This window comes from Streptomyces sp. NPDC036815 (genome assembly GCF_055609205.1).
Window position 1 is genome coordinate 338,423 of the sequence record NZ_JBVJPW010000004.1, and the last position, 55,315, is coordinate 393,737.

General features: G+C 72.9%; 55 protein-coding genes and 1 pseudogene (2 of these 56 cut by a window edge). 31 read left to right on the plus strand and 25 right to left on the minus strand.

Annotated elements, in window-relative coordinates; translation table 11 throughout:
* Positions 1-147: the beginning of a fibronectin type III domain-containing protein gene (locus tag ACZ69I_RS12485; protein ID WP_470831929.1), read on the minus strand. It extends 843 nt beyond the left edge of the window; only the first 147 of its 990 coding nucleotides appear in the window; its start codon is at positions 145-147; its stop codon lies beyond the left edge, outside the window.
* 262 nt (positions 148-409) lie between these two features.
* On the opposite strand from ACZ69I_RS12485, the gene ACZ69I_RS12490 reads away from it, so the two are divergent.
* A complete protein-coding gene (locus ACZ69I_RS12490; protein WP_470831931.1) occupies positions 410-1,168 on the plus strand; it encodes a glycoside hydrolase family 75 protein in 759 nt (252 codons plus the stop codon).
* A 19-nt stretch (positions 1,169-1,187) separates the two neighbouring features.
* Here ACZ69I_RS12490 and ACZ69I_RS12495 read toward each other — a convergent pair whose 3' ends face one another.
* The 6 genes and pseudogenes from ACZ69I_RS12495 to ACZ69I_RS12520 form a co-directional block, all read right to left on the minus strand.
* Positions 1,188-1,598: a PTS-dependent dihydroxyacetone kinase phosphotransferase subunit DhaM gene (locus ACZ69I_RS12495; RefSeq protein WP_470831933.1), complete on the minus strand. Its 411-nt coding sequence runs from the start codon at positions 1,596-1,598 to the stop codon at positions 1,188-1,190.
* Entirely contained in the window at positions 1,591-2,217 is a 627-nt protein-coding gene (dhaL, locus tag ACZ69I_RS12500) for a dihydroxyacetone kinase subunit DhaL (protein WP_470831935.1), read from the minus strand. The genes ACZ69I_RS12495 and dhaL overlap by 8 nt, the downstream gene beginning before the upstream one ends.
* Positions 2,218-2,311: 94 nt before the next feature.
* Entirely contained in the window at positions 2,312-3,304 is a 993-nt protein-coding gene (gene dhaK, locus ACZ69I_RS12505; protein ID WP_470831937.1) for a dihydroxyacetone kinase subunit DhaK, read from the minus strand.
* An 83-nt stretch (positions 3,305-3,387) separates the two neighbouring features.
* Positions 3,388-3,474: pseudogene (locus ACZ69I_RS12510) on the minus strand (TetR family transcriptional regulator); the annotation flags it as partial.
* 16 nt (positions 3,475-3,490) lie between these two features.
* Positions 3,491-4,090, minus strand: coding sequence for a hypothetical protein (locus ACZ69I_RS12515; RefSeq protein WP_470831938.1), 600 nt, complete (start codon positions 4,088-4,090; stop codon positions 3,491-3,493).
* Between the two features lie 76 nt (positions 4,091-4,166).
* On the minus strand, positions 4,167-4,802 hold the full coding sequence (locus ACZ69I_RS12520) for a TetR/AcrR family transcriptional regulator C-terminal domain-containing protein (protein WP_470831939.1): 636 nt from the start codon (positions 4,800-4,802) through the stop codon (positions 4,167-4,169).
* Positions 4,803-4,908: 106 nt separating this feature from the next.
* Here ACZ69I_RS12520 and ACZ69I_RS12525 point away from each other — a divergent pair, with 106 nt between their 5' ends.
* A complete protein-coding gene (locus ACZ69I_RS12525; RefSeq protein WP_470831940.1) occupies positions 4,909-5,628 on the plus strand; it encodes a hypothetical protein in 720 nt (239 codons plus the stop codon).
* 73 nt (positions 5,629-5,701) lie between these two features.
* Positions 5,702-7,336 carry an AMP-binding protein gene (locus tag ACZ69I_RS12530; RefSeq protein ID WP_470831942.1) on the plus strand — a complete coding sequence of 545 codons (1,635 nt, stop codon included), beginning with the start codon at positions 5,702-5,704 and terminating at the stop codon, positions 7,334-7,336.
* A gap of 48 nt (positions 7,337-7,384) precedes the next feature.
* Here ACZ69I_RS12530 and ACZ69I_RS12535 read toward each other — a convergent pair whose 3' ends face one another.
* Positions 7,385-7,888, minus strand: coding sequence for a metallophosphoesterase family protein (locus ACZ69I_RS12535; protein WP_467679890.1), 504 nt, complete (start codon positions 7,886-7,888; stop codon positions 7,385-7,387).
* Positions 7,889-7,951: 63 nt separating this feature from the next.
* Positions 7,952-9,505, minus strand: a complete 1,554-nt coding sequence (gene proP, locus ACZ69I_RS12540) for a glycine betaine/L-proline transporter ProP (RefSeq protein ID WP_470831943.1) — start codon at positions 9,503-9,505, stop codon at positions 7,952-7,954.
* 472 nt (positions 9,506-9,977) lie between these two features.
* Between proP and ACZ69I_RS12545 the strand changes: the two genes are divergently transcribed.
* The 4 genes from ACZ69I_RS12545 to ACZ69I_RS12560 all read left to right on the plus strand — a co-directional run bounded on the left by ACZ69I_RS12545 (position 9,978) and on the right by ACZ69I_RS12560 (position 13,603).
* Positions 9,978-10,436 carry a hypothetical protein gene (locus ACZ69I_RS12545; protein ID WP_467679888.1) on the plus strand — a complete coding sequence of 153 codons (459 nt, stop codon included), beginning with the start codon at positions 9,978-9,980 and terminating at the stop codon, positions 10,434-10,436.
* A gap of 191 nt (positions 10,437-10,627) precedes the next feature.
* The gene (locus ACZ69I_RS12550) at positions 10,628-11,002 is read left to right on the plus strand and encodes a hypothetical protein (RefSeq protein ID WP_470831945.1); all 375 of its coding nucleotides are present in this window, start codon (positions 10,628-10,630) and stop codon (positions 11,000-11,002) included.
* 97 nt (positions 11,003-11,099) lie between these two features.
* Complete coding sequence (locus tag ACZ69I_RS12555) at positions 11,100-12,302, plus strand: PLP-dependent cysteine synthase family protein (RefSeq protein WP_470831947.1); 1,203 nt, start codon at positions 11,100-11,102, stop codon at positions 12,300-12,302.
* Positions 12,299-13,603 (plus strand): MFS transporter, encoded by a 1,305-nt coding sequence (locus ACZ69I_RS12560; RefSeq protein WP_470831949.1) that lies wholly within the window; start codon positions 12,299-12,301, stop codon positions 13,601-13,603. Before ACZ69I_RS12555 ends, ACZ69I_RS12560 begins: the two co-directional genes overlap by 4 nt.
* Positions 13,604-13,652: 49 nt before the next feature.
* Here ACZ69I_RS12560 and ACZ69I_RS12565 read toward each other — a convergent pair whose 3' ends face one another.
* From ACZ69I_RS12565 to ACZ69I_RS12580, 4 genes are all read right to left on the minus strand, one after another.
* Positions 13,653-14,348, minus strand: a complete 696-nt coding sequence (locus ACZ69I_RS12565) for a DUF3105 domain-containing protein (protein WP_470831950.1) — start codon at positions 14,346-14,348, stop codon at positions 13,653-13,655.
* A 105-nt stretch (positions 14,349-14,453) separates the two neighbouring features.
* Positions 14,454-14,858, minus strand: a complete 405-nt coding sequence (locus tag ACZ69I_RS12570; protein WP_470831951.1) for a hypothetical protein — start codon at positions 14,856-14,858, stop codon at positions 14,454-14,456.
* A 21-nt stretch (positions 14,859-14,879) separates the two neighbouring features.
* Positions 14,880-15,479: a DinB family protein gene (locus ACZ69I_RS12575; RefSeq protein WP_467679875.1), complete on the minus strand. Its 600-nt coding sequence runs from the start codon at positions 15,477-15,479 to the stop codon at positions 14,880-14,882.
* A gap of 157 nt (positions 15,480-15,636) precedes the next feature.
* Positions 15,637-16,479, minus strand: coding sequence for a class I SAM-dependent methyltransferase (locus ACZ69I_RS12580; protein ID WP_467679873.1), 843 nt, complete (start codon positions 16,477-16,479; stop codon positions 15,637-15,639).
* A gap of 132 nt (positions 16,480-16,611) precedes the next feature.
* On the opposite strand from ACZ69I_RS12580, the gene ACZ69I_RS12585 reads away from it, so the two are divergent.
* Positions 16,612-17,190, plus strand: coding sequence for a TetR/AcrR family transcriptional regulator (locus ACZ69I_RS12585; RefSeq protein ID WP_467679871.1), 579 nt, complete (start codon positions 16,612-16,614; stop codon positions 17,188-17,190).
* A gap of 67 nt (positions 17,191-17,257) precedes the next feature.
* Here ACZ69I_RS12585 and ACZ69I_RS12590 read toward each other — a convergent pair whose 3' ends face one another.
* Both ACZ69I_RS12590 and ACZ69I_RS12595 read right to left on the minus strand, forming a co-directional pair.
* On the minus strand, positions 17,258-18,454 hold the full coding sequence (locus ACZ69I_RS12590; RefSeq protein ID WP_470831953.1) for an NAD(P)-binding domain-containing protein: 1,197 nt from the start codon (positions 18,452-18,454) through the stop codon (positions 17,258-17,260).
* A gap of 150 nt (positions 18,455-18,604) precedes the next feature.
* The gene (locus tag ACZ69I_RS12595) at positions 18,605-19,303 is read right to left on the minus strand and encodes a hypothetical protein (protein WP_470831954.1); all 699 of its coding nucleotides are present in this window, start codon (positions 19,301-19,303) and stop codon (positions 18,605-18,607) included.
* A 324-nt stretch (positions 19,304-19,627) separates the two neighbouring features.
* Here ACZ69I_RS12595 and ACZ69I_RS12600 point away from each other — a divergent pair, with 324 nt between their 5' ends.
* From ACZ69I_RS12600 to ACZ69I_RS12610, 3 genes are read left to right on the plus strand one after another with little or no spacing between them, the layout of a single operon-like run.
* Positions 19,628-20,317 (plus strand): ABC transporter permease, encoded by a 690-nt coding sequence (locus tag ACZ69I_RS12600; RefSeq protein ID WP_467679866.1) that lies wholly within the window; start codon positions 19,628-19,630, stop codon positions 20,315-20,317.
* The gene (locus tag ACZ69I_RS12605; protein ID WP_467679863.1) at positions 20,314-20,994 is read left to right on the plus strand and encodes an ABC transporter permease; all 681 of its coding nucleotides are present in this window, start codon (positions 20,314-20,316) and stop codon (positions 20,992-20,994) included. The genes ACZ69I_RS12600 and ACZ69I_RS12605 overlap by 4 nt, the downstream gene beginning before the upstream one ends.
* Positions 20,991-21,959 carry an ABC transporter substrate-binding protein gene (locus tag ACZ69I_RS12610; RefSeq protein ID WP_467679860.1) on the plus strand — a complete coding sequence of 323 codons (969 nt, stop codon included), beginning with the start codon at positions 20,991-20,993 and terminating at the stop codon, positions 21,957-21,959. Before ACZ69I_RS12605 ends, ACZ69I_RS12610 begins: the two co-directional genes overlap by 4 nt.
* Positions 21,960-22,064: 105 nt before the next feature.
* On the opposite strand, the gene ACZ69I_RS12615 is transcribed toward ACZ69I_RS12610, so the two are convergent.
* Genes ACZ69I_RS12615 through ACZ69I_RS12630 form a run of 4 tightly spaced genes read right to left on the minus strand, consistent with a single transcriptional unit; the run spans position 22,065 to position 26,185 of the window.
* Entirely contained in the window at positions 22,065-23,228 is a 1,164-nt protein-coding gene (locus tag ACZ69I_RS12615; RefSeq protein WP_467679856.1) for an ABC transporter ATP-binding protein, read from the minus strand.
* Between the two features lie 22 nt (positions 23,229-23,250).
* On the minus strand, positions 23,251-23,898 hold the full coding sequence (locus tag ACZ69I_RS12620; protein ID WP_467680102.1) for a LutC/YkgG family protein: 648 nt from the start codon (positions 23,896-23,898) through the stop codon (positions 23,251-23,253).
* 8 nt (positions 23,899-23,906) lie between these two features.
* The gene (locus tag ACZ69I_RS12625; RefSeq protein ID WP_470831955.1) at positions 23,907-25,427 is read right to left on the minus strand and encodes a LutB/LldF family L-lactate oxidation iron-sulfur protein; all 1,521 of its coding nucleotides are present in this window, start codon (positions 25,425-25,427) and stop codon (positions 23,907-23,909) included.
* A complete protein-coding gene (locus ACZ69I_RS12630) occupies positions 25,424-26,185 on the minus strand; it encodes a (Fe-S)-binding protein (protein WP_470832057.1) in 762 nt (253 codons plus the stop codon). The genes ACZ69I_RS12625 and ACZ69I_RS12630 overlap by 4 nt, the downstream gene beginning before the upstream one ends.
* A gap of 151 nt (positions 26,186-26,336) precedes the next feature.
* On the opposite strand from ACZ69I_RS12630, the gene ACZ69I_RS12635 reads away from it, so the two are divergent.
* From ACZ69I_RS12635 to ACZ69I_RS12645, 3 genes are all read left to right on the plus strand, one after another.
* Positions 26,337-27,638: an alpha/beta fold hydrolase gene (locus tag ACZ69I_RS12635; protein ID WP_470831956.1), complete on the plus strand. Its 1,302-nt coding sequence runs from the start codon at positions 26,337-26,339 to the stop codon at positions 27,636-27,638.
* 84 nt (positions 27,639-27,722) lie between these two features.
* Positions 27,723-28,481 (plus strand): PIG-L deacetylase family protein, encoded by a 759-nt coding sequence (locus tag ACZ69I_RS12640; protein ID WP_470831957.1) that lies wholly within the window; start codon positions 27,723-27,725, stop codon positions 28,479-28,481.
* A gap of 62 nt (positions 28,482-28,543) precedes the next feature.
* A complete protein-coding gene (locus ACZ69I_RS12645; RefSeq protein WP_470831958.1) occupies positions 28,544-29,377 on the plus strand; it encodes an enoyl-CoA hydratase/isomerase family protein in 834 nt (277 codons plus the stop codon).
* Between the two features lie 28 nt (positions 29,378-29,405).
* Here ACZ69I_RS12645 and ACZ69I_RS12650 read toward each other — a convergent pair whose 3' ends face one another.
* Both ACZ69I_RS12650 and ACZ69I_RS12655 read right to left on the minus strand, forming a co-directional pair.
* Positions 29,406-30,323, minus strand: coding sequence for an SDR family oxidoreductase (locus ACZ69I_RS12650; RefSeq protein WP_470831959.1), 918 nt, complete (start codon positions 30,321-30,323; stop codon positions 29,406-29,408).
* A 51-nt stretch (positions 30,324-30,374) separates the two neighbouring features.
* Positions 30,375-30,944, minus strand: coding sequence for a DUF6817 domain-containing protein (locus ACZ69I_RS12655; RefSeq protein ID WP_470831960.1), 570 nt, complete (start codon positions 30,942-30,944; stop codon positions 30,375-30,377).
* 243 nt (positions 30,945-31,187) lie between these two features.
* Here ACZ69I_RS12655 and ACZ69I_RS12660 point away from each other — a divergent pair, with 243 nt between their 5' ends.
* Positions 31,188-32,111: a LysR family transcriptional regulator gene (locus ACZ69I_RS12660; RefSeq protein WP_470831961.1), complete on the plus strand. Its 924-nt coding sequence runs from the start codon at positions 31,188-31,190 to the stop codon at positions 32,109-32,111.
* On the opposite strand, the gene ACZ69I_RS12665 is transcribed toward ACZ69I_RS12660, so the two are convergent.
* Positions 32,108-33,163, minus strand: a complete 1,056-nt coding sequence (locus tag ACZ69I_RS12665) for an NAD(P)/FAD-dependent oxidoreductase (RefSeq protein WP_470832059.1) — start codon at positions 33,161-33,163, stop codon at positions 32,108-32,110. The genes ACZ69I_RS12660 and ACZ69I_RS12665 overlap by 4 nt on opposite strands.
* 125 nt (positions 33,164-33,288) lie before the next feature.
* Between ACZ69I_RS12665 and ACZ69I_RS12670 the strand changes: the two genes are divergently transcribed.
* From ACZ69I_RS12670 to ACZ69I_RS12725, 12 genes are all read left to right on the plus strand, one after another.
* Positions 33,289-33,903 (plus strand): helix-turn-helix domain-containing protein, encoded by a 615-nt coding sequence (locus tag ACZ69I_RS12670; protein WP_467679838.1) that lies wholly within the window; start codon positions 33,289-33,291, stop codon positions 33,901-33,903.
* A gap of 87 nt (positions 33,904-33,990) precedes the next feature.
* Entirely contained in the window at positions 33,991-34,959 is a 969-nt protein-coding gene (locus ACZ69I_RS12675; protein ID WP_470831963.1) for an NADPH:quinone oxidoreductase family protein, read from the plus strand.
* Positions 34,956-36,143, plus strand: a complete 1,188-nt coding sequence (locus ACZ69I_RS12680; protein WP_470831964.1) for an acyl-CoA dehydrogenase family protein — start codon at positions 34,956-34,958, stop codon at positions 36,141-36,143. The genes ACZ69I_RS12675 and ACZ69I_RS12680 overlap by 4 nt, the downstream gene beginning before the upstream one ends.
* Positions 36,140-37,267, plus strand: coding sequence for an acyl-CoA dehydrogenase family protein (locus ACZ69I_RS12685; protein ID WP_470831968.1), 1,128 nt, complete (start codon positions 36,140-36,142; stop codon positions 37,265-37,267). Before ACZ69I_RS12680 ends, ACZ69I_RS12685 begins: the two co-directional genes overlap by 4 nt.
* 140 nt (positions 37,268-37,407) lie before the next feature.
* Positions 37,408-39,006 carry an ABC transporter substrate-binding protein gene (locus ACZ69I_RS12690; RefSeq protein WP_470831969.1) on the plus strand — a complete coding sequence of 533 codons (1,599 nt, stop codon included), beginning with the start codon at positions 37,408-37,410 and terminating at the stop codon, positions 39,004-39,006.
* Positions 39,007-39,065: 59 nt separating this feature from the next.
* Positions 39,066-40,031, plus strand: coding sequence for an ABC transporter permease (locus ACZ69I_RS12695; RefSeq protein ID WP_470832060.1), 966 nt, complete (start codon positions 39,066-39,068; stop codon positions 40,029-40,031).
* Positions 40,024-40,908 carry an ABC transporter permease gene (locus ACZ69I_RS12700; protein WP_470831970.1) on the plus strand — a complete coding sequence of 295 codons (885 nt, stop codon included), beginning with the start codon at positions 40,024-40,026 and terminating at the stop codon, positions 40,906-40,908. Before ACZ69I_RS12695 ends, ACZ69I_RS12700 begins: the two co-directional genes overlap by 8 nt.
* A gap of 44 nt (positions 40,909-40,952) precedes the next feature.
* The gene (locus tag ACZ69I_RS12705; RefSeq protein WP_470832062.1) at positions 40,953-41,864 is read left to right on the plus strand and encodes an ABC transporter ATP-binding protein; all 912 of its coding nucleotides are present in this window, start codon (positions 40,953-40,955) and stop codon (positions 41,862-41,864) included.
* On the plus strand, positions 41,857-42,525 hold the full coding sequence (locus ACZ69I_RS12710; RefSeq protein WP_470831971.1) for an ABC transporter ATP-binding protein: 669 nt from the start codon (positions 41,857-41,859) through the stop codon (positions 42,523-42,525). The genes ACZ69I_RS12705 and ACZ69I_RS12710 overlap by 8 nt, the downstream gene beginning before the upstream one ends.
* 331 nt (positions 42,526-42,856) lie before the next feature.
* Positions 42,857-43,717, plus strand: coding sequence for a phosphatidylinositol-specific phospholipase C/glycerophosphodiester phosphodiesterase family protein (locus tag ACZ69I_RS12715; RefSeq protein ID WP_470831973.1), 861 nt, complete (start codon positions 42,857-42,859; stop codon positions 43,715-43,717).
* 128 nt (positions 43,718-43,845) lie between these two features.
* Positions 43,846-44,040 (plus strand): hypothetical protein, encoded by a 195-nt coding sequence (locus ACZ69I_RS12720; RefSeq protein ID WP_361722932.1) that lies wholly within the window; start codon positions 43,846-43,848, stop codon positions 44,038-44,040.
* 74 nt (positions 44,041-44,114) lie between these two features.
* The gene (locus tag ACZ69I_RS12725) at positions 44,115-45,683 is read left to right on the plus strand and encodes a hypothetical protein (protein WP_470831975.1); all 1,569 of its coding nucleotides are present in this window, start codon (positions 44,115-44,117) and stop codon (positions 45,681-45,683) included.
* Between the two features lie 5 nt (positions 45,684-45,688).
* On the opposite strand, the gene ACZ69I_RS12730 is transcribed toward ACZ69I_RS12725, so the two are convergent.
* Together ACZ69I_RS12730 and ACZ69I_RS12735 are read right to left on the minus strand one after the other, a co-directional pair.
* Positions 45,689-46,963, minus strand: a complete 1,275-nt coding sequence (locus ACZ69I_RS12730) for a phosphodiester glycosidase family protein (RefSeq protein ID WP_470831976.1) — start codon at positions 46,961-46,963, stop codon at positions 45,689-45,691.
* Between the two features lie 46 nt (positions 46,964-47,009).
* Positions 47,010-47,420, minus strand: a complete 411-nt coding sequence (locus ACZ69I_RS12735; protein WP_470831977.1) for a DUF779 domain-containing protein — start codon at positions 47,418-47,420, stop codon at positions 47,010-47,012.
* Between the two features lie 130 nt (positions 47,421-47,550).
* Here ACZ69I_RS12735 and ACZ69I_RS12740 point away from each other — a divergent pair, with 130 nt between their 5' ends.
* The gene (locus ACZ69I_RS12740; protein WP_467679813.1) at positions 47,551-48,225 is read left to right on the plus strand and encodes a L,D-transpeptidase; all 675 of its coding nucleotides are present in this window, start codon (positions 47,551-47,553) and stop codon (positions 48,223-48,225) included.
* 26 nt (positions 48,226-48,251) lie between these two features.
* Here ACZ69I_RS12740 and ACZ69I_RS12745 read toward each other — a convergent pair whose 3' ends face one another.
* Positions 48,252-50,372, minus strand: coding sequence for a choice-of-anchor A family protein (locus tag ACZ69I_RS12745; protein ID WP_470831978.1), 2,121 nt, complete (start codon positions 50,370-50,372; stop codon positions 48,252-48,254).
* A 973-nt stretch (positions 50,373-51,345) separates the two neighbouring features.
* Here ACZ69I_RS12745 and ACZ69I_RS12750 point away from each other — a divergent pair.
* The 3 genes from ACZ69I_RS12750 to ACZ69I_RS12760 form a co-directional block, all read left to right on the plus strand.
* On the plus strand, positions 51,346-52,824 hold the full coding sequence (locus ACZ69I_RS12750; RefSeq protein WP_470831979.1) for an esterase: 1,479 nt from the start codon (positions 51,346-51,348) through the stop codon (positions 52,822-52,824).
* Positions 52,825-53,298: 474 nt separating this feature from the next.
* On the plus strand, positions 53,299-54,363 hold the full coding sequence (locus ACZ69I_RS12755; RefSeq protein WP_470831981.1) for a phytanoyl-CoA dioxygenase family protein: 1,065 nt from the start codon (positions 53,299-53,301) through the stop codon (positions 54,361-54,363).
* Positions 54,345-55,315 carry the 5' portion of a DUF6271 family protein gene (locus ACZ69I_RS12760; protein ID WP_470831982.1) on the plus strand. It continues 349 nt past the right edge of the window, so 971 of the gene's 1,320 nt are visible here — the first part of the coding sequence; it begins with the start codon at positions 54,345-54,347; its stop codon lies beyond the right edge, outside the window. The genes ACZ69I_RS12755 and ACZ69I_RS12760 overlap by 19 nt, the downstream gene beginning before the upstream one ends.

The window sequence follows — 55,315 nt, forward strand, 5'->3', positions numbered from 1 at the left end:
CTGGACGGTGAGGCCGCGGGGCGCCGCCGGAGGCTTGGTGTCCTCGGCGTCGCCGCCGCCCCAGGCGCAGCCGCTCAGTGCGGCGGCGGTCGCGGTCGCGACGGCCAGGAGGGTGAGAGGGGTGGCCGGATGGGGGGTCCGTCGCACGGTGCTGCCTTCCACTCGACGGCATTGGTCCGGACCTATTTGACACAGGTGACGAGGGCACATCAAGGGGGCGGGGGTGTGCGCCGTCCGGACCGTGATCGGCGGACGGGGCATGGGAGGGCCCGCACATTGGGATATCTGGCCAACAAGCCGTCAGTTCTCACCCCGAGCCGTCAGTTCTCCGCTGCGAAAGGTTGTTCCCGTGAGGCCTTCTCCCGTGAGGTTCCTGCCCACGCCGTTCCGTCCCGCGAGGCTCTTGCCCGTGCGCAACGGAACGGCGGTCCTGGTCGCCGCGGTCGGCGCCGCCCTGCTCGCCCCCGCCACCCTCCCCGCGTCGGCGCAGCAACTGTCACCGCGCAACGACCTCAACTCACCCCGAAACGCTCCTCGTTCGGTGGCCCCGCCGCTCCATGAGGGATCGGTACGAGCCGCCGACCTGCTGGCAGGCACCCAGAAGTGCAGACAGATCTCGAAGGGCAAGTACCGCACCGACGGCGACGCCCGCGCGGACGTCCCCGTCTGCGGAACGCCGGACGCGGTCTTCTGGAAGGCCGACATGGACATCGACTGCGACGGACAGCGGACCAAGGCCTGCAACCGTCGCACCGACCCGCTCTTCCTCCCCACCACGACCTACCAGCAGTCCGACGGCCGGCACCTGAGCGCGGAGCGCCTGCCCTACGTCGTCGTGCCGGGCCCGAGCAGGCGCTGGAACTACACCGCGCACGGCATCACCGGCGGAACCGTCGCCGCCGTCGTCCACCGCGACCAGGTGCTCTACGCCGTCGTCGGCGACACCGGCCCCACCGACCTGATCGGCGAGGCGTCGTACGCGGCGGCCCGGGCGCTCGGCATCAGGCCCGACCCGCGCACCGGCGGCGTGCCCTCCGACGTCACGTACATCTTCTTCAAGGGCCACAAGGCGACCCCGATCGAGAGCCACCGCGCCGCGGTCGCCCGGGGTGACGCGCTGGCCCGGCAGTTCGTACGGGGCGTACGGGCGACGCAGCGGCCCGGATGAGGAGCCGCCCCGTCGCGCCTCACACCTTCCGGTAGGTGTACGCCTCGGTCGCCGCCGCCCCGACCGCGGCGAGATCGGCGCCGGCCGACGCGGTCACCACCGCCGCCACCGCGCCCTCCACGAACGGCGCGTCCACCAGGCGCGCGGCGTCCGGGAGTTCGTCGCCCTCGGCGAGCAGCGCCTTCACGGTGAGGACGGCGCTGCCGAGATCGGCGAGAATCGCGACGCCCGCGCCGCGGTCGACCCGGGCGGCGGCCGCCGAGATCAGCGCCGCGCTGGTGCCGAGCCCGCCGTCCTGCGTGCCACCCGCGGCGGCCACCGGCGCGGTGGCGCCGCCGCCCGCGATGCCTGTGGCGAGCGCGGCGACCGCCTCGGCGACGGGGCCGCTGTGCGACACGAGCACGATGCCGACCGACGCCCCGTCAGCCACGGCCGCCCTCCCGCGCGTCGTCGACCTGCGCGGTCTCCGCGAGCGCCTCGAAGAGCAGGGCCGCCGATGTCGCGCCCGGGTCCTGGTGGCCGATGCTGCGCTCGCCCAGATAGCTGGCGCGGCCCTTGCGTGCCTGCAGCGGCGTCGTCGCCAGGGCGCCGTGCAGCGCGGCCTCCCGTGCCGCGCCGAAGGAGTGCTCCAGCGCGTCGAGCGCGGGGACGAGCGCGTCCAGCATCGTCTTGTCGCCGGGCGCGGCGCCTCCGAGTGCGGCCACCGCGTCGACACCGGTCCGCAGCGCCTCGGTGAACCCCGCCTCGTCGACCTCGGCCGCCTCACCGAGCGCCTTTCCGGTGCGGCGCAGCAGCGTGCCGTAGAGCGGTCCCGACGCGCCGCCGACCGTCGAGATCAACTGGCGCCCCGCCACCAGGAGAACAGCCCCGGGCGTGTCCGGGGCCTCCTTCCCCAGGACGGCGGCGACGGCGGTGAACCCGCGCCGCAGATTGCTGCCGTGGTCGGCGTCTCCGATGGGCGAGTCCAGCTCCGTGAGCCGGTCCGCCTCACGGTCGACAGACGCTGCGCAGGCCGTCAGCCAGCGGCGGAAGAAGTCGGCGTCGAGCACGGGGTCTCCTTGCGTGGGCGGGTGCGTGCATGGGTGCGTACTTGGCCGTGGGAGTGTGCGGCGGTCGACCGTGTGCGTCGCGCGTGCGGAGGCGTCAGACTCCCCAGCGCAGGCCCGGCGTGCGGACCGGCGCGTCCCAGAGCCCGAGCAGTTCCTCGTCGACCTGACACAGCGTCACGGACGCCCCGGCCATGTCCAGCGAGGTCACGTAGTTGCCGACGAGGGTGCGCGCCACGGGGACGCCGCGCTCGACGAGCACGCGCTGAACCTCGGCGTTGAAGCCGTACAGCTCCAACAGGGGAGTGGCGCCCATGCCGTTGACGAGCAGGAGGACCGGGTTGCGCGGATTGAGGTCCTCCAGTACGGCGTTCACCGCGAAGTCGGCGATCTCGCGCGACGTCATCATGGGGCGCCGCTCACGACCCGGCTCCCCATGGATACCCACGCCCAATTCCAGCTCGCCCGGCGGTAGTTCGAAGGTCGGGCTGCCCTTGGCCGGCGTACTGCACGCGCTGAGCGCGACGCCGAAGCTCCGCGTGTTCTCATTCACCCGCCGGGCGATGGCCTCGACCCGCTCCAACGGCATGCCCGCGTCGGCGGCCGCGCCGGCCAGCTTCTCCACGAAGAGGGTGGCGCCGGTGCCGCGCCGCCCGGCGGTGTAGAGGCTGTCGGTGACCGCCACGTCGTCGTCGACGAGCACCTTGGCCACCTGGACGCCTTCGTCCTCGGCGAGCTCCGCGGCCATGTCGAAGTTGAGCACGTCGCCCGTGTAGTTCTTCACGATGAAGAGGACCCCCTCGCCGCTGTCCACGGCGGCCGCGGCCCGCACCATCTGATCCGGCACGGGTGAGGTGAACACCTCGCCCGGACAGGCGGCCGACAGCATCCCCGGCCCCACGAACCCGCCGTGCAAGGGCTCGTGCCCCGACCCGCCGCCCGAGACGAGCGCGACCTTGCCCGCGACGGGCGCGTCCCTGCGTACGATCACGCGGTTCTCGACGTCGATCGTCAACTCGGGGTGCGCGGCGGCCATCCCGCGCAGCGCGTCGGCGACGACGGTCTCGGCGACATTGATCAACATCCTCATGGATACCTCCGGGGCGGGCGTGATCGGTCGGAAGAGGCCTCTGCCGGTGCAGTATCGACCTTGCCGCGGCGAAGGTCACGCGGACGGACGGGCTCCGTGCCCCGACTCGTGCCGACGCCGACGCCCGCCTCGGCCGCGATGTCCCGTACCGGCGCCTCCACACCCGACGCCGTACGAAGTCCTCGGCTACTCCCAGTCCGTCAGGTACCCCTGGTGCCGCACGCATCCGCCGTCGGCGGTGAGGGTCGGCTCGCCCGTGTACCAGTCGGGGCGCAGGGACAGTTCGATGCCCCGGTCGGTCGTGGTGCGCACTCCTGGCAGTCCGGCGCCCGGCTCGCCCTGCTTCGGGGCGGGGATGTTCCGCACGGTCAGATCCTGTCCCGACCACTCCTCGCGGAGGGTGTCGACCGCCGCCGCGTACGCGGCGTGGTCGGCGAAGTCGGGGGCCCAGGTGACGGTCGGCCGGTCACGGGTGACTCCCTCCGGGTCCGCGCCGAAGTCGTCCTTGCAGGAGGCGTTGGCCATTCTCCTGTCGTCGATCACCGCGTCCGGGTCGATGCCCAGCTTCCGTACCGCTTGTTCGCCCGCCTGCTCCGTGCGTCTCATGTGCTCGCGGAACTCCGACTCCGACTCGGCGGGACCCGACAGGGACGAGCAGCCCGTCGCGAGCGCCGTGAGGAGCAGCACCGCCACCGGCACGCCCGTGGTCGCCGACAGGGCCCGGCGCCGGCGCCGGGGCGTGCGGGCGGCCGTGGGTGAGGTGGTGAGGGTGTGTCGCGTCGTCATGGTCACAATCCCAGCAGGGGACGCGGACCCGGCGGCACCGCTCGCGTACTCAGACTCCGGCTGAGTACCTGGCCCTTCAGCCTGCGTCGCTCTCCGTGAGGGTCTCGAACGCCGAGCACAGGAGCTGGATGCTGCGCCGGAACTTCTCGTCCTGGCCCGGCCGGGGCATCTCGTCCATGACGAGCGGGAAGCGCGTGCGCAGGTCGGCGTAGATCTCGGCAGTGACGGCGGGCGCCCGGGGCTCGCTCTGTTCCTGGAGCACGAACCCCGTGACGTGGCTGAGGAGGGTGTCGGCCGCGATCCCGAAGTGGTCGGCAGGCACACCCGCGTCGAGCAGGGTCCGCAGAAAACGCTCCATCAGTGAGAGGCCGCCGGTGCTCAGCGCCCCGGGGCTGTCGGCCAACAGGAGCGCGCCACCCGGGTGTTGCAGGAGGCTCGCGCGCAGCGCCGCGGCCTGTGCCTCGATCTCGTCCTGCCAGGCCGCTTCGGGCGGGAGCGCGGCGAGGGCGGCGCTCCCGGCGTCGTACGCGTGCCGGCAGACGCGGTCGGCCATCAGCGCGAGCAGTTCGCTCTTGTTGCGGACGTGGTAGTAGAGGCTGCCCGCGTGGGTGCCGAGCCGATCGGCCACCCGGCGCATGGACAGGCCGTGGTACCCGGTCTCGGCGAACGTGGTCATACCGGCGTCGACGATCCGCTCCCTGGTGAGCTTCATCGGCCCACCGTAACAGCTTTTCGAACAGTGTTGGAAAAGCTGTGCTAGCCTCACCGTCAACGGTTTTCGAACACCGTTGGAAACTGGGAAGAGGGGCTCGGGGGACATGGACGGACTGCTGTTCAGTGCGACGACGGCCGCGTTGATGGTGATGATGATCAACGGCGGACTGGGTGCGGTGGGGCGCGACTCGCTCCGGGGGCGGCCCGTCCCGTGGGCCGCGGTCGGCCTGACCGCCCTTGCGGTGGCCGGTGTCGTCCTCCAGCTGTGCTGGGCGGGCGCGATGGAGGCCCTCGACGACGATCCCGCCGAGTCCGGCTGGTGGCGGGTGTGCACGTCGGTCTTCCTGCAGAACGGCGGTGTCTCCGGCGCGCTGTGGAACATCGCCACCCTCGCCGTCGTGGCGGCCCTCGCGCAGTGGCTCTGGGGCGGACCGCTGACGCTGCTGTTCTTCGTCGCGGGCATCCTCCTGCCCGAGCGGATCGACGCGCTGCTCGGTCTGGGCGGTGGCTCCGGCGCCGATCCCCGTAACTTCGCGGGCAGTTCAGGCGCCACGTACTTCCTGGGGGCGACCCTGGCCGCGGCCCTCCTGGCGCGCGTTCGTACCCTCACCGGCAAGGAACGCGCTCTCGCCGTCGGTGTTCCGGTGCTCGGGCTGGCGATGTGGTGCGCGCAGGACAACGGCCACGGTCTCGTCGCCGTCTATGGCTTCGCGCTCGGGATCATCGTCCGGGCGGTGCTGTGCCGCCTGCCGCGCCGAGCGCCCGCCACCGACGCGTTTCGGACGGCGGAAAGCCGCCCGGGAGCTGCCCGGAGCGGGGCATAATACCCGGTCGCCCGGTGGCCGAAGTTGCCCCCTGTGAGGTGATGACTCCCGAGCGGCATGTTTGCATGTGTTCATGATCGTTAACGCACAGGAGACATCCGAGCCGCGGACGTACGTGGATCGCGTACTGGAGCACTGGCACGAGGACGAGAACGCCGAGGCACTCGTCCAGGGCACGCAGCGGCTGACCCGGGGTGAGGCCCGGCGGCGGCTGTTCCGGCTGGGGCACGCGCTGCGCGGGCAGGGGCTCCGGCCCGGCGACGGAGTGGGGCTGTTCCTGGCCAACCGTGTGGACTCCGTCCTGGTGCAGCTCGCGGTCCACCTCGTCGGCTGCCGTGTCGTGTTCCTGCCGCCCGAGCCCGGACCCGGCGAACTCGCCGCCCTGGTCGAGCAGTCCAGGGCGCGCGCCGTGGTCACCGACCCGCTCTTCGCGCAGCGCGCCGCCGACGCGGCAGGCCGCAGCGTCCACGCGCCGGTGCTGCTCAGCCTCGGACCCTGTGAGCAGGAGTGCACGGACCTGCTGGAGGTGGCCGCCGAGTGCCCCGCCGAGCGCCCCGAGGGCGTGCCCGCCCCGGCCCCGGACGAGGCCGTCACCGTGCTCTACACCGGCGGCACCCTGGGCCGCCCCAAGCTCGCCGCCCACAGCCACCGCCTCTACGACACACTCATGAACGCGGAGGAGGACGACCCGCAGGACCCGGGGGAGTCGCGCGCCACGCGGTTCTTGACGCTCACCTCGGGCACGGACCGGGTGCTCGCGGCGACGCTGCTCACGCACGGCAGCGGCCACCTCACCTCGATCCAGGCGCTGGTGTCGGGCTCCGTCCTCGTCGTCCTCCCCGAGTTCGAGCCGGGCGCGGCGCTGGCGGTGCTGCGCGAGGAGAAGATCACCGCCACCATGTTCGTGCCGCCGATGCTGTACGCGCTCCTCGACCACCCGGAGTGCGTGCCGGGCGTGCTTCCCGAGCTGAGCCGCGTCGTCGTGGGCGGCGCCGCGTCGTCGCCGAGCCGGCTCCAGCAGACGGTCGAGGTCTTCGGGCCCGTCCTCAGTCAGGGCTACGGACAGTCGGAGGCGCTCGGCATCGCCGCGTTCGGGGCGGAGGAGCTCGCCACCAAGGGGGCCGAGCGCCCCGAGCTCTGGCGCAGCTGCGGCCGCGCGATAGCCGACACCGAGATCGAGATCCGCGGCGAGTCCGGCACGGCGGCACTGCCCCCCAGGCAGGTCGGCGAGGTGTGCGTCCGCGGCGAGACGGTGATGCTCGGCTACTACGAGGACCCGGAGCGCACCGCGGAGGCCCTGCGGGACGGCTGGCTGCGCACGGGGGACATGGGCTACCTCGACGCCGAGGGGTACCTGTACCTCGTCGACCGGGCCAAGGACATCATCGTCACCGGCAGCACCAGCGACAACGTCTACTCCCGCGTCCTGGAGGACTTCCTGCTCACGCTGCCCGGGGTGCGCAACGCGGCGGCGCTCGGCGTGCCGGACGAGGAGTTCGGCGAGGCCGTACAGATCTTCCTGGCCACGGCCGAGGGCGTTGACGTCGACCCGGACGTGGTCGGCGCGGCGGTCACCGCCGAGCTGGGAGACCTGTACACGCCCCGCAAGACGGTCCTGCTGGACCGGCTGCCGACGACCAAGGTCGGCAAGGTGGACAAGAAGGCGCTGCGCGCGGCGTGGACGAGCGAGCCCGCGCACACGTCGTAGCGAGACGGGCGCCGACCTTCACCGCGGGGTCGGCGCCCGATGGAGTGATCAGCGCTTCGGCGGCAGCCGGTGCCAGATCAGGTCGTGCAGCGCGGAGTCCGCGACCGTCAGCGTGAGGAACGTGCAGTACGGCTGGCGCCTGCGGTCCGTGGGCGAGCCGGGATTGATGAGCCGCAGGCCGCCGGGCGCCTCGGTGTCCCAGGGGATGTGACTGTGCCCGAACACCAGGACGTCCAGGTCGGGGAAGCGCTCGGCGCACCGGCGCTCGCGTCCGGTGGCCGCTCCGGTCTCGTGGACGACGCCGAACCGCAGCCCCGCCAGTTCGGCCCGCTCGACCTCGGCGAGCCTGCGGCGCAATGGCGGCCCGTCGTTGTTGCCGTGCACGGCGATCAGCCGGCGCGACCTGGCCTCGAACAGATCGAGCGTGGCCTCGTCGATCCAGTCCCCGGCGTGGATCACGACGTCCGCGGCGTCGATCCCTGCCAGCAGGGCGTCCGGCAGGCGCTTCGCGCGCGCCGGCACGTGGGTGTCGGAGGTCAGCAGCAGCCGCATGGGGCCAAGGGTAGGGGCGGTAGCCGGCCGGCGGCGCGCGGTCGCGCTCCCGGCCCGGACCCGTCACCCGTCGCGTCCGCCGGACTTTTCGGTCCCTGAGTCACCGCGGCCACCGCCCCGGGGGTGCCGCAGCCGCAGCCACACGTCGCGCGCGTGGCGGCCCGCCTCCGTGCGGCTGCGCGCCACGATCTCGCGTGCCTCGTCGTGCGTCTCGACCATGGGCCCTGAGCCGCGCAGGGGCCGCCCGGCCGTCTCGTGCAGGAAGAACGTCGACACCAGGCCGATCACCCCGGCCACCATCAGGTAGAAGGCCGGGACCAGCGTGTTTCCGGTCGCGTCGACCAGGAACGAGGCGAGCAGCGGGGTGGTGCCGCCGAAGACGGAGACGGAGATGTTGTAGGCGATCGACAGAGCTCCGTACCGCAGCCGGGTGGGGAACAGGGCCGGGAGCGTGGCGGCGGCCGTACCGGCGAAGCAGACCAGGAGCAGGCCGAGGATCGCGCAGCCGAACGCGGGCAGCAGGATGCCGCCCTCCCGGATCAGCAGGAACGCGGGCACGGCGAGCAGGATCATCGCGATGCTGCCGCCCATGAACATGGGCCGTCTGCCCCACCGGTCGGAGCTGCGGCCCACCGTGGTGATGGCGAGGACCACGAGCAGCATGGTGCCGAGCACCAGGAGCTGCGCGGTCGTGTCGCTCTCCCCGAGGGTGACGGTCATGAATGTCGGCAGGTACGACGTCACCATGTAGTTCGTGACGTTGTAGAGCAGCACGAGACCCATGCAGATGAGGACCGCCTGCCAGTGCCGGGTGAAGATCTCCCTGAGGCGGCCCTTGCCGGACTGGCGGGCCTGCTCGACGGGATCGCCCTCCTCGCCCTTGGACTCCGCCTCGCGTTCGGCCGCCGACGAGGCGGCTTCCTGCTGGAAGGCGGGGGTCTCCTCCAGCTTCATCCGCATGTAGAGGCCGATGAGCCCGAGCGGCCCCGCGACGAAGAACGGGATGCGCCAGCCCCAGCTCTCCAGGCCGTCCGTACCGAGGGTCAGGGTGAGCACCGTGACCAGTCCCGAGCCCAGCGAGTAGCCCACGAAGGTGCCGAAGTCGAGCCAGCTGCCGAGGAAGCCGCGCCGCTGGTCGGGGGCGTACTCGGCGATGTAGGTGGTGGCACCGGCGTACTCGCCGCCCGTGGAGAAGCCCTGCACGAGCCGGCACAGGAGCAGCAGCAGGGGAGCGGCGAAGCCGATCGAGGCGTACGTGGGGAGCAGGCCGACCGCGAAGGTGCTGGCGGCCATCATGATCATGGTGGCGGCGAGTACGCGCTGTCGGCCGATGCGGTCGCCCAGCGGCCCGAAGACGAGCCCGCCCAGTGGCCGCACGAGAAAGGCGGCGGCGAATGTGGCAAACGTGGAGACGACCTGCGCCCCGGGCGAGCTGGAGGGGAAGAAGACCTTTCCGATCGTGCCCGCCAGATAGGCGTAGACGCCGAAGTCGAACCACTCCATGGTGTTGCCGAGCGCCGCCGCGGTCACGGCCCGCCGCACCTTCGGACGGTCCGAGACCATCACGTCCTCGGCGCTGAGCGTCTTCTTCCGGCGACGCAGCAGCGTGCGCGCCATGCGGTCGGTAGCCGAATGCGACGTGCGCGGTTCGCTCTCCGCCGGGCGGGGCTTTCGGGGCGTGCCGCGCGGTTGGCCTCTCACCATGAAGCCTTTCTCCTCGTGCCTGCCGAGAGAAGCTGTGTCGCCGCAAGTCTGAGCCGATCATGAGCGACCGGCAAATTGTCCGGTCTGCGGGGTCCTGGTGCTTTTCCGTGTTCTGGTCGGGTGGTGTCGTCAGAGTTCCGGTGTCCGGCGTTCCTGGCGTTCCCGTGTATGCGGGTGCTGGTGGCTCGGCGGGGCTGTGGGGCTGTTTCGGGGGTGCGGGGGCCTGGAGAGGGGAGGGGGGAGCGCTAACTGGAGCCCCTGTGGCGGTAGTTGGGCGACAGTGTCGGTGAGTGGGGGCCGTGGGACAGGCGGGTGGCTTGTTCCTGTTGTGTTCTCGTGCGTCGTGATGTCCGGGTTCGTGAGGTCGGGCTAGGATCGCGGCGTGATGGCGGCCTGGTCTCGTTCCGGTGCACGGCGGAGCCGCTCGGCGGCGCCGCTGTGGCGGGCCGTGGGGCTGGGGCTCTGCCTCCTCGGTCTGGTGTTCGCCCATGTGGCGAGCCCCGAGGTCACGAGTCGGCACCTCGCCTCCACCGGTGCTGTCACCGCGGTCGCCCCCGGTGCCCCCGCCGCTTCCGTCCTCACCTCCGCCGTCGCCCCGGACGCACCCGCCGTGGCCGACGGTCCGGGCGGGTCGGGCCACGACCACCGCCAGCAGCACGCCGTCGAGGAGTGCGCGCTGAGCCAGCCTCCGCAGGGCCCCGACGTGGACATGCCCTGCCTCTCCCCGCTGGGCTCGCGGTGGCGGGGCGGCGCGCCCGTTCCGCTGGGCGCCCACCCGGTCGCCGGGCGGGACTTCGTGGTCCCGATAGCGCACGCGGCGGATTCCACGATTCTGCGCATCTAAGCCGCGTCGGCTCCGAACTGGCCCCACGTCACCAGGAGTCAGCCCGCTCACCCCCGTGGGTCGAGCCGAGCACGGCGTCGCTCCGGTGGCCACTTCATGCTGTCCGACCTCGTCCCCGGTCACAGGTGTCACGCGTGCCGCGTCCGCGGCGCACCGCACCCCGGCCGGGGCGGCTGCCGCACGGAGGTTCTGTGCCGCATCGGCGTTTCTTCCGCACCCTGTACGTCCTGCTGGGCACGCTCCTCGCGTGCTTCGGCGGGCCTCTCCACGCCCATGGCCCAGTTCACGTGTCCGGGGCAGCGGCCCACGCGTGGGTGGAGCCGCGCCTCTCGGAAGAGGCCGAGGGCGCAGTCGTCGACGTACCCGCCCGGCCCGACCGCTGCCACGAGCCAGGACCCGCCTCCCTCGCCCAGCCCTCGGCCCGGCTGCTCCCGCTCGCGCTGAGCGCGGCGCCCGGGGAGGAGGGGGCGGACGCCGCGGTCGCCTGCCACTCGGCCACCGCGCGACGGGCGAACCCGGTGGGTGGTCGAGCCGCTCTCAACTCGCTCTGCAGATGGCGCATATAGGGGCGCTCCGGGCACGTCCCGCGCCATGACGGGCCTGCCCGCCCCCGCGACCAGCCCCTGTGCGACCACTACCTGAGCGAGAGCGAGAAGCGAAGAGATGCACTCTCCGACCGCGCACGACTCCACCCCCGCCGGGGCAGGCCCTGCCGGGCCCGCCCCTTTCGGCGCCATCCCGCACGGAGTCAATCCGCACGGCGCCGCCCCACTCGGCTCCACCCTCCCCGGCCTCGTCGGGAACACCCCCGTCCTGCACGTCTCCCGGCCGTTCGCTCCGCCGGGCCGCGGCTTCTGGGCCAAGCTGGAGGGCTTCAACCCCGGTGGCATCAAGGACCGCGCCGGTCTCCACATGGTCGAACGCGCCCGGGCCCGCGGCGAGTTGCGACCCGGCTGCCGCATCGTCGAGTCGACCAGCGGCACCCTCGGCCTCGGCCTCGCCCTGGCCGGTACGGTCCACGGCCACCCGGTCACCCTGGTCACGGACCCCGGCCTGGAACCGTCCATGACCCGGCTGCTCACCGCCCACGGCGCGAGCGTCGACACCGTGCCCGAACGCCACCCGGTCGGCGGCTGGCAGCAGGCGCGACGGGACCGCGTGGCCGAACTCCTCGCGGAGCACCCCGGCTCCTGGTGCCCCGACCAGTACGGCAACCCCGACAACGTCAGCGCCTACACCCCGCTGGCCCTCGAACTCGCCGCGCAGCTCGGCCACATCGACGTACTGGTCTGCAGCGTCGGCACCGGCGGGCACTCCGCGGGCGTCTCCCGCGTCCTGCGGCAGCTCTACCCCGGCCTTCGCCTGGTCGGTGTGGACACCGTCGGCTCGACCATCTTCGGCCAGCCCGACCGGCCCAGGCTCATGCGCGGCCTGGGGTCGAGCATCTACCCGCGCAACGTCGCCTACGAGAACTTCGGCGAGGTGCACTGGGTGGCCCCGGCCGAATCCGTATGGTCCTGCAGGCAGTTGGCGACCTCGCACTACGCGACCGGCGGGTGGAGCGTCGGAGCCGTCGCGCTGGTCGCCGGATGGCTCGCCAGGACACTCCCGCGCGACGCCCGTATCGCCGCGGTCTTCCCCGACGGTCCGCAGCGCTACCTGGAGACGGTCTACGACGACGGGTACTGCGCCGAGCACGGCCTCCTGGGCCACGTCCCGGCACCCGAACCGGACGTCGTGGGCCGCCCCGACGAGAAGGAGGTCACCCGCTGGACGCGCTGCACCGCCGTCCACGATCCGCTGCCCCCGGACCGGCCGGTCCGGCCGGGCGCGACCGACCGCACGGCGGAGGGCGAGGCCCGGTGAAGACGACCCTCACGCAGTTCCGTTCCTACGACCGGAGCGTCCGGCTCCTCCTGGCCAACCAGTTCACCATCAACCTCGGCTTCTACATGCTGATGCCGTATCTCGCCCAGCACCTGTCCGGCACGCTCGGCCTGGCGGGCTGGCTCGTCGGACTCGTCCTCGGCGTGCGCAACTTCAGCCAGCAGGGCATGTTCCTCCTCGGGGGCACGCTCGCCGACCGGTTCGGGTACAAGCCGCTGATCGTCGCCGGATGCGTCCTGCGCACCGTCGGCTTCGCCACGCTCGGCCTCGTCGACTCGGTGCCCGCGCTGATCGTCGCCTCGGCGGCCACCGGCTTCGCCGGAGCGCTGTTCAACCCCGCGGTGCGGGCCTATCTCGCGGCCGACGCGGGCGAGCGCCGGGTCGAGGCCTTCGCGCTGTTCAACGTCTTCTACCAGGCGGGCATCCTCCTTGGCCCGCTCGTGGGGATGCTGCTCACCGGGGTCGACTTCCGGGTCACCTGCCTCGTCTCGGCGGCGGTCTTCGCGGTCCTGAGCATCGTGCAGATCCGCGCTCTTCCCGCCCGCGGGGGCAACGACACGCGGGACTGGGGCGGGGCGCCGGGCGCCGGTGACGGGATCGTCGCCCAGTGGCGGAGCATCGCGGGCAACCGTGCCTTCCTGCTCTTCTCGACCGCGATGATCGGCTCCTACGTCCTGACCTTCCAGGTGTATCTGGCGCTGCCTCTGGAGGTGCGACGCGTGGGAGGTGACGGCGAGTTCGGCACCGTCGCCGTCGCGCTGCTCTTCGCGGCGTCCGGTCTCGCGACCGTCCTCGGGCAGACCCGGGTGACGGCCTGGTGCAAGGAGCGGCTGGCTCCGGGACAGGCGCTCACCCGAGGCCTTTCGGTCATGGGGCTCGCCTTCGTGCCGCTGCTCGTCGCGACGGCGCTGCCCGAGCCCGGCGGGGGAGCGGGGCGGTGGCTGCTCGCCGCCCTGCCGCCCACCCTGGCCGCCCTGTTGCTGGCGCTGGGCACGATGATCACGTACCCCTTCGAGATGGACACCATCGTCCAGCTGTCGGGGGACCGTCTCGTCGCCACCCATTACGGGCTCTACAACACCATCTGCGGTGTCGGCATCACCGTCGGCAACCTCCTGACGGGAGTCGCCCTCGACGCCGCCCGGGCGGCGGGCCTGTCGGCGCTGCCCTGGCTCGCGCTGCTCGTCCTGGGCCTGGGGTGTGCGCTGTCCCTCCACGGACTGCAGCGCGCCGGGCGGCTGACGCGGACGGCCCCCGGGGCGCGGCCCGCCACGGCCTGACCCGAGCCGGTCCGGCCGGCGCGCGAGCCGCGCGCCGGCCGGTACCCGCTCACGCGGAGTCGACGCCCCCGGTGCAGGCTGCGCCCGGCTCGGGCGTCTGCGCGCCCTGCACGTACGTGCTGAAGAACTCCGCGACCCGCGGGTCCTCGGCGCTGTCGACGGTGAGCTGGCGCCCCCAGGCCGACAGCACGATCGCGCTCCGCTGCTTCGCCACCGGACTCATCAGGCTGTAGGTCGTCCTGGACACCTTGTCGGCCAGCTTCTTGACGTCGGCTCCGGGAGCCCTGTCGTTGTACGTGACCCAGACCGCGCCGTGTTCGAGGGAGTGCACGGCGTTCTCGTTCGGTATCTCCTTCTCGTAGACGCTGGCGTCACACGTCATCCAGGCCTGGTGGTGGTCGCCGCCGACCGGCGGTGTCATCGGGTAGGAGACGGACTTGGCCACGTGATCGCGGCCCAGCTTCTTCGCGTCCCACGTCTTCTCGCCCTGTACGGGCTTCTTCGCGGCGGCGCTGTTCTGCTTCTCCTTGTCGTTGGCGCTGTCGAGGGCGTACGCGCCGAAACCGACGAGCCCGGCGACGATCACCGTGCTCACCGTGAGCGTGATGACGCGGGTGCGGCGCTCGCGCGCCTGTTCCGCGCGGCGCATCGCCTCGACGCGGGCCTGGCGCTCCGCGGCGGCGGCCTTCTTGCTCGGCCTGTTGCTCGATCTGTCGCCCGGCTTGCGGGACTTGGGCTTGGTCATGGTGTTCCTGTCCCCGTCGCGCGGGGCGCGGCGGCGGTGGGTCCGGAGTGGTGGATGCCGTGGCGCGGGCGGGCCGCGTGCGCGGGCCACCCGGCCGGGATCCGCCTAGATCCGCTGCACCTGGAGCATGTGGAGATCGGGGGAGCCGCGGTCCGAGGGAGGCTCGACCGGCGGGCCGGGCATCGACGCCCCGTGCGGGGAGGGCGTCTGCTTCGGCACGGCGGGCAGCGACGGGCCCGCCGGGTTGAGGACCGCTCGTACGCTGTGGGCGGCGGCCGTGCAACGCCGGTCGGCGGGCGGGCAGTCGACGTCGTGCGCGCGCGGTGCACCGTCGTCGTACGAGGGGGCTCCGGTGGCGGCCGCGGTGTGCCCGGGGCCACGGTGGCCGCCGTCCGGGGCGACGGCGCCGAGGCACATGAAGAGCGTGGCGACGAGCGACGCGAGCGCGGCGGCGGACGCGGCGCGGCACCAGGCGTGCCGAGCGGCTCCGGTCCACTGCGTCTGTCTCATCGCAGCGCATCGTAGCGATCGTCAGGACGGCGGCCGACGGGTACCCCGGTCCGCTTCCCGCGCGGCACGCTCCACCCGGTCCCGGTGTGCCTCCTGCCAAGCGGCGTCGGGCGGCATGTTGTCGCCGTCCTCCCGCAGGCCGGCGGCGCCGTCGATCAACTCTCGTACGAGGTCGGCGTGTCCGGCGTGCCGGTCGGTTTCGGCGATCATGTGGACGAGGACGCGGTGCAGGGTCAGTTCCCGTCCGTTTCCGCCCGGCAGGCGGCCGACCGCGTCGAGGTCCAGCGACTTGATGGTGGCGTCCGAGTGCGCCCACACCTGCCGGTAGCGCCCGACGATCCGCTCCCGTGTCTCGTCGGCGGTCGCCCACAGATCCGCGTTCGTCTCGGCGTCGCCCGTGATCCAGAGCCCCGGCGCGGCGAAGGGGCGCCCGAATGTGGCCCCGAAGTACAGGGCTTCGGCGCTGGTCGCGTGCTTGACCAGGCCCAGGAGATTGGTGCCGGTGGGCGTGAGCGGGCGCCGTATGTCGTACTCCGACAGGCCGTCGAGTTTCCAGAGCAGCACGTCGCGGGCGTCCTGCAGGTAGAGACGGAGGTCGGCTTTGAAGTCTGACGCGGTCATGGGCGGTAGTCTGCCGCTCGCTCGATCACCGGTCATCACGTTTTCGGGGCCGCAGGGGGAGGCCGGAGGCCCGGGCGCGGGGTCTGCCGGGGTGGGCCGACAGACCCCGGCGGCGGGTCGGGACGTGCCCGGGCCGGGGCCGCGCGGCCGCTCCGCGTCAGGGGCGGGTCGCGGTCACCAGGAGGGCGGCCGCGCGCAGGCGCAGGGCGCCGTCCTCCTCGTGCGGGCGCAGGAGTTCTGTCAGGCGGGCGCGCGCCTGGTCCGCGGTCTCGTGGGGCACCTGACCGGTGAGGTGGCGTCCGGGGCCGGAGCCGAAGAGGAAGTCGGCGGCGTCGGCCGCGTCCCGCCCCCACGTCCCGGTCGTCTCCACGCGGACCGCCTCGACCTTCTCGAACCCGGCGGAGGACAGCAGGGCGCACGTCTTGTCCGCCTCCGCGAGGGAGAACATGCCGGGCCCGCCGGGCGTGCCGAACGTGCCCATCGGAAGGAGGTCGCGCAGTGAGCCGAAGGCCCGGAGCCACTCGTTGTCCTGCGGGAACGCGCCACAGATGAACGCCGCGCGGCCGCCCGGCCGCAGCGCCCCGGCGATGTTGCCGAACCCGGCCACCGGGTCCGCGAAGAACATCACGCCGAACCGGCTGACCGCGAGGTCGAACCCGCCCGCCTCCAGAGGGTGGACCTGGGCATCGCCCTGCTCGAAGGAGACATTGCCGAGGCCCTCCTGCCGCGCGGAGCGGCGGGCCTGCGCCAGCATCGGCGCCGACAGGTCGAGGCCGAGCACCCGGCCGCCGGTCGCCCGGTGGGCGGCCTGCCTGGTCAACTGCCCGGTGCCGCAGCCGACGTCCAGGACGCGGTCGTCCTCCTGGACCGAAGCGGCCGCCAGGAGAGGGGAGTTGAAGCCGCCGTTGATCGCATCCCAGCGGGACTGATGGCCGGCCCAGTGCTCCCCCTCGTAGCCGTTCCATGCCCGCGCCTGTTCGGTGTTGGCGATGTCCTGCACTCGATGCCCCCTGATGCGTCGTGGACGGTGCGCCCGACACGGCTAGTATGGGCGCTCGCCCAAACAGTATGGGCGAGCGCCCCTTCTGGCAATGGCCGTGCCGGGGCGTCCCGTTGTCACCGAGGAGCAGCCATGTCACCGCGCGGAGTCGCGATCCCCGATCTTCGCGACCGGCTCTTCGACGCCGCCGAGCGGATCGTCGCCCGCGAGGGCGCGGCGGCTCTGACCAGTCGGGCGGTCACCGGCGAGGCGGGCTGCGCCAAAGGGGTGCTGCACACGCACTTCGGCGGGGTGGACGCGTTCGTCGCCGAGCTCGTGCTCGACCGGTACGCGCGCGCCGCGGCGGCCGCCCGGGCCCTCCCCGGACGGGCGGGCGAGAACAGCGTGGCGGCGAACCTGGCGGGAGTCGCGCTCGGGCTGCTCGACTCGCTGGACCCCGGGGTCGTGGGCCTCGCGATGTCCAGCCACGCCACCTCCTGCCGGATCCGCGAGGCGCTCGCCGCGGGTGCCCCCGGCTTCGCCGCGATCCAGGACGCGCTCACCGCCTACCTGGACGCCGAACAGCGGCTCGGCCGGCTGCCGGACACCACCGACACCGCCACGACGGCGCTCGCCGTGGTCGGCACCGTCCACCACCTCCTGATGACCGGGTGGGCCGGCGCGCCGGACCCCCGGGAGCAGACCGAACGGCTGGTCGCCCTGCTCGTGTGACGGCGGGGGCGACGGCCCAGCGCTGTCGGAGCCCGCGCCGGAAGTCGCCATGCCGGAAGTCGCCCCGTCAGTCGTCGCAGCACGCCGCCACGGACTTCGTCAGCCGGGGACCCGCGAACCGCGTACCGCTGACGAAGCGCAGCGCGGGCCCGAACGTCGCGACGGCCGAAGGACCGGTGAAGTACAGCCCCGGCACGCTGGACGAGAACCCCTTGTCCAGGACGGGGAATCCACCGATCCGCCGCACGTCCGCGCGCAGCTCGGGGGAGAGGAAGTCAAGGGCCTCGACGTGGACGCGGTAGCCCGTGGCGGCGAGGACGTGGTCGGACTCGACGGTGTGGGTCCGTCCGTCCGGTGTCGTGGTGTGCAGGGCGACGCTGTTTCCCCGGACCTCCGCCGCCGTGATGTGCCGCTCCGCGAGCAGCGGCACCTGCCCTTCGAACCGGTCCCTGAGCCACCACGCCCCGCGCGGTCTCGTCGGCCGCTCGGCGAGCCGGAGCCGGGCCGCCGCGGGCAGCCGGCGGAACGCGGCGGGGTGACGCGTGAGGCCGTACACGGGCCACGAGCGGCCCGCAGGGGTGTCCGGCTGCCAGTGCGGGCGGGACGACGGCGGCGTGTCGAACCGCACCCGCGCCCCGCGGGCGAGCACCTGCACCTCGGCGCCCGCCTCGTGCAGCAGGGCGGCGCTCTCCAGGGCGGACTGGCCGGCTCCGACGACCGTCACGGTGCGCCCGGCGAAGCTGCCGGGATCGGTCTGCTGCGAGCTGTGCGAGATCAGGCCCAGGGCCGACAGGCCGCTGGACGCCGCTGCCGCCAGGGGCGTCGGCAGATGCGCGAAACCGGAGAGGCCGGTGGCCACCACCACGGCGCGGGGCCGGAGCACCTCGCCCGAGGACAACTTGACGCGGAAGCCGTCCTCGCGCCGCTCGACCGAGGCCACCCGTTCGTCCTCGACGCGGGGCACGAGCCGCTCCCTGAACCACCGCCCGTACCGCATGAACAGGCCCACGGGCACCTGGTCGTGGGCCGCCACCCGGCGCTCCCCGGCGTCGCGGCAGTAGTCCTGGAGGGTGAAGCCCTCGCGCGGGGTCGCCAGCGCGCAGGCGGCGGGCGACGTCTTCAGGAGCATCCCGGCGGGCATGCGCCGTGACCAGTTGGCGACGGGGGCGCCGAAGACACGCACGGGCAGGCCGCGCGCCCGTAGGTGCGCGGCGGCGGACAGACCGTACGGGCCCGCGCCGATGACGACGACGGTGTTGGACATGAGGGTCCCTCCTGGCGCGGTCACGTCCGGCCGTGCGGAGACGGCTCGGGGCGCGCCGGAATCAGCGGTGGAGTGTGCGGAATCGGGCTTGCCGGGACCGCTCCCGTGTGGTCCGGCGCGGCGCACGCGCTGCGGCGCGGCTCGGGCGGCTCAGACGGCGAGCGGTGGGCGGGCCGGCGGACCGCGCCGTACGACCGTGTCCGCGAGGAGGAGGGGGCGAGCCGTCGGGCGGGCGGGCCGCCCGGGACACGGCTGCTGGATCGGCCGGGGGAGTACGGCCGCGCGCGGCGCGGGGCCCTGGCGCAGTACGCGCGCCAGGAAGGCGCAGAGCAGACGCAGCATCCGCAGCAAGGAGCGGCACAGCGGACGCGGTTCACGACCGGCGGGAGCGGCCCCGGTGGTGCGGTCGCACTGGCTGACGGGCTGGTGCCGGGGCAGCCTGCGGTCGGCGAGGAGGCGGAGGGCGAGCCGTGGGGCGAGCGGTGAGCGGGAGGGGTGGGCCGCGGGGAACGGCCGCCGAACGCCTCGTATCGCGTACGCGGCGGTCGGGTACGCACTCTCTGCGCGCGAGCGTTGCGACCGCCACCGCCGGGCGGCGGCCCGCCCGGCACGGGCGAGGGCCGACCGCGGCGCGAGGTGTGGGGACCGCGGGGCGCGGGTCGGCAGCGGGGCTCGGACCTGCGAGGCGGCACCCAGCGGGAGCGTCGCGCAGAACAGGACCGCGGCGACGGCTGCCCGGACGTCCCAGGACGGCGTCGAACCGAGGACGACGTGGTACGAGGCGACCGCGAGGAGGGCACTCACCACGGAGAAGACGGTGGCCCGCGCGACGGTCGGCGGGAACGTCACGGAGCGTGTTCCCGGCACCGGGCGTGGTCCCGGTACCGATCGGACCGACCGCGCCCCCGTCAGCGACCGCGCGACCGGTACTCGGCTGTCGCGCGGTCGAGAGCGAAATACCACCGGTCCCGAAGTCTCCATGACGCGTCCATCATGAGCCGTCACCCTCCTGGCTGTCACCCCGCCGGGGACCTGCGCGGCCCGGGCATGCGCGGGAACTGGCCGCCTTCGTGCGGTGGTTGTCGCCGCCCACACACCGCTGCCGGGCCCCGACGGACCCGTACGGGTCACCAGAACGCGCCGTGCCCCGGCCCCCCGGCCTTGAATGGACAGGTGACCGCGCCCCCCGACGACTGCCTCGCGCGCAACGAGTGGATCTGCGGCGAGTACCTGAGCACCCGCCGCCAGATCCTGCTCGACGCGGTCGTCCAGCACCTTCAGCTGACCGCCGTCTCCCTCCTGATCGCGCTGGTCGTCGCGGTGCCGCTGGCCGTCCTCGCCCGCCGCTGGGGCTGGGCCGCCGGGCCGGTCCTCGCGCTCACCACCGTCCTGTACACCATCCCCTCGCTCGCGATGTTCTCGCTGCTGCTTCCGGTGTACGGGCTCTCCGCGTCGCTCGTCGTCGCGGGTCTCGTCCTCTACTCCCTCACCCTGCTCGTGCGGAACATCCTCGCCGGCCTGCGCGCCGTCCCCGAGGACACCCGGCAGGCCGCCCGCGGCATGGGGTACGGCCCGATCCGCCTCCTGCTCACGGTCGAGCTGCCGCTCGCGCTGCCCGCGGCCATGGCGGGCCTGCGCATCGCCACGGTCTCCGCCGTCTCGCTCGTCACCATCGGCGCGATCGTCGGCTTCGGCGGACTCGGCAACCTCATCTACACGGGCATGAACACCTACTTCAAGGCACAGGTGCTCACCGCGTCCGTGCTCTGCGTCGTCATCGCCGTCGCCGCCGATCTCCTGCTGCTCGGCGTGCAGCGCCTGCTCACCCCCTGGGAAAGAGCGACGAGGGCGGCCCGCTCATGAGGACGCTCGGCGACGCGTGGACGTGGCTCACCGACTCCGCGCACTGGGCCGGGGACGACGGCATCTGGCACCGGCTCACCCAGCACTTCGTCCTCACCGTCGTCTGCCTGCTGCTCAGCTGCCTGATCGCACTGCCGGTCGCCCTCGTCCTCGGCCACCTCGGCAAGGGCGGCGCGCTCGCCGTGAACATCTCCAACGTCGGCCGCGCGGTGCCGACGTTCGCCGTCCTCGTCCTGCTCCTCCTCACCCCACTGGGCAACTGGGGCGAGGGGCCGACCGTCGTCGCGCTCGTGCTGTTCGCGGTGCCGCCGCTGCTCACCAACGCGTACGTGGGCATGCGCGGCGTCGACCCCAGCGTCGTCCAGGCGGCGCGGGGCATGGGGATGACCGGGCGACAGCTGCTGTGGCGGGTCGAACTGCCGCTCGCGCTCCCGCTGGTGCTCAGCGGCATCCGGCTCGCCGCCGTGCAGCTCGTCGCCACGGCCACGATCGCCGCGCTCGCGGGCGGCGGCGGACTCGGCCGGATCATCACGGCGGGCTTCAACCTGGCGAGCACCCCGCAGGTGGTGGCGGGTGCCGTCCTCGTCGCCGTGTTCGCGCTGCTCGTCGAGGGAGCCTTCGAGGCGGCGGAACGGTTCGGACCGGGGTGGGTGCGAGGGCGGGGGAGGACGGGATGAGCCGAGACCGAGCACGGCGAGAGAGGACGAGACGGCGCAGGGCACCGGCAGCAGCCCTCCTCGCGCTCCTCACCGGCTGCGCGACGGGACCCTCGCTGGAGAACCGGGGCGAGGTCACCGGACCCCCGGGCGACAGCAAGCACCTCGTCGTCGGCTCGGCGGGCTTCACCGAGTCGGACCTGCTCGCCCAGATGTACGCACTGCTCCTGAACAAGGCCGGATACCACACGAAGATCCTCTCCGTGGCCAACCGCGAGCTCTACGAACCCGCCCTGGAGTCCGGCCAGATCGACGTCGTCCCCGAGTACGCGGCGACCTTCGCGGACTGGCTCAACGCCAAGAAGAACGGCGCCGACGCGCCGCCCGCGGGCTCGCCCGACCTCGACGCGACCATGAAGGCGTTGCGCGGCCTCGCGGCCCCCCGCGGCCTCACCGTCCTCGACCCGGGCAAGGCCGTCGACCAGAACGCCTTCGCCGTCACCGCCTCCTACGCCCGCCGGCACCGCCTCAAGACCCTCAGCGACCTCGGCGCATCGGGCCTCGAGGTGCGCCTCGCGGCGGGCGACGAGTGCGTGCAGCGCCCCTACTGCGCCCCGGGCCTGAAGAAGGTGTACGGCATCGACGTCACCGGAGTCGACCCCAAGGGCGTCGGCACGACGCAGGCCAAGAAGGCGGTACAGAGCGGCCAGGACCAGATGGTGCTCACCACGTCGACGGACGCGACCCTCGACGACTTCGGCCTGGTGCTCCTCAAGGACGACAAGAACCTGCAGAACGCCGACTACCTCGTGCCCGTGGTCAACCGCTCACGAGCGGGCAGCGAGGGCGTGGCCGCCGCACTGGGCCGCCTCAACCCCGTCCTGACGACACAGGACCTGGCCTCCCTGAACGAACAGGTGGACAGCTGGCGCCGCCTGCCCCAGGACGTGGCCAGAACGTACCTGGAGGAAAAGGGACTGCTGTAGCCCCCGGGGGCGCGGGGCACTGCGCACCCAGCCACGACGCACCCGCACCCGAAGAAGTCCCCCAGCCCGCCCCCTCACCCCGCCCCCCACCGCGCGGGAGCGCGCCTACGCGTCGGCCACCGAGTCGAACTCCACCTCCCCCCTCTCCACCCCCTGCGCATCCGCGTCCACCGAGCGCCGCAGCGCCTCGTGCAGCTTGGCCGGGGTGAGGACGCCGAGGAAGCGGGCGCCGTCGAGGACGGCGACCCAGCCCGCGTCGTGCTGCAGCATCACGCCGAAGGCCTGCTTGAGCGGGGCGCCGACCGGCACCCAGGAGTTCATGCGGTGCGCCAGGTCACCGACCGTGCCGCCGGTCCCGGCGAGCGCGACCTCGTCGAGGCCGACCCAGCCGTGCAGATCGCCGCCCTCGTCCAGGACGACGGCCCAGCGCGCCTCCTCGGCGCGCAGCCGGGCCGCGGCCTGCTCGGCGGGCTCGTCGAGCCGGGCGATCGGCGGCGCCTCCAGGTCCTCGGGTCGGATCTCGGTGACGGAGAGCCGCTTCAGCCCGCGGTCGGCGCCCACGAACTCGGCGACGTACGGCGTCGCGGGCGCCCCGAGCACCGCGCCGGGCGTGTCGAACTGCTCGATGCGCCCCTGCCCGTACACGGCGATGCGGTCGCCGAGCCGGACGGCCTCCTCGATGTCGTGGGTCACCAGGAGCACTGTCTTGCGGACGGCCGCCTGCATCCGCAGGAACTCGTCCTGCAACTGCTCGCGCACCACCGGGTCGACGGCGCCGAACGGCTCGTCCATCAGGAGCACCGGCGGGTCGGCGGCCAGCGCCCGGGCCACGCCGACGCGTTGGCGCTGGCCACCGGAGAGCTGTTCGGGGTAGCGGGAGCCGAACGTCTTCGGGTCGAGGCCCACCAGGTCGAGCAGCTCCGCCGCGCGCGCCCTGGCCCTGGCCTTCTTCCAGCCGATGAGGGCGGGCACCGTCGCGGTGTTGTCGAGGATCGTCCGGTGCGGGAAGAGACCGACCTGCTGGATGACGTAGCCGATGCGGCGGCGCAGCCGGACCGGGTCGATGCCGGCGATGTCCTCGCCGTTCACGAAGATGTGGCCCGACGTCGGCTCGATGAGGCGGTTCACCATCATCATCGTCGTGGTCTTGCCGCAGCCGGAGGGGCCGACGAGCGTGACCAGTTCGCCCTCGTCGACCTCGAAGGAGAGGTCGTCCACGGCCGTCGTGCCGCCCGGGTAGCGCTTGGTCACCTGCTCGAACCGGATCATGCCCTCACGCTAGCCGCGCCCGTCACCCCCCGCTCATCAGCACCACCTCCAGGGTGCGGGGGCCGTGCACCCCCTCGACCCGGTCCAGCTCGATGTCGCTGGTCGCGGAGGGCCCCGAGATCCACGTCAGCGGCCGCGCGGGATCGAGCCGTTCGAGCGCCACCGGAACCGAGGCGACGACCTGGTCGGGCACCCGTACGACACAGACGTGGTGGTCCGGCACCAGGGTGATGCGGCGGCGGCCCTGGTCCGGGGAGCCGTCGAGCACGATCGTGCCGGTCTCGGCCACGGCGAGGGCGCACCCCGTGATGACGCTGTCGACCCGGTCGAGCTCGTGCGGGGTGCTCGCCGCGCGGTCCTGGACCCGTACGGGGCCGGCGGCCGCGAGCCAGTGCGGTGGCAGTCCGGGCGGCACGAGCACGGTCTCGGAGCCGCGCCGTGCGTACAGCCGCCTCAGCAGGTCCGCCACCTCGTCCTGCGTGCAGCGGTGCACGATCGCGCGGTAGTCCGCGAGGTTCTCCGCGAGCAGGTCGACGGTCTCGGCGGTGCTGCGCGTGCCGTGCTCGCGTGCGTAGTCGCGGTCCACCGCCGCCTCGTACGCGAGGTCGTCGGCCGGTACGTCGGCGAGAGCCCGCCGCACCCGGCCCAGGACACGGTCCCTGCTGCTCACTGGGCTGCTCACTGGTCGTTCCCCCCGTTCGAGCCGTCGCCCCTGCCCTCGCTCCCGCCGCCCCGCGTACGCTGCCACCAGTCGCGGAACGGCTCCGCGGGCACCGGCGGAAGCTCTCGTGTCGCGCTCCAGGCCCGGCCGGGCCCCGGGAGCGTGCGGGGATGGAAGCGCCGGGTGCGCGAGGCCAGGCGCTGGCCCACGCGCAGCGCGCCGGGGCGGGCGAACGCCAGGCCCGCCGCCCGCATCGCGGCCCGTTCCGCCGCGTGCCCCTTCGCGGGCCTCAACGTCACCTTGTTGCCCCGCCGGGTCGCCGGGCCGCCCTGCACGACGCGCTCGCGCAGGTGGACGAGCACCTCCGGGATGTCGATGGCCACCGGACACACGTCGTAACAGGCCCCGCAGAGCGAGGACGCGTACGGCAGCGAGGCGTCGATCTCGCTCTGCGTGCCCCGCAGCTGAGGGCTGAGGATCGCGCCGATCGGCCCCGGATAGACCGAGCCGTACGCGTGCCCGCCGGCCCGCTCGTACACGGGGCACACGTTCAGACACGCGGAGCAGCGGATGCAGCGCAGGGCCTGGCGGCCGACCTCATCGGCGAGGGTGTCGGTGCGGCCGTTGTCGAGCAGGACCAGGTGGAAGGTGCTCGGGCCGTCCGCCGTCGCGGAGTTCGTCGTGCCCGTCCACATCGACGTGTACGGGTTCATGCGCTCGGCCGTCGAGGAGCGGGGGAGGGTCTGCAGGAAGACCTCCAGGTCGCGCCAGGTCGGAACGGTCTTCTCGATGCCGACGACGGAGATCAGCGTCTCGGGGAGGGTGAGGCACATCCGGCCGTTGCCCTCGGACTCGACGACGACGAGCGTGCCGGTCTCGGCGACCATGAAGTTCGCCCCGGAAATGCCGACCTTGGCGCGCAGGAACTTCTCCCGCAGGTGCAGCCGCGCCGCCTCGGCGAGCTCGGCCGGTGTGTCGCAGAGGCCTTCCGGGGCCGGGCGGCCCCAACTGCCCATCTCCCGCACGAAGATGTCGCGGATCTCGCCGCGGTTGCGGTGGATGGCGGGCACGAGGATGTGCGAGGGGCGGTCCTTGCCGAGCTGCACGATGAGTTCGGCGAGGTCGGTCTCGTAGGCGTGGATGCCCTCGGCCTCCAGGGCTTCGTTGAGGCCGATCTCCTGGGTGGCCATCGACTTGACCTTGACGACCTCCGTCTCGCCCGTGGCCTTGACCAGGTCCGCGACGATGCGGTTCGCCTCCTCGGCGTCGGCCGCCCAGTGCACGGTGCCGCCGGCCCGTACGACCGACTCCTCCAACTGCACTAGATAGCGGTCGAGATGGCGCAGCGTGTGGTCCTTGATGCGCTTGCCGGCCTCGCGCAATCGGTCCCAGTCGTCGAGCTCGGTGACGGCGCGGGCCCGCTTGTCGCGGATGGTGTGGGTCGCGTGCCGGAGGTTGGCCCGCAGGGTGGCGTCATTGACCGCCTCGCGTGCGGCCCGCGGGAACGCGGGCATGCCGACGAACGTTCCGCCGCTCATGACAGGGGCTCCTCTTCCGTGCTCGCCAGGATCTCGGCGATGTGGACGGGGCGCACGGCCGTGTGCAGCCGGGCCATGGTGCCGCCGATGTGCATCAGGCAGGAGTTGTCCGCCGCGCAGAGGACCTCGGCGCCGGTCGACTCGGCGTTGCGCACCTTGTCGGCCCCCATCGCCGCGGAGACGTCGGGGTTCTTCACGGCGAACGTGCCGCCGAAGCCGCAGCACTCCTCGGCGCCGGGCAGTTCGAGGAGTTCGAGCCCCTTCACCGCCCGCAGGAGCCGCGCGGGCCGCTCCCCGAGGCCGAGGGAGCGCAGGCCGTGGCAGGTCGGGTGGTAGGTGACGGTGTGCGGGTAGTACGCGCCCACGTCGGTGACCCCGAGGACGTCCACCAGGAACTCGGTGAGCTCGTACGTCTTGGGTACGACCGGCGCGAGCGTGCGCGCCAGGCCCTCGCCGCGGCCCTCGGCGCGTGCCCGCTCGCCCATGCGCGGATACAGCTCGCGCACCATGGCCCCGCACGATCCGGACGGCGTCACGATCGCGTCGTACGCGTCCGATCCGAATACATCGGAGAAGTGCTGGGCGAGCGGCTCCGCCTGATGGCGGTAGCCGGTGTTGTAGTGCGCCTGCCCGCAGCAGGTCTGAGCCATCGGGAAGTCGACGTCAACTCCCAGCCTGGTCAGCATTTTCACCACTGCACGGCCCGTGTCCGGATAGAGCGTGTCATTGACACAGGTCAGGAACAGGGCGACGCGCATCGCGGGTTCCTCCTCGTCGGTCATCGGATGGATGCAGCGTACGCGCGCGTGCGCCGCAGTGGGAGCCGTCGGCGCCGCCCGAGGGACGGCGGGCCCGTGCGGTGTGCTGGACTGGGGTCTGCCGTCCGGACCCCTCGCCCAGGAGCCAGCCTTGACCGTCACCTACCGCCAGCCGGGAGTCGTCCTCACCGACCGCCGCTTCAGCGTGCCGCTCGACCACGACGATCCGGCGGGGGAGCGGATCGAGCTCTTCGCGCGCGAGGCGGTCGCGGCCTCCCGCGGCGGCGCGGACCTTCCCTGGCTCATCTACCTGCAGGGCGGCCCCGGCTGTGGCGCCACCCGCTTCCACGGCGCCGAGTCCTGGCTCGGCCGAGCGTTGCAGGACTTCCGCGTCCTCCTCCTCGACCAGCGCGGCACCGGCAACTCCACGCCCGCCAACCGCCAGACGCTCCCGCTGCGCGGCGGCCCCCGGGAACAGGCCGACTACCTGGCCCGCTTCCGCGCCGACTCCATCGTCCGCGACTGCGAGGCCATCCGCCCCGAGGTGACCGGCGGCGCCCCCTGGACCGTTCTCGGGCAGAGCTTCGGCGGCTTCTGCGCCACGCACTACCTGTCGGCCGCTCCCGAGGGCCTGGCCACCGCGCTCATCACCGGCGGCCTGCCCACGCTCGACGGGCACGCCGACGACGTCTACCGCGCGGCCTATCCGCGCATGGCACGCAAGAGCGCTGCGCACTACGCCCGTTACCCCCAGGACGTCGAGCGGGCCCGCCGTATCGCCGCCCACCTCGCCGAGCACGAGCCGGTGCTCGACAACGGCTACCGGCTGACCGTCCCGGCCTTCCAGTCCCTCGGCATGCTGCTCGGCTCGGGCGACGGGAGCCACCGCCTGCACTACCTGCTCGAGGACGCCTTCGTGCGCACCTCCGCGGGCCCCGCGCTGTCCGACGCCTTCCAGGAGAACGTGCAGGCCGCCCTCTCGTACGCGAGCAGGCCCCTCTTCGCCGTCCTGCACGAGTCCATCTACGGCCAGGGCGGGCGGGCCACCGACTGGGCGGCCGAGCGGGTGCGCGCCGAGTTCCCCGGGTTCGACGCGGAGAGGGCCCTGGCGGGCGAGGAGCCGCTGCTGTTCACCGGCGAGGCCGTGCAGCGCTGGATGTTCGACTGCGACCCGGCGCTGCGGCCCCTGCGCGAGAGCGCCGACCTGCTCGCCGCGCGCACCGACTGGCCGCGCCTGTACGACACGGAGCGCCTCGCCGCCAACGAGGTGCCGGTGGCCGCGGCGGTCTACCACGACGATCTCTACGTCGACACGGAGCACTCCCTGCGCACCGCCCGCGCCGTCCGCGGCCTGCGGACCTGGGTCACCGACGAGTTCGAGCACGACGGGCTGCGCGCGAGCGGTCCGCGCGTCCTCGACCGGCTGCTCGCGCTGGCGCGCGGCGAGGAGTGAGGGCCCCGTACGGCCGGGGCGGGTGGCCCCAACTCGACCCGGTATTCCGGGAACAGGCCACGCCTCGGCGATAAGCTGACCGGCATGACGGAGCAGAATTCAGCCACACCCGCCGACCAGCTCACTCCCATGCCCGAGGACTGGCGGCGCGCGCTCGCCGTCGTCGCCCACCCGGACGACCTGGAGTACGGGTGCGCCGCGGCGATCGCGGGCTGGACGGACGGCGGCCGGGAGGTCACGTACCTCCTGGCGACCCGCGGCGAGGCGGGCATCGACACGATCGATCCCGCCACCTGCGGGCCGCTGCGCGAACGGGAGCAGCGGGCGAGTGCGGCCGTCGTCGGTGTGGAGGCCGTGGAGTTCCTCGATCACAAGGACGGCGTCGTCGAGTACGGCACGGCGCTGCGCCGCGACATCGCCGCCGCGATCCGCAGGCACCGCCCCGAGCTCGTCATCACGCTCAACCACCGCGACACGTGGCACGGCGTCGCCTGGAACACCCCCGACCACGTGGCGGTCGGCCGCGCCACGCTGGACGCGGCGGCGGACGCGGGCAACCGCTGGATCTTCCCGGAACTGATCGAGGAGCAGGGCCTCGAGCCCTGGAACGGCGTGCGGTGGGTCGCCGTCGCCGGTTCGGCGACGCCCACCCACGCCGCGGACGCCTCGGCCGGTCTCGAGCGCTCGGTGGCCTCGCTCCTCGAACACCGCACCTACATCGAGGCGTTGACCGACGAGGAGCCCGAGAAGTACTGCCGTACGTTCCTCACCGGCAACGCGCAGGCGCTGGCGCCGCGCTTCGGCGGGAAGCCCGCGGTGGGGTTCCAGGTCTTCAGTCGGTGAGCCCGCACCCTTAACCTGACGGCCCATCAGGAACATCGGGCGGTCGGGGCAGGGGAGCGCGGATGATCGACACCATCGGCACGGACATCCCGCAGGGCGAGGAGCGACTGCGCCTGGACGTCGAGGACGGGATCGGCATCCTCACCCTCTGCCGGCCGCGCAAGCTCAACGCGTGGAGCTGGGAGTCCACCCGGCAACTCGGCCTGTTCGCCGACCGGATCCGCTTCGACGACTCCATCAGGGCGGTGCTGCTGCGCGCCGAGGGCCGCGCGTTCTGTGCGGGCATCGACATCACGGCGCCCGGCGGTGCGGTCACGGGCCGCTCCGGCGCGGAGCGCGCCCGCAACTACTACGAGGCCATGCGCTGGGTCCACGAGCGCTTCCGTGTCTTCGCCGGGCTTCCGCAGCCGGTGGTCGCGGCCGTGCAGGGGTACTGCCTGGGTTTCGGCTTCGAGCTCGCGCTCATGGCGGACATACGGATCGCGGCGGACGACGCGGTCTTCGCGCTCCCCGAGGCGCAGCTCGGCGTCGCGGTGGACGCGGGCGGCGACCTGCGCATCGCCCGGGAGGCCGGGGCGGGCTGGGCGAAGCTGCTCGCGTTCACCGGCCGCCGCATCGACGCCGCCACGGCCGAGCGGCTCCGCCTCCTCCAGCAGGTCGTCCCCGCCGAAGGACTCGCGGAGACCTCCCGCTCCCTGGCGGCCGAGATCGCGGCGAACGGGCCGCTCGCGGTGCAGGGTGTCAAACGCGGCATCGACGCGTTCGCCGACGCGGGCCTGGCGGGGGCGCTCGACCGCGTCGCGGTCAACGCGGCGATCACGCTCACCTCCGAGGACTCCCGGGAGGGATACGGGGCGAAAGGGGCGGGGCGGGCGGCGCTGTTCGAGGGGAAGTAGCGGGCGCTTCCCGCGGTCCGCCCGCGGATCACGTACCGAACGCGTCCCGGCCCAGCTGCTCGCGCACGGTCACCACCGGGGGGCTCACCAGCGTCCTGCGCTGCCAGTTCGCGCCGTCGACCACCAGGGTGTGACCCGTGATGAAACGGGCGTACGGCGAGGCCAGGAAGGTGGCGGCCCAGCCCAGTTCGCGCGGCAGCCCGACGCGCAGGGCGGGCTGGCGGACGGCCTTGTCGCGGGCCCGGTCGAGGGAGCCGCGGATGTCGGCGGTCATGTCGTCGTGCGGCATCAGTCCCGGCACGAGGCCGTTGACCTGGATGCCGTACGGACCCCATTCCACGGCGAGGGTCTCCACCAGGCTCTTCACGCCCGCCTTGGCCGCCGCGCTGTGCGCGAAGCCGGGGCCGCCGGTCCACGCGTACGACGCCCCGACGTCGATGACCGAGCCGGGGGCGCCGGCCGCGAGATGGCGGCGGGCGAACTCGCGCGTCATCAGGAACGTGCCGGTGAGCGTCGCGTCGACGACCGAGCGCCAGGCGTTCGGGGACATGTCCTCGGCGGGCACCGGGAAGTTGGCGGCCGCGTTGTTCACCAGGACCCCCGGCAGGCCGTACGCCTCCCGCGCCGCGTCGAAGACCTCGCCGACGCGCTCGGCGTCCCGGATGTCGCAGACCGCCGCGGTCACGCGCCCGCCCAGTGCGGCCAGTTCGTCGCGCGCCGCCCGCAGCCGCTCCGCGTTGCGGCTCGCGATCACCAGGTCGGCGCCGAGCCGCGCGAACTCCGCGGCGACGGCCTTGCCGAGCCCCGTCCCGCCGCCCGTGACCAGGACGGCCGTGCCGTCGTACGTGCCGGGAGGCAGCGCGGAGGCTCCCCACGGGGGAGGGGGCGGCAGCCCGGGCAGCTGCGCACCGTCCTGCCTCGCGTCGTCCGCCTCGTCGTCGGTCATGCGCGTATCGATACCTCGTACGGGACGAAATCGCCATGCCCGCCGCTGGATTCAGGTGGACCCGCCGGAGCCGCGGAGGGTGTTCTCGCAGTCCTGCCAGGCGGCGGTGGAGAGCAGCGGGCGCATGCGGGTGAACAGGCCGAGCAGGTCGGCTCCGCGGCGGGCGCGGGCCTCGGCGTCGACGCGGACGATGTCCAGCTCGTTGGCGGCGGTGAGTTCGGCGAACTCCCGCCACCTGCGCGAGGAGGGCGTCCAGGTGCGGCCGGTGAACCTGTCCCGGAAGCGCGCGGCCGGACCGGTCGCTCCGGGGTATGTGGCCCGCCGGTCGCAGCTCGCGTAGAAGTACACGAGGGACTCGGCATCGGCGCCGACGATCGCCCGGACCTGGGCGCGCCGGTCGAGCGGCACCAGATACGGGGCGAAACCGTCGGTGCCGTACAACGCGTGGCACAGACCGGCCAGTTGGAGCGCCGGGCGGGCGTTCCAGCGGACGAGCTGCCGGTGGACGCGGTCGAGATGGGCCAGCAGGGTGCCGCCGGGGTGGTCGAGGGTCGCGGCGCCGCGTTCGCGCAGGAGGTGCCGTACGGCGTCGGCGGGGTCGGGGGCCATGGGTGCGGTCATGGGCACGGGGTGCCTTCCGGGCATGGAGCGGTGGACGGGACGCCGTCGTGGATCGGGGGAGAGGGTACGGGAGTTCACGTGTGGAGAGGGTCGGCACCCGGCGCACTCCCCGACACCGTCCGGAGCGGTGCCGGGGCCCGGCCGGGTTGCCGCCCCTGGGCCCGCGTTGATCGTCCCGCCGAGCCGACCCTCAAGTCAATCCTCGGGTTTCCTTGCCTACCCCCAAGCTGTAGCTTCACTCCCATGACCCTCGACGACCTCCGCGTCTTCGTCGCCGTCTGCCGCTCCGGCAGCCTGAGCGCCGTGGCACGCGACCTCACCTGCACCCAGTCCGCGGTGAGTCAGCACATCAAGCGCCTGGAACGGGAGACGGGCCTAGCCCTCCTGGAGCGCCACCCGCGCGGTGTCGTGCCGACCCCCGCGGGGCGGCTCCTGCACACCGCGGCCGCCGGCGGTCTCGGCGACATCGACCACGCCCTGCGCAGGCTGCGCGATCTGGTGCGGGGCGAGGCGGGTTCGGTACGCGTCACCACCGGCGCCACCACCGTCCGCCACTTCATGTCCGGCGCCGTGGTCGCCTTCCGCCGCCACCACCCCAATGTCAGCCTGGAGTTTGAGACGACCCACTCCAGCCGCGACTGCTTCGACGCCCTCCTCGCGGGCGGCCTCGACCTCGCCTGGATCACGCTGGGCGAGCCGGTGCGCGGCATCGAGCAGCGGCCCGTCGTCGAGCTTCCCTGGGTCCTCGCCGTCGCCGCCGCCGACCCGCTGGCCGCCAAGTCCCGTATCGACACCGCGGATCTGGCGGACATCAGCCTGATCGGCCTGCCGGAGAACGCCACGTCCCGCTCCCGCCTGGACGCCTGGCTCGCCGCGTCCGGCACCGCCCCCACCTCGGACACCAGCGTGGCCGACTGGGACACCGCGATCCTGCTCGCCGAACTCGGCCTGGGCCACGCCATCGTCCCCGACCTGCCGGCCTGGCACGGCCCCGCCCACCCCGGCCTGCGGCTCATCCCGATCCCGGACCTGCCGACGCTGTGGACGGGCTGGGCGGTGCGCCGCTGGGACGCCTTGTCGCCCCTTGCCCGGGCGTTCGCGGGCACGGTGGAGGAGCACTGCGCCGTCACGTTCGCCGACGGCGCTGAACTGCCGGACAGCGCCTAGGCGTTGATCCCGTGCGCGTGCTCTCCCGCTACCGCGCGGGCCACCGTCGCCTCCGCTCGGGGCGTGAAGGCTCCGGCCCTGCGCCGCGCCGCGGCCGCCTCGATGTCGGTCAGGACGAGTTCGGCGTTGATCGCCGTGCCGGCCCGGTAGCCGGTGCTCGCCGCGTTGATCACCTGCTCCATGGGGCTCGCGGCGTTGCCGACCGCCCAGACCCCGGGGACGCTGGTGCGGCCGGTCTCGTCCACCGCCGGGTAGGGGCCGAACGGGGTGTCCCTGCGTTCGGCGCCGAGTGCGCCCAGGAGGTCGTCGCGGGGCACCGGCCTCGCGGGGACGAACAGCACCGAGCGGGGGAAGACCCGGCCGTCGGCGAGCCGTATGCCCGTCAGCCGGTCGTCCTCGACGGCCAGGCCCGCGACCTCGCCCTCCACGACCTGCACCCCGGCGGCCGCCAGGCGTTCCCACTCGGCGTCGGGCAGGTCCCGCACGGTGTGCAGGAACAGCGTCACGTCGCTGGACCACTGCGTGACGAGCAGGGCCTGGTGGCTGTTGAAGGGCTCGGCGGCGAGCACGCCGAAGGGCTGGTCCCGCACCTCCCAGCCGTGGCAGTAGGGGCAGTGCAGCACGTCACGCCCCCAGCGCTCGGCGAGGCCCGGCACGGCGGGCAGCTCGTCCACGAGACCCGTCGCGACGACGACCCGGCGCGCGTGCACGGCGGCGCCGTCCGCGAGCGTGACCCCGAACTCGCCCGCACCGTCCGGCGTCACCGCCGAGACGCGGTCGTGCACCAGGCCCACCCCGTACCGCTCCAGCTCCCGCCGCCCCTCGGCGAGGAACTCGGCGGGCGGCATGCCGTCCCGCGACAGGTAGCCCTGCATGTGGGCGGCGGGGGCGTTGCGCGGCTCGCCCGCGTCGACCACGAGGACGCTCCGACGGGAGCGGCCGAGCACGAGCGCGGCGCTCAGGCCCGCCGTGCCGCCGCCGACGACCACCACGTCGTACGCCCGGTCCTGCCGGGCGGCGTGGCCGCGGGGGGTGTCGTGCTGGTTCTCCATCGGGCTCCGCCTCTCGTTGGTGTTCCGGTCCACGGGGACCACCTCCTTCCTGTGGACCATGGACCCTGTCGTGCGGTTTCGACAACTGCCTTTGCCGTTGCAGCAAGAAGCGGCATGATGGAGACATGAGAGAAGACGAGACGGCGGCACCGGAGTCGATGGATCAGGTCCTCACCGAGGTGGGCCCCCGGCTGCGCCGCATCCGCAAGGAGCGCGGCGCCACGCTCGCGGGCCTCTCCGCCGCCACCGGGATCTCGGTCAGCACCCTGTCCCGCCTGGAGTCCGGCCACCGCAGGCCCAGCCTCGAACTGCTGCTGCCCATCGCCCGCGCCCACCAGGTCCCCCTCGACGAGCTGGTCGGCGCGCCGCCGGTGGGCGACCCGCGCGTGCGGGCCAAGCCGATCGTCCGGCACGGGCGCACCATGCTGCCCCTGACCCGGCAGCCCGGCGGGCTCCAGGCGTACAAGGTGGTCGAGCCCGCCCGCACGAAGGCGGCGCCGGACCCGCAGACCCATGAGGGGTACGAGTGGCTGTACGTGCTCTCCGGGAAGCTGCGCCTGGTCCTCGGCGACCACGACGTGGTGCTCGGGCCGGGGGAGGCGGCGGAGTTCGACACCCGGGTCCCGCACTGGTTCGGGGCGACGAGCGAGGCGGGCGCGGAGTTCCTCAGCCTCTTCGGGCCGCAGGGGGAGCGCATGCACGTACGGGCGCGGCCCACCCGCAAGGAGCACACGGACTGACGGCCGCCCGGACTGTTCCCTTCGGGGCAAGCGACCGCTTAGTATGCGGTGGAGCCCGGTCTACGACAGCCCCCGTGGAGGCCCCGCATGCAGGCATGGCAAGTGCACGAGAACGGCGAGCCGGCCGAGGTGATGCGCCTCGCCGAGGTGGACCGCCCCGCGCTCGGCGAGGGGCAGGTGCTGCTGAAGGTGCTCGCCGCGAACATCAACTTTCCGGACGCGCTGCTCTGCCGGGGCCAGTACCAGGTCAGGCCCCCGCTGCCGTTCACGCCCGGCATGGAGATCTGCGGCGAGACCGAGGACGGGCGGCGCGTGATCGCCAACCCCGTGCTGCCGTACGGCGGACTCGCCGAGTACGCCGTCGCGGAGAGCGCCGCCCTGCTGCCCGCCCCGGACGGCCTCGACGACGCGGAGACCTCCGCGCTCCACATCGGCTACCAGACCGGCTGGTTCGCGCTGCACCGCCGCGCGCACCTCCAGGCGGGCGAGACGCTGCTGGTGCACGCGGCCGCCGGTGGCGTCGGCAGCGCCGCGGTGCAGCTCGGCAAGGCGGCGGGCGCCAAGGTCATCGGCGTGGTCGGCGGCGAGGACAAGGCGAGGGTCGCGCGCGAGCTCGGCTGCGACCTCGTCCTCGACCGGCGCACCGACGACGTGATCGGCGCCGTCAAGGAGGCGACCGGTGGCCGCGGCGCCGACGTGATCTACGACCCCGTGGGCGGCGGCGCCTACACCGCGTCCGCCAAGTGCGTGGCCTTCGAGGGGCGCATCGTCGTCATCGGCTTCGCCAGCGGCACCATCCCCACGCCCGCGCTGAACCACGCCCTCGTGAAGAACTACTCGATCGTGGGCCTGCACTGGGGCCTGTACAAGACCAAGGACCCGGACCTGATCCTGCGCTGCCACGCGGAGCTGTCCGAGCTCGCCGCCAAGGGCGCCATCAAGCCGCTGGTGAGCGAGCGGGTACCGATGGCGGACGCCGCTTCCGCCGTGCAGCGCGTCGCCGACGGCACCACCACGGGGCGGGTCGTCGTCCTGCCGCACGGAGGTGCCGCATGACCGACGCAGCCGAACTGCGCATCCGCACCCAGGAGTTGCTCACCGCGCACCCGCCCGCCACGGTGGGCCGCGCCGACTTCCTCCGGGCCCGCTTCGACGCGGGCCTCGCCTGGGTGCACTACCCCGAAGGCCTCGGCGGACTCGGCGCGCCCCGCTCCCTGCAGGCCGTCGTGGACGCCGAACTGGAGGCCGCGGGCGCGCCCGACAACGACCCGCGCCGCATCGGCATCGGCCTCGGCATGGCCGCACCGACCGTGCTCGGCTTCGGCACCGAGGAACAGAAGCGCCGCTTCCTGCGCCCGCTGTGGACCGGCGAGGAGGTGTGGTGCCAGCTCTTCAGCGAGCCGGGCGCGGGCTCCGACCTCGCGGCGCTCGGCACCCGCGCCGTCCGCGACGGGGCGAGTGGCGACTGGGTGGTCAACGGCCAGAAGGTGTGGACCTCCAGCGCCCACAGCGCCCGCTGGGCCATCCTCATCGCCCGCACCGACCCGGACCTGCCCAAGCACCGCGGCATCACGTATTTCGTGTGCGACATGACCGACCCGGGCGTCGAGGTGCGGCCGCTGCGCCAGATCACCGGCGAGGCGGAGTTCAACGAGGTGTTCCTCACCGACGTGCGCATCCCCGACGCGCACCGGCTCGGCGCGGTCGGCGAGGGCTGGAAGGTCGCCCAGACCACGCTCATGAACGAGCGCGTCTCCATCGGCGGCATGCGCATCCCGCGTGAGGGCGGCATGATCGGCGCGGTCGCCGGGACCTGGCGCGACCGCCCCGACCTGCGCACCCACGACCTCCACCAGCGGCTGCTGAAGCTCTGGGTGGAGGCGGAGGTGGCCCGGCTCGCCGGGGAACGGCTGCGCCAGCAGCTCGTCGCGGGACAGCCCGGCCCCGAGGGCTCCGGCATGAAGCTCGGCTTCGCCCGCCTCAACCAGGAGATCAGCGGCCTGGAGGTGGAACTCCTTGGTTCCGAAGGGCTGTTGTACGACGACTGGACGATGCGCAGGCCCGACCTCGTCGACTTCACCGGCCGCGAGGCGGGCTACCGCTATCTGCGTTCCAAGGGCAACAGCATCGAGGGCGGGACCAGCGAGGTCCTGCTGAACATCGTCGCCGAGCGCGTCCTCGGGCTGCCCGCCGAGCCGCGCACCGACAAGGACGTCGTGTGGAAGGACCTCGCCCGATGAGTACGCAGACCACGCAGAGCTCCCAGCCCGACCTGCTCTACTCCGAAGAGGAAGAGGCGCTGCGCTCGGCCGTGCGCGGCCTGCTCGCCGACCGGTGCGACGCCGCCACGGTCCTCGCGCGCGTCGAATCCCCCGCGGACGGCTCCCCGCACGACCGCGAACTGTGGAAGGCGCTCACCGACGGCATGGGCCTCGCCGGGCTCCTCGTCCCCGAGGAACTGGGCGGGCAGGGCGCCACGCACCGCGAAGCCGCCGTCGTCCTGGAGGAGTTGGGCCGCGCGATGGCGCCCGTGCCCTACCTCACCAGCGCAGTCGTCGCCACGCAGACGCTGCTCGCCTGTGGCGGCGAGGAGGCCGCCGAACTGCTCGGGGAACTCGCCGCCGGCCGCACGGTGGCCGCGCTCGCAGTCGGCCTCGCCGTCGCGCCGGGTGACGCGGTCGACGGCGTACGGCTGGAAGGGGGCGTCCTGCGCGGGGAGGTGACGGCGGTCGCGGACGCGGCGGGCGCCGACGTGCTGCTGGTCCCGGCCGACGGCGCGCTCTTCGCGGTCGATATGGCGCAGGACGGCGTCACCGTCACCGCGCGGACCTCCCTCGACCTCACCCGGCCGCTCGCCACGGTGACCTTCGAGGCGCCGCACACGCGACGGCTGACGGGGGACGCCGACGCGGCCGTACGGCAGGGGCTGCGGGCGGGCGCCGCGCTGCTCGCCTCGGAGCAGCTCGGCATCGCCGAGTGGTGTCTGACGGAGACCGTCCGCTACGTGCGGGAGCGGCACCAGTTCAACCGGCCCGTCGGCTCCTTCCAGGCGCTCAAGCACCGGCTCGCGCAGCTGTGGCTGGAGGTCGTCAACCTCCGCGCCGCCGCCCGCAACGCCGCCGACGCCCTCGCCACGGACAGCGCCGAGGCGGATCTGGCGGCCGCCCTCGCACAGGCCTGCGCGGGCGCCGTGGCGGTGCACGCCGCGGAGGAGGCGCTGCAGCTGCACGGCGGCATCGGCATGACCTGGGAGCACCCGGTCCACCTCTATCTGAAGCGCGCCAAGGCGGACTCGATCGCCTACGGCACGGCGGGCCGCCACCGCGAGGCGCTGGCCGCCCTGATGGATCTGCAGGCCCCCTGACCCGTCGTACGAACCTCACCCACGAATTCGATGTAGCCCGCATCTACCAGGTGCGGGCTGCGCGTTTTACGTCACCATTACGTGGTGCATAATTGCGAACTGTTCGCAATAACAGTTGATCTTCAGTAGGGGTGTGGAGCATGAGGGCCCGATCGATACGGGGCGCAGGCGCGACGGCGACGGCGGCCGCGATAGCGGTCGCCGCCTCCGCGTGCTCGGCGCCCGGCGACGGCGACAGCGGCGCCAAGGACTCCGCGGTCGTCGGCATCGCCTACGAGCCCGAGACTCTCAGCCCGCTCCTCGGCTACGGCAAGGACGGCAACTCCAAGATCTTCGACGGCCTGCTCACGCACGACGCCGACATGAAGCTCAAGCCCGCCCTCGCCGCCGAGCTGCCCAAGGTCACCGACGACGGCAGGACCTACACGTACAAGCTCCGCAAGGGCGTCAAGTTCAGCGACGGCAAGCCGTTCTCCGCCAAGGACGTCGTCTTCACCTACGAGACCATCCTCGACAAGAAGACCAACAACGCCTCCAAGACCGAGCTGGACGCCGTCAAGAGCGTCGAGGCGAAGGGCGGCTCCGGCGGGGACGCGGTCGTCTTCCACCTCAAGTACCCCTACGCGCCGTTCGCCGAGCGCACCGTGCTGCCCATCGCCCCCGAGCACATCGCGGGCAAGCAGGACGTGAACACCGGCGACTTCACCACCAAGCCGGTCGGCACGGGGCCGTACAAGCTGGTCAAGTGGTCCAAGGGCGAGAAGCTCACCTTCAAGGCCAACCCCGGCTACTGGGGCGGCGCGCCGAAGGTCAAGAACTTCACCATGGCGATCATCAAGGACGACGACATCCGCGCCACCCGGCTCGACGCGGGTGAGCTCGACGGCGCGATCCTGCCGCCCAACCTCGCCAAGAAGTACAAGGGCGACAGCGACAAGAACACCTACGCCGCCAAGACCTTCGACTACCGCGTGGTGACCCTGCCCACCGGCAACAAGGTCACCGGCGACACCGACGTCCGCCGCGCCCTCGACGTCGGCGTGAACCGCAAGGCCATGGTCGACTCGATCCTGTACGGCGAGGGCAAGGAGGCGTACGGGCCCGTCCCGACCGACAGCCCCTGGTTCACCAAGGGCACCGAGCGCAAGTTCGACACCGCCGGGGCGAAGAAGATCCTCGACGACGCCGGGTGGAAGCCGGGCAAGGACGGCATCCGCGAGAAGGACGGCGTCCGGGCGACGTTCCCGCTCTGGTACCTCTCCGGCGACAAGCTCCGCCAGGACCACGCCCTCGCCTACGCGTCCGACGCCAAGAAGATCGGCATCAAGGTCGAGGTGCAGTCCGGCACGTGGGAGGTCATCCAGCCCCGCATGCCCAAGGACGCGGTCCTCGCCGGCGGCGGCTCCCCGGCCGACCCCGACTTCGACCAGTACACCCTCCTGAAGTCCTCCCTCGCCGGTGACGGCTTCAACAACATGGCGCACTACGACAACTCCAAGGTCGACAAGGCCCTGGAGGACGCCCGCAAGAGCGGCGACCACGCCAAGCGCCAGGCCGCCTACGACACGATCCAGCGCGAGCTCGTCAAGGACCCCGGCTACACCTTCCTCACCCACATCGACCACCTCTACGTCGTCGACAAGAAGTTCGGCGACCTGAGCACCCAGGTCGAACCGCACGACCACGGCCTGGCCTCCGGCCCCTGGTGGAACGTCGAGGACTGGCAGCCGAACAAGTGACGTCAGCGACCACCGAGGCCCCGGGGAAGGTGACGCGCCGTCGCCTCCCCTGGGGGCCGATGGCGCGCCTCGCGGGACGACGGCTGCTGTTCGCCGTCCCCGTGCTGCTCGTCGTCACCTTCGGCGTCTTCGCCGTCGCCGCCGCCTCGCCCTTCGACCCCGTCAAGGCGTACGCGGGCACCGCCGGGCTCACCGCCTCGCAGGAGAACCTCGACCAGCTGCGCGCCAACCTCGGCGTCGACCGGCCGCTGGCCGCCCGCTGGTGGGACTGGCTGACCTCGGCGCTCACGGGCGACCTCGGGGACTCCAGCACCCTGCGCCAGCCGGTCGCGGACGCCATCGGCGAGCGCATCGGCTGGTCCGTGCTGCTCGCCGCGACCGCGTTCCTCCTCGCGATCCTGCTCGGCACCGCGCTCGGCGTGCTCGCCGCCCGCAGGCCCGGCGGCTGGGTCGACCGCGCCGTGACCTCCCTCGCCTACACCCTCGAAGCCGCGCCGCCCTTCTGGCTCGGCCTCCTCGCCGTCTGGCTCTTCGCGCTGAAGCTCGGCGTGCTCCCCTCGGGCGGACTCACCGACACGGCCAGCTCGACCGTGACGGCCGGACAGGTCGCGAGCCACCTGGTGCTGCCCGCGGGCGTGCTCGCCGTCTCGCAGCTGCCGTGGTTCGTCCTGTACGTGCGGCAGGGAGTGGGCGACGCCCTGGGCGACGACCCCGTACGCGGGGCACGCGCGCGTGGCCTCGCCGAGCGGACCGTGCTCCTCGGGCACGCGCTGCGCTCCGGCATGCTGCCCGTGCTCACGCTCATCGGCTCCCGCGTGCCCGAACTCATCACAGGGGCACTCCTGGTGGAGACCGTCTTCAGCTGGCCCGGCATCGCCGCGGCCACCGTGCAGGCCGCGACGTCCGTGGACTTCCCGCTGCTCGCCGCGCTGACCGCGCTCGCCACGGCAGCGGTCCTGCTCGGCAACCTCGTGGCCGACCTGCTGTACGGCCTCGCCGACCCGAGGGTGGGATTCGATGGCTGAGATGCCGCAGATGGCCGACATCATCTGGCGCGACCGCGGCGGCGTGCGCCGCTCCACGCGCGCGTGGCGGGTGCGTTCCTCCGCGGCGATCGTCGCCGCGGTCGTCCTCGCCGTCCTCGTCGTGCCGCCCCTCGTCCACCTCGACGAACAGGCCGTCGACCTCGCGTCGAAGCTCCGGCCGCCGTCCCTGGCGCACCCCTTCGGCACCGACGACGTCGGCCGCGACCTGCTCCTGCGCTGCGTGTACGGGCTGCGGGTGTCGCTGTTGGTGGGCGTCGTGGCGGCGGTCGTCGCCACCGTCATCGGCACGGCCGTGGGCGCCCTCGCGGCCGCCTCCGGAGGCTGGGTGGACCGGGTCGTGATGCGCCTCGTGGACGTCTTCTCGTCCGTGCCGCACCTGCTGCTCGGCATCTTCATCGTCGCGATGTTCCGGCCCGGCGTCTGGCCCGTCGTCGTGTCCGTGGCGCTCACGCACTGGCTGTCCACCGCCCGCATCGTGCGCGCCGAGGTCCTGTCGCTGCGCTCGCGGCCCTACGTCGACGCGGCGATCTCCGGCGGCGCCTCACGGCTGCGCGTCGCCGTACGCCACCTGCTGCCCGGCGTGCTGCCCCAGGCCGGACTCGCCGCCGTCCTGATGGTGCCGCACGCCATCTGGCACGAGTCCGCGCTGTCCTTCCTCGGCCTCGGCCTCCCCACCCACCAGGCGAGCCTCGGCACGCTCGTGCAGAGCGCGCGCGGTTCGCTGCTCGCCGGTGACTGGTGGCCGACGCTCTTCCCCGGCCTGTTCATCATCGTGCCCACCCTGGCGATCGCGGGCCTCGCGGGCGCCTGGCGGGAACGGATCAACCCCCGGCGCCGATCGGAGCTCATGCTGTGACGGTCCCCGTCCTCTCGGTGAACGGTCTCTCCGTACGGTTCCGCATGCGCGGCGGCCGCCACGTCAGCGCCGTCACCGACGCCACCTTCGACCTCGCGGCGGGGGAGTGCCTCGCCCTGGTCGGCGAGAGCGGCTGCGGCAAGTCCGTGCTCGCCTCCGCACTCCTCGGCCTGCTCCCGGAGAACGCACAGACCGCCGGGAGCGCCCTGCTCGGCGAGACCGACCTCCTCACCGCCGACGAACGCACCCTGGCCCGCACCGTGCGGGGGCGGCGCGTCGGCCTCGTACCGCAGAGCCCGGCCGCCCATCTGACGCCGGTCCGCACCGTGCGCGCCCAGCTGGAGGAGACCCTGCGCGAGCTCGCCGGGGTGCGCAGGCCCCGGCTGCGGGCGGCGGCCGAAGCGGCGGCCGAGCGCGCCGCTTTCCCCGCGGGGCACCTGGACCGCTACCCCCACGAACTCTCCGGCGGCCTCGCCCAGCGCGCCGCCACCGCGCTCGCCCTCATCGGCGACGCGCCGCTGTTGCTCGCCGACGAGCCGACGACCGGCCTCGACCGCGACCTCGTGGACCGCACCGTCGACGAGCTGCGCCGGCACGTCGGCGACCGTCGCGCGCTGCTCCTCATCACCCACGACCTGGCCGCCGCCGAACGGATCGCCGACCGGGTCGCCGTGATGTACGCCAGCCGCGTCGTCGAACTCGCCGCCGCCGACGACTTCTTCGGCACGCCGGGGCCCCGGCACCCCTACGCCCGCGGCCTCCTGAACGCCCTGCCCGAACGCGCCTTCACGCCCGTCCCCGGCATGCCGCCCGAGTTGTCCGCGCTCCCCGAGGGATGCGCGTTCGCCGCCCGCTGCGACCGCGCCGACCAGGCGTGCCGCGCACTGCCCGCACGCACGGGCGGCTCGGCCTGCCACCATCCCCACGCGGACGTGCTGGAGGCGCCCCGTGCTTGAACTGCGCTCCATCACCGCCGGATACGACCGCCGCGCCCCCGTCGTCCGGGACGTCGACCTCACCGTCGCGCCCGGTGAATCCGTCGGACTGCTCGGCCCCAGCGGCTGCGGCAAGTCCACCCTGGCGCGGGTCGCCGCGCTGCTGCACCGGCCCGACGCCGGGCAGGTCGTCATCGACGGCGAGGCCGCGGCGGGCTGGCGCCACCGCGCGCCCCGCGCCCAGCGCACCTCCTTCGGCGTCGTCTTCCAGCAGCCCCGGCTCTCCGCGGACCCGCGCCTGACCCTCACCGCGCTGATCGACGAGCCGCTGCGGGCCGTGGGCCGGAGCGGGGAAGCGGCCGGCCTGGTGCCGGAGTTGGCGTCCCGCGTCGGTCTCGGCGCGGAGCTCCTCGGCCGTCGCCCGCACGAGGTCAGCGACGGCCAGCTGCAACGCGCCTGCCTGGCCCGCGCGTTGGTGCTGCGACCCCGCTGGCTGATCTGCGACGAGATGACGGCGATGCTGGACGCGTCGACGACGGCCGCCCTGGTGCACGTCGTGGAGGAGTACCGGGCCGAGCGCGGCGCCGGACTGCTCGCCGTCGGGCACGACCGCGTACTGCTGGAGCGGTGGTGCGATCGCACGGCGCACTGGGACGAGCTGGCGGGACGCCCCGGCGCGTAACGGCTCTCGGGCCCGCGGCACGACCCGTACCTCCGTGCCACCCCGGTGAATCCCGCGCACCTCGTCCTGCACGAGTCCGTCGTCCACCACCAGGAGCCCGTACCGCACCGCCGAGGTGGGCCGCTTCCCGCGCGGCGAGCCGCCCGCGCGCTGCGCCAACCCGGAGGACTTCGCGCGGCGGGCGTGAACGGCCGGCGTCGATAGCGCCAACTCCCGTACCGGCAGGGTTTCCTGACCCGGATGGAGCCTCATACTCACTGAGGTTCCGCCCGTCGGCGCAGCCGGGCGTCGGACCCGACGCCGCCCCGACCCGACCTACCGGGAGGCAGACATGGCCCTCACCACCCGTCGCAGAGCCCTCACCACCCTCGGCGCCGCCCTCGCGGGCGGCATCGCGGCGCCCGCCTACGCGCAGGCGAACGACCGCGGACACCACCCCAGGCCGCTGCTGCGCGCCCACGCCCACAACGACTACGAGCACCCCAGACCCCTGCTCGACGCGCTCGACCACCGCTTCAACAGCGTCGAGGCCGACATCTACCTCGTCGACGGACAGCTCCTCGTCGCCCACGACCCGGTGGACCTCGACCCCACCCGCACCCTCGAATCCCTCTACCTGGATCCCCTGGCCGCCCGCGTGCGCGCCCAGCACGGCTCGGTGTACCGGGGCCACCACCGCGCCCCCTTCCAGCTGCTCGTCGACATCAAGACCGAGGGCGCGTCCACGTACACCGAGCTCCACCGCCATCTGCGGCCCTACCGGCGGCTGTTCACCACGTACGCCTACGGCAAGGTCCGCCGCGGCGCGATCACCGCCGTCGTCTCCGGTGACCGCGCGGCGCGTGCCCCGATGGAGGCCCAGCGGATCAGGCACGCCTTCTACGACGGCCGCCTCCTCGACCTCGGCACCCCGGCGCCCGCCTCGCTCATCCCGCTCATCAGCGACAACTGGGCCCTCAACTTCACCTGGCAGGGCACGGGCCCGGTACCCGCCGCCGAACGCGCCAAGCTGCGCGGCATCGTCTCCCGGGCCCACGCGCGCGGACAGCGCGTGCGCTTCTGGGCGACGCCGGACCTGCCGGGCCCGCAGCGCGACGCGGTCTGGGGCGAGCTGCTCGCCGCCGGGGTCGACCACCTCAACACCGACGACCTCGCGGGCCTCGAGACATTCCTCGACGCGCACGGCGGGTGACGGGCGCCGAGCAACACTCGCGCACATAACACCCGTTCGGAGCACAGGTCAGACGCCCGGACGCTCCCTCCGCTACGCCAAACTGACGGCCGTGAGCCGCGGTGTCACGTGGCGGAGGAGGTACTCCCATGGCCATTTCCATCTCTGTCGTCATGCTGCTCCTGATCCTTGCGGTGGTCTTTCTGCGCAACGGAGCGCTGAAGGTCTCGCACGCGATCGTCTGCGGCCTGCTGGGTTTCTACCTGGCGAGCTCCAGCATGGCGCCGACCATCCGCGACGGCCTGACGGCCACCGCCGACATCGTCAGCGGCATCCAGCCATGACCGTTCCTTGCGGGTTCATGAACAACTGACGTCGTGTCATGGACACTTGAGGGGGTGCCCTCTAGCTTCGGCGCATGTCCAGCAGACTGCGCCGCCTCGCCTCCGCCAGTGTCGTGGCCCTGACCGTCTCCTTCGCGGGCCCCGCGTACGCCGACGAGATCCCCAGGGCCCCGGGTCACCGGCTCGTCGAGCAGTACGGGGGCGCGCCCGCCGAGGCCCGCCCGCTGCCCGGCACCCCGCCGCCCCAGCACCCCCACCTCGCCGCCAACGGCCGCAGCGGGATGCACGCGGACGCGGCGGGCAGCGGCACGTACCCCTGGAGCGGGCCGCTCGGCAGGCGGCCCGCCGTCGACAGCGAGAAGATGGCGGCGCTCGGCGGCGAGTGCGCCACCGTCACCTTCGACCGCGAGGGACGCATCGTCACCGTCTGCGGCACGTTCACCGGCTTCCTGGTCAAACTGCTCGACCCGAAGACACTGGACACGCTCGCCGAGTACAAGCTGCCCCAACGGCCCTCGACCATCGAGGCCATCACCCGCCTCGACTTCTCCAGGATCTTCAAGGACACGTCCGGCGGCGCCTACTCCTACCTCGACGACCAGGACCGGCTCGTCCTCGCCGACTCCCGCCAGCACATCGTGCGGCTCGCGCACGAGCGGGCGGCGGACGGGAGCCGGCGCTTCGTCGTCGACAAGGAGTGGGACCTCACGGCGCACGTCCCGCACGACTGCGTCAGCTGGACCAACCTGTACCCGAGCGGCCAGTGCGACCCGGTCACCTCCGTCATGCCGGACTGGGAGGGCCGCATCTGGTGGGTGACCCGCCAGGGCCGCATCGGCACCGTCGACCCGAAGTCCGGCGACATCCGTTCCGTCCGGCTCGACGGCGAGGAGATCCAGAACTCCTTCTCCGTCGCCGAGGACGGCGTGTCGATCGTCTCCGACCACGCCCTCTACAGCTTCCGGGCCACCGCCGACGGCACCCCGAAGGCCGTCTGGCGTCAGACGTACGACCGCGGCACCGGCACCAAGCCCGGCTCGGTGAACCAGGGCTCCGGCACCACGCCCGACCTCTTCGGCGCGCACGACGACTACGTGGCGATCACCGACAACGCCGACGACCGCATGAACGTCCTCGTCTACCGGCGCGGCGCCGGCGTGCCGGACGACGAGCGGCTCGTCTGCAAGGTGCCCGTCTTCGGCCCGGGCGCCTCCACCACCGACAACTCGCTCATCACCTGGGGCGACAGCCTCGTCGTCGAGAACAACTACGGCTACGAGAACATCACGTCGCTCACCTTCGGGCGCAGCGTCGTCGGCGGCGTCAGCCGCATCGACGTGCGCGAGGACGGCAGCGGCTGCGACACGGCCTGGGAGAGCGGTGTCCGCTCCCCCTCCACCGTGCCCAAACTCTCCACCGCCAACGGCCTGTTGTACTTCTACACGAAGGAGCCCAACAGCCTCGGCATCGACGCCTGGTACCTCACCGCGGTCGACTTCCGCACCGGCGACACCCGCTGGAAGCAGCTCGCCGGCACGGGCATCGCGTACGACAACAACTGGGCCCCGGTGACGCTGGGGCCCGACGGCACCGCCTACGTGGGCGCCTTCAACGGTCTCGTCGCGGTGCGCGACACGCGGTGACCGCGTCAGTCCCGGGAGAACACGCCGATGCCGTTCGGCACCGGGCGCTCCGCCCCGCCGCTGGGGTTGTTGCGGACCGTCACGGCATCGGCGCCCGGCGCCCGCGCGACCAGCGTGGAGGTGGCGGAGACCAGCGTGGAGGAACCGCCGCCGTCCAGGCTGAAGCCCTCCTGCGCCCCCAAATCCCTGAGGGTGTCGGCCACTTCGGCCACCGTGAGACCCGTACGGAACTGCGGGGAACCGTCGAGCGAGAGCAGCAGCAGCCGACGGCCGTCGTCGGAGATGCCCGCCGCGGTCCGCACGGCCGACGTGGTCGCGTCGAGACCGGGCAGCGGTACGCCGTCCCGCAGGACAGGACAGCCGCCGAGGGCGAAGCGGAACGGCACCTGCGAGTCGGTGCCCACCAGACGGTGTGTGACCCGCACCCGGTCGCCCGTCGACAGCTTCCGCAGCTCCTGCGCGCCCGCCTCGCGGCCGACCAGGACCGTGCTGCCCCGCTCGATGGGACCGCTGCCCGGCGTGTCGGCCGACGCCACGACCCGCCCGTCACGGACCGTCACCTCATGGGTGTCCGCGCTGCAGGGCGCCCCGCGGTTCGTGTCCGTTCCGCAGGTCGCGCGCACGCGTGACACCTCGCCCCAGTCGCTGGTGAAGGCGCCGACGGAGCCCACCGGCAGCGCGTACTGGTTGAGGCCGCCCAGCGGAAGCCGGGTGTCGCGGGTGCGGATCTGCCCGTTCAGGGAGAGGTTGTCGAGGCGGGCCCTGCGGTCGTACCCCACGCCGAGGACGGCCTCCGTGGTCACGCCCGGCGGCATCGCGGGTCCGAAGCGCTGCCCGTTCGGCACGGCACCCTTCAGCGCGTGGCCGTTCGTGACCGAGGGGCCGACGGGCGCGCCGGTCGCCGGCACGCCCGGGTGCTGGGTCTCGGTGATGTTGAAGAAGTCGCCGTTGATGCCGCCGACGGCGCCGACCCCGTCGGCAAGGGCGGAGACGGGCGCCCGCGCGGCGACCTTGCCCGGATACAGCAGGCCGACGCCGACCCGCGGGTCGCGCAGATCCACGTCGAGGACATGGGCGCGGGCCGTGCCGTGCGAGGCGGGAATGTCGAAGTAGCGGTACTCCACGCCCGGCGCGATGCTGCTGCCCGCCTGCTCCGCACCTCCGACAGCGCCGCCGGCCGGTGCCGCTCCCACAAGAGCGGCACCGGCCAGCGTGCCGAGCGTCGTGATGAGGGTGCAGGCCGTTCTGAACCGTCCACCGCGTTGCTCCTGGCGTGTCACAGAACCCCCTGAAGTCGACCGATCAGCAAAGCAACTCTCCCAGCAGTCAACGGAGTTCACCAGGTCCCGGTGTCCCCGTGCCGACCAGCCGGGAACGGATGAGGAAACGCACGCCTTCCGGCGCCTCCAGCGAGAAGCCGCTGCCGCGGCCCGGCACGACGTCCACTATCAGCCGCGTGTGGCTCCACACCGCGAACTGGCTCTTCGACATCCAGAATGCGACGGGCTCGGCCACGCCCTCGACCGTCAGCGACGCGAGGCGTACGTCGGAGTCGCCGGTGCGGAACTCGCCGTCCGGGAAGCACATGGGGGCACTGCCGTCGCAGCAGCCGCCCGACTGATGGAACATCAGCGGTCCGTGCACCTCCCGCAGCCGCCGCACGAGCCGGGCGGCGGCGGGGGTGAGCTCCACACGGGGAACGTCGCCCGCGGTGTCCTTCGTCTCATGACGGTCCATGGGACCACTCTTTTCCTCGGCAGGTTGCAACAGCGTTGCGGGTGAGGGGGCGGCGCCCCGGATGGACCAATCGTGCGATGGTCGGGTCGTGTCGCCGGGGGAGCGGCCGCGCAGCGGCGAAGCTGGTGCGATGCGCTGGCTCCTCTCCTCGATCGCCGCCCTGTCCCTGGCCGTTCCGGTGGCCCAGGTGCCGGGCGCCGCCGTCGCCGCCGCTCCGGCGTGCCGCGCGGGCACCGCCCCCTATCAGCGGGAACTGGAGCGCGAGCTCCGGCTGCCGGTCGACGGACGCCAGTCCACCGCCGACTGCGTGGCCATCCGCCGACTCCAGCAGCGGCTCGGCATCCGCCCGGCGGACGGCAGGGCGACTCTGCGGACCTACCGCCTGGTCGTCGCCGACCGGATCCGGCGGGACCCCGCGGCCCGGCGGGCCTGCCCCGTCCGGCCCTACCGGGTCACCTGTGTGGACCTGAACCGGCAGGTCCTGTGGGCGCAGAGCGGCAAGAGGCTGGTGTTCGACCCGGTGCCGATCCGCAGCGGCCGGGACGGCCTGGAGACCCGCCGCGGCTGGCAGCGGATCTACTGGAAGAGCCGCGACCACTACTCGACGATCTATCACGTCGCCATGCCGTACGCGCAGTTCTTCAACGGCGGCCAGGCCCTGCACGGCACCCGCTCGGACCTGTTCTCGTCCGGCTCGGCGGGCTGCGTCAACATGGCCATGGGCGACGCCGCGCGCCTCTACGACCTGCTGATGAAGGGCGACCGGCTCTACCTCTGGGGAACGAAGCCGGGTACGGGCAGCTGACGCCACCCGTACCCGGACCGGGGGAGTCACTTCCCCTTCTTGCCTCCGCCGCGCTGGTTGTGCAGCGTCACCGTCACACCCTTGTCGGCGTTGCCCGCGGTGACCCTGTACGGGCCGTTGACCGTCTTCTTCGGCAGGACGTAGCCGTCGGGAACGGCGGTCTCCTTGAGGTAGTACGAGCCGAGCTCCAGGCCCTGGAAGTCGCACCGCCCCCTGCCGTCCGTCGCGCAGCCCCTGTCGACGAGGGTGTCCCGGCGGGCACCGGTCGTCTGCAGGCCGGGCCGGTCGTTGGTCTCCTGCCACAGCTGGAAGACGGCACCGCCCAGCGGCTTGCCCGTCTTCCCGTCCTTCTTGACGACCTTGATGGCACCGAGGTCACCGGGTTCGTCGCGCTTGCTGTTCAGCGCCTCCACGGAGACTCCGCGACCGGTGGCGGCGGCGTCGTCGAGTTCGAGAGGACCGAAGACCGCCGGGTCCGGCAGCTCGTAGCCGTCCGGAGCCTTCGTCTCGACCCAGTAGTACGTCCCGGTCGCGACGGTCCTGCGGCACGTACCGCTCGCGCTCGTCGTGCAGGGGTCACCCGTCGGGGTGTCCGGATCGGCGCCGCCCCGCTGCAGACCGGCCCTGCCGTTGCTCTCGCGCCAGAGCTGGAAGACGGCGCCCGCGAGGGCGGCTCCGGTGTCCCGGTCCTTCTTGACGACGGTGACGTCGCCCTTGACGACGCTCGGCTCCTTCTTGGTGTTGGTCGCCGTGACGGTCACACCGTCCTCGGCGTTCGCCTCGGTCAGCTCCAGCGGTCCGAAGACGTTCGGCGTGGGCCGCTCGTAACCCTTCGGCGCCTTCGTCTCGCGCCAGTAGTACGTGCCGGTCGGCACGGTCTGCACGCACTCGCCCTGCGCCTCGGTGGTGCAGGGGCTGCCGACCTTCGTGTCGGGGTCGGCGCCGCCGGTCTGCAGGCCGTCGTCGCCGTTGGTCTCCTCCCACAGCTCGAACTCGGCGCCCACGAGCGGCTTGCCGCTCTCCTCGTCGGTCTTGACGATCTTGACCTGGCCGGTGGCCGGTTCGGTGTCGCAGTCGGGCAGGTCGCCGAGGAAGGGGTAGTTGTGGATCTCCTGGCCGCCACCGCCCGACGCCGCGCTGGTGTGGGTGAGCGAGCCGGTGGTGAAGAAGCGGCCGTTCATGCCCGGCACGCTGATCGTGGTCTTCGACTGCTGGTTGCCCACCAGGACGCTGCCCTGGAACTGGCCCGTGCCCTTGAACTCCACCGACGTGGCGTCGGGGAAGTTCCACAGCAGGCGGCTGCGCAGCTTGTTGAACTGGCTGCTGTCGTCGAGGGTGCCGCTGTAGGTGTTGATGGTGCGCGGCGAGCCGAGGACGTTGACCAGGATCGTGGCGCCGTCCGGGATGCCCTCGAAGCGGATGCCCTCCTGGCCGCCGCTGCGGCCCATCAGGTCGAAGTCCACGTTGAAGACCTGCAGCATGGAGCTGTTGTCACCCCGGAACAGGGTCTCGCCGCCCGCGTGCGTGGCCGTTCCGGTGGGCGTGCGGGTGCCGCCGTCGGGGTGCGCGTAGCACTGGCTCGCGGCCGTCAGCTCGTCCCGCAGGGGGATGTAGGGCTTGGCGGCGTCGGGATCCTTGCGCAGCGTGCCGACGACCCTGCCGGTGGCGTCACCGGCGTGGCGCACCACACCGCCCTCGGCGAGCAGCCGTTCGCCGTCGGCGACCGAGACGTCCCCGCCCGTGGTGAGCCAGTCCGAGCCCACGGGCGGCGCCACCCGGGAGCCGACACCGGCCTCGCCGACGTTGTAGATGCTGCTCGCGCCCGCCTCCTTGTCCTGGTCGAAGTCGCCGAGGACCACGACGCGGCCCTCGGCCTCCGCGGCCCGCCGGCGGACGAGGAAGTCCCCGCCGACGTAGACGTTGATGCCGTTGTCGCGGTACTTGATCGCGCCGTTGCCGATGGGCGGGTAGTCGCCGTCCGGGCACGTGCCCGGCACGCACGGGCCCAGCCCGCCGGGCAGGGGCTTCGCGGCGGCCGCCGCGGGTCTTGCCGGGGCGGACCCCGGTCCTGAGGAGGAATGCGCCGTGGCGGGCCCGGCCGTGAAACCGCTTCCCGCCACGACGCCGACGACACAGAGATACCTCATTCCGGACTGGATGAGGGAGGGAAAGGTAACGCGCACATCAACTCCTCGCTTGGGCAGAGACGTGGAGGAGGCTCGCACGATCGGCGTCCCGGGCCATTCAACCGATCCGTGCTTTCCGTGAAGAGCACTGCAAAGGACGAGTGCCGGACCGTCGGGGACGGATTCCGGACGCCGCTCGGCCGACGCGGCAGCCGGGGAATGCGCTGTTCCGGCGCGTACGGCGAATTCCTGTTCAAGTCGTCGCCCGGTACGTAATTCCAGGTTCCGTAAAGGTCTGGAAAGGCCTGGCGGTTCCGCAATTCTCACCGCGCACAATTCCGCCGCGCGGCGCCGGGGCCGCCGCGGACGGCGAAACCGAGACGGCGCACGACAGGCGCCGCCGTGTAGTACCACGTGCCGTCATGCAGATGAAGTACGGCAAATACAGCGCCCGCATCAAGGTCACCGAGCATGTCCCGGCTGCGAATCGGCCTGGCCGCACCGCGGCGGCGGCTGCGGGATGGACCACCCCGAGGGCGAACGGACCGGCTCGCCGAGCGCCTTCCGCCACCCGTGCGGCGGAGGCGAACAGGGCGCGTACCCCGGCGCCGACGACTGGACCGGGGGGTACCCGGTCTCCACCGAGTGGACCCCCGGCCACGTGCGGTTCTTCGTCGACGGGCGGGATACGGGACACGACGCGAAGGGCGTGCAGGACCGCCCGCCGTCTGGATCCCGCAGAACGAGAGCGCCCTGGAGGGGCCGGGGGCCGCGCCCGGCAGCAGCGCGCGTCTGGAGATCACCTGGGTGGCGGCGTACGCGCACGGCTGGAAACGACGCCCGGGGGCGGCGAGTCGGGCTTCGGAGAGCGGTTTCTGAACTCCGTACAACCCTTGGGGCGCATCCCCTGTCGAACAGGACGCCGGACAAGGAACGGGCCCTTTCCGGACACCCCCCGCGCCTGCCCGGCCACCTTCCTTCACAGGAGCCGCTCGTGCGCAAGAACCGTTCGGCCGCCCTCGCCGCGGCCTCGTTCCTTCTGCTGACCGGGGCCGGTATCGCCGCCGCCCCCTCCGCCTTCGCCGGCACCCCTGGGGGCACCCACGCCGACGACCGCAACAGTGACTTCAACGGCGACGGTTACGAGGACGTGCTGGTCGGCGCCCCCGGTGCCACGGTGAGCGGCGCCAAGGGCGCGGGACTCGTCACCGTCCAGTACGGGTCCACCAGAGGCATCGGCACGACCGATGTCGCCCGGTTCAGCCAGTCGACGGGCGGCGTATCCGGCGCCGCCGAGGCGGGTGACGGCTTCGGCAAGGCCGTCGCCACCGGCGACCTCGACGGCGACGGCTACGACGACGCGGTCATCGGCATCCCCGGCGAGGACCTCGCCGACCAGGCGGACGCAGGCGGCGTCGCCGTCCTCTGGGGATCGAGGACGGGCCTCACCGGGTCCGCCAGCAGCTGGCTGCAGAGCCAGCAGGCGGCCGCGGGCCAGCAGTTCGGCCTCGGCATCGCCGCGGCGCACTTCACCGCGGACACTCCCGGCGACCTCCTGGCCGTCCTCGACCGGGACAACATGGAGCTCTTCGTGTACGACCCCGCCCCGCAGGCCCGCGGGGAGGCGCCGCTGCGCCGCCAGGCCACCCAGCGCCTCGCCAGGTCGGCCGACGCAGGCACGATCGTGTCCAAGTCGCTGACCACCGGCGACTACGACAACAACGGCTACGCCGACCTCGTCGCCTCCGGTGTCACCACGGGGGACGAGCCCGGCCACGGCTGGTCCGTGCAGTTCGCGGGCGGCGCCGACGGCCTCACGTACAAGAACGACCTGCGCGGCGGCCCCGTCGCGGCCTCCGGCGACATCAACCACGACGGTTACGACGACCTGGTGACCGGCGAGCCCGCCTCCCCGGACGACGGCGGCGAGACGATGACCGGCGGTCTGGTCGGCGTGCGTTACGGCACCGCGAACGGCCTCGTGGACGAGGCCAAGTGGTGGACCCAGGACTCCGCGGGCGTGCCCGGCACCGCCGAGCGCGGTGACGGCTGGGGCGCGGACCTGTCCGTCGCGGACACGAACGGCGACGGCTACGCGGACGTCGCGATCGGCGCGCCGGGCGAGGACATCGGCACCATCGCCGACGCGGGCGCCGTATGGGTCCTGAACGGTTCGGAGAACGGGATGACGGCGACCGGCGCCAAGTCCTGGGACCAGGGCGACGCGGACATCCCGGGAGAGCCCGAGAAGGGCGACAAGTGGGGCGGACAGGTGCGGCTCACCGACCCGAACAGGGACGGCCGCTTCGGCCTCCTCGCGGCGGCGCCCGGCGAGAACACCGGGGACGGCGTGGTGTGGGTCCTGTCCGCGGGCTCGGGCGGGGTGACCGGCGCGGGGTCCTGGACGTACGGGGCGGGTTCGCTCGGCGCGCCCGCCGCGGACTCGGCGTTCGGCGCGGCGATCGACGAGTGACGGCAGGGGCCGGGCCGGTTGCGGCCGGTCCTGGACGACCCTGAACCTCCCTGAGGGCAACAGCCTCCGGGCGCGACTGTGAGCGGGCGGCTCTGTTTCATCGCCGCCGCTGCTCACGACTGCGTCCGGAGGCTGTTCAGGTAGGACGGAGCGCGGCGAAGCGGTCGGCGGCCTCGCCGCGCCGTCCGGTTCCTGGTCCGGACCAACTACCGTTCAGTAGCCCGGAGTTGAGCTGCGGGATCTTTGCCGAATCCTCATATGGCGGGCGTGTGAACTGGGGGTAAATGTCGCTCTTTTCCCTGCCAAGGCGCCCAATTCAATTGTTGACACGGGTAGTTGGTCTAGTCCATTTTGGTGGGACGCAAGTTCGACAGGGGGCGGGTGTGAACGCGCTGCCCCGGCGCGCCCGAAGGGGCCGCCGCCCCGGCGTGGAGTCCTGCCGCCGGACGACAGAACCGAACCTTGGAGCACCACATGCCAGCGAGCGACGCCTACCTCCATCGCGCCCCCTCCGCCGTCCCCTACTTCAGCGCGGACGGCGACACGTACCTCGCGCGGACCCAGCTGCGCGACCTCGAGAAGACCCGCCCCCTGCGGGTGCTCTCCGAGGAGGACTTCGCCTTCTGGCAGACGTACGGCTACGTCGTCGTGAAGCAGGCGATACCCACCGAGGCCGCGAAGGACCTGCTCGACTTCGCCTGGGAGTTCCAGGGCCTGGACCGCGGCCGCCCGGACACCTGGTACGAGGAGCGCGAGTTCCGCTCCGACCTCGACCGCGAGCTGCACGTCTACGGCTTCGTCGAGGCCTACCACCACCAGCTCATCTGGGACAGCCGCCAGGCGCAGCGGGTCTACGACGCGTTCGTCGACGTATGGGACTGCGAAGAGCTCTGGGTGACCCTCGACCGGCTCAACCTCAACCCGCCCAACGTCAGGAACCGCTCCCGCTCCCTGATCGCGCCCACGGAGCGCGGGTTCGACATCAACCTGCACTGGGACGTCGACACCACGCTCGGCGTGCTGCCCCAGCGCGTACAGGGGATCATCGCCCTGGACGACACCCGCCAGGACCACGGCGGCTTCCAGTGCTGCCCCGAGCTGTTCCGCCGCTTCGACCGGTGGAAGGCCCTCCAGCCCGACGGCCGCGACCCCATCCGCCCGGCGATCGACCGGGACGAGATGCCCGTGGTCCGGCCGGAGCTCGAAGCCGGTGACCTGCTCATCTGGAACGGCCTGCTGGCGCACGGCGTGGCCCCCAACACCTCGGAGAACGGCGTCCGGGCGGTCCAGTACCTCTCGATGATGCCCGCGCTCGAGACCCACGAGGAGCTGCGCCGCTCGCGCGTCGACTCCTGGCAGAACCTGAGCACGCCGCAGTGGAACGCCACGCTCCTGGGAGACGCCCAGAAGCACGAGTCGCTCCGGTACGGCACCGCCGCGCTCAACGACCTGGGCGCCAAGCTGCTCGGCCTCAAGTCCTGGAACGGCCGCCCCTTCGACGAGTCGAACGGGGACGCCGCATGCGCCGAATCTGCCTGACGCTCCCCACCAACCGGGCCTGCCCGCAGACCATCGCGGCGATCGGCGAGGAAGCGGCCTACGCGGCCGCGCACTTCGACGTCGAGGCGCACCTGCTGATCCTGGACTCCTCCGACACCGCCACGTTCGCCGCACACGCCCGGGCCGTTCAGGCCCTGCCCCAGCTGCCGGGCGTCGTCGTACACCACCTCGACGAGCAGGCCCAGCGCGCCTTCCTGCGCCGGGTGATCGGCGGCGCCGGGGTCGCCAAGCCCGAGCTGATGCTTGACCTGATGCTCCCCGACGGCGTCTCCTACGGCGCGTGCACCAACCGCGCCTTCCTCATCGGCGCCGCCCTCGGCTGCGAGTCCGTGCACCGCAGGGACTCCGACAGCCACTACCAGGCGGTCGACGGCGAGCCCGTCTTCCCCGTCCACCACGAGCTGATGTCGCTCGGCAGGCCCGCGGCCGATGCCGCGCCCGGCGTCACCGAGAACACCCTCGACCCGCGCCACGCACACAAGCGCGTGGCGATGGTCGGCAGCTCCTTCGTGGGCGAACTCTCCGTGGACATCGGCGAGATCCAACGGCTCGACCCGGACGTGTACTACGACGTGGTCAGCCTCTGGGCACCCGGCCACTGGTCCGACGGCGAGAAGCGGGCACTCGTCGACGACTCCTTCCGGGGCGCCGGTTCCGACCCGTTCGTACGCGACCACGCGACGCTGACCCTCGTCGACCCGATGCGTGTCGACATGTGCAACATCAGCTTCCACGGCGTGCACGAGAGCGTGCCGCTGCCGCCCGCCACCGACACCATCGGCAGCGACTACTTCCTCATCCACCTGGTCCACGACGCCGCACTGCCCGGTGTCCTGCACAACCGCAACATCGTCAACTTCTACACCGCGGAACGCAGGACCGACGCGGGCTTCCTCGCGTACCAGACGCGCTTCGTGAAGTTCTTCCTCTC

Coding starts and splice junctions, on each gene's coding strand:
- ACZ69I_RS12640 (WP_470831957.1), top strand. CDS start 27,723: ATGACGGAGCAGAATTCAGCCACACCCGCCGACCAGCTCACTCCCATG.
- ACZ69I_RS12685 (WP_470831968.1), top strand. CDS start 36,140: ATGAGTACGCAGACCACGCAGAGCTCCCAGCCCGACCTGCTCTACTCC.
- ACZ69I_RS12625 (WP_470831955.1), bottom strand. CDS start 25,427: ATGAGCGGCGGAACGTTCGTCGGCATGCCCGCGTTCCCGCGGGCCGCA.
- ACZ69I_RS12645 (WP_470831958.1), top strand. CDS start 28,544: ATGATCGACACCATCGGCACGGACATCCCGCAGGGCGAGGAGCGACTG.
- ACZ69I_RS12670 (WP_467679838.1), top strand. CDS start 33,289: ATGAGAGAAGACGAGACGGCGGCACCGGAGTCGATGGATCAGGTCCTC.
- ACZ69I_RS12705 (WP_470832062.1), top strand. CDS start 40,953: ATGCGCGGCGGCCGCCACGTCAGCGCCGTCACCGACGCCACCTTCGAC.
- ACZ69I_RS12615 (WP_467679856.1), bottom strand. CDS start 23,228: ATGATCCGGTTCGAGCAGGTGACCAAGCGCTACCCGGGCGGCACGACG.
- ACZ69I_RS12695 (WP_470832060.1), top strand. CDS start 39,066: ATGGCGCGCCTCGCGGGACGACGGCTGCTGTTCGCCGTCCCCGTGCTG.
- ACZ69I_RS12520 (WP_470831939.1), bottom strand. CDS start 4,802: ATGAAGCTCACCAGGGAGCGGATCGTCGACGCCGGTATGACCACGTTC.
- ACZ69I_RS12680 (WP_470831964.1), top strand. CDS start 34,956: ATGACCGACGCAGCCGAACTGCGCATCCGCACCCAGGAGTTGCTCACC.
- ACZ69I_RS12535 (WP_467679890.1), bottom strand. CDS start 7,888: ATGCGGCTGCTGCTGACCTCCGACACCCACGTGCCGGCGCGCGCGAAG.
- proP (WP_470831943.1), bottom strand. CDS start 9,505: ATGGCGCGCACGCTGCTGCGTCGCCGGAAGAAGACGCTCAGCGCCGAG.
- ACZ69I_RS12590 (WP_470831953.1), bottom strand. CDS start 18,454: ATGTCCAACACCGTCGTCGTCATCGGCGCGGGCCCGTACGGTCTGTCC.
- ACZ69I_RS12755 (WP_470831981.1), top strand. CDS start 53,299: ATGCCAGCGAGCGACGCCTACCTCCATCGCGCCCCCTCCGCCGTCCCC.
- ACZ69I_RS12740 (WP_467679813.1), top strand. CDS start 47,551: ATGCGCTGGCTCCTCTCCTCGATCGCCGCCCTGTCCCTGGCCGTTCCG.
- ACZ69I_RS12585 (WP_467679871.1), top strand. CDS start 16,612: ATGTCACCGCGCGGAGTCGCGATCCCCGATCTTCGCGACCGGCTCTTC.
- ACZ69I_RS12575 (WP_467679875.1), bottom strand. CDS start 15,479: ATGACCGCGTCAGACTTCAAAGCCGACCTCCGTCTCTACCTGCAGGAC.
- ACZ69I_RS12515 (WP_470831938.1), bottom strand. CDS start 4,090: ATGACGACGCGACACACCCTCACCACCTCACCCACGGCCGCCCGCACG.
- ACZ69I_RS12530 (WP_470831942.1), top strand. CDS start 5,702: ATGATCGTTAACGCACAGGAGACATCCGAGCCGCGGACGTACGTGGAT.
- ACZ69I_RS12555 (WP_470831947.1), top strand. CDS start 11,100: ATGCACTCTCCGACCGCGCACGACTCCACCCCCGCCGGGGCAGGCCCT.
- ACZ69I_RS12735 (WP_470831977.1), bottom strand. CDS start 47,420: ATGGACCGTCATGAGACGAAGGACACCGCGGGCGACGTTCCCCGTGTG.
- ACZ69I_RS12610 (WP_467679860.1), top strand. CDS start 20,991: ATGAGCCGAGACCGAGCACGGCGAGAGAGGACGAGACGGCGCAGGGCA.
- ACZ69I_RS12675 (WP_470831963.1), top strand. CDS start 33,991: ATGCAGGCATGGCAAGTGCACGAGAACGGCGAGCCGGCCGAGGTGATG.
- ACZ69I_RS12565 (WP_470831950.1), bottom strand. CDS start 14,348: ATGACCAAGCCCAAGTCCCGCAAGCCGGGCGACAGATCGAGCAACAGG.
- ACZ69I_RS12665 (WP_470832059.1), bottom strand. CDS start 33,163: ATGGAGAACCAGCACGACACCCCCCGCGGCCACGCCGCCCGGCAGGAC.
- ACZ69I_RS12525 (WP_470831940.1), top strand. CDS start 4,909: ATGGACGGACTGCTGTTCAGTGCGACGACGGCCGCGTTGATGGTGATG.
- ACZ69I_RS12700 (WP_470831970.1), top strand. CDS start 40,024: ATGGCTGAGATGCCGCAGATGGCCGACATCATCTGGCGCGACCGCGGC.
- dhaK (WP_470831937.1), bottom strand. CDS start 3,304: ATGAGGATGTTGATCAATGTCGCCGAGACCGTCGTCGCCGACGCGCTG.
- ACZ69I_RS12545 (WP_467679888.1), top strand. CDS start 9,978: ATGGCGGCCTGGTCTCGTTCCGGTGCACGGCGGAGCCGCTCGGCGGCG.
- ACZ69I_RS12745 (WP_470831978.1), bottom strand. CDS start 50,372: ATGAGGTATCTCTGTGTCGTCGGCGTCGTGGCGGGAAGCGGTTTCACG.
- ACZ69I_RS12630 (WP_470832057.1), bottom strand. CDS start 26,185: ATGCGCGTCGCCCTGTTCCTGACCTGTGTCAATGACACGCTCTATCCG.
- ACZ69I_RS12650 (WP_470831959.1), bottom strand. CDS start 30,323: ATGACCGACGACGAGGCGGACGACGCGAGGCAGGACGGTGCGCAGCTG.
- ACZ69I_RS12690 (WP_470831969.1), top strand. CDS start 37,408: ATGAGGGCCCGATCGATACGGGGCGCAGGCGCGACGGCGACGGCGGCC.
- ACZ69I_RS12655 (WP_470831960.1), bottom strand. CDS start 30,944: ATGACCGCACCCATGGCCCCCGACCCCGCCGACGCCGTACGGCACCTC.
- ACZ69I_RS12725 (WP_470831975.1), top strand. CDS start 44,115: ATGTCCAGCAGACTGCGCCGCCTCGCCTCCGCCAGTGTCGTGGCCCTG.
- ACZ69I_RS12660 (WP_470831961.1), top strand. CDS start 31,188: ATGACCCTCGACGACCTCCGCGTCTTCGTCGCCGTCTGCCGCTCCGGC.
- ACZ69I_RS12570 (WP_470831951.1), bottom strand. CDS start 14,858: ATGAGACAGACGCAGTGGACCGGAGCCGCTCGGCACGCCTGGTGCCGC.
- ACZ69I_RS12605 (WP_467679863.1), top strand. CDS start 20,314: ATGAGGACGCTCGGCGACGCGTGGACGTGGCTCACCGACTCCGCGCAC.
- ACZ69I_RS12715 (WP_470831973.1), top strand. CDS start 42,857: ATGGCCCTCACCACCCGTCGCAGAGCCCTCACCACCCTCGGCGCCGCC.
- ACZ69I_RS12720 (WP_361722932.1), top strand. CDS start 43,846: ATGGCCATTTCCATCTCTGTCGTCATGCTGCTCCTGATCCTTGCGGTG.